Source organism: Streptomyces sp. NPDC056987, from assembly GCF_042673865.1.
Classification (GTDB): Bacteria; Actinomycetota; Actinomycetes; order Streptomycetales; family Streptomycetaceae; genus Streptomyces.
The window spans coordinates 1-56644 of the sequence record NZ_JBHURV010000028.1; the positions used below are offsets into that span (position 1 = coordinate 1).

Annotated in this window: 50 protein-coding genes, 2 tRNA genes and 2 pseudogenes (1 of these 54 cut by a window edge); 28 read left to right on the top strand and 26 right to left on the bottom strand. The window is 70.3% G+C overall.

The window, feature by feature from the left end; translation table 11 throughout:
* Positions 1 to 148: 148 nt before the first annotated feature.
* Positions 149 to 370, bottom strand: coding sequence for a hypothetical protein (locus ACFTZC_RS28110; protein WP_382894372.1), 222 nt, complete (start codon positions 368 to 370; stop codon positions 149 to 151).
* Positions 371 to 458: 88 nt separating this feature from the next.
* On the bottom strand, positions 459 to 1319 hold the full coding sequence (locus ACFTZC_RS28115) for a hypothetical protein (protein WP_382894373.1): 861 nt from the start codon (positions 1317 to 1319) through the stop codon (positions 459 to 461).
* Positions 1320 to 1845: 526 nt separating this feature from the next.
* Between ACFTZC_RS28115 and ACFTZC_RS28120 the strand changes: the two genes are divergently transcribed.
* From ACFTZC_RS28120 to ACFTZC_RS28130, 3 genes are read left to right on the top strand one after another with little or no spacing between them, the layout of a single operon-like run.
* Positions 1846 to 3363: a Mu transposase C-terminal domain-containing protein gene (locus tag ACFTZC_RS28120; RefSeq protein WP_382894551.1), complete on the top strand. Its 1518-nt coding sequence runs from the start codon at positions 1846 to 1848 to the stop codon at positions 3361 to 3363.
* Complete coding sequence (locus tag ACFTZC_RS28125) at positions 3353 to 4129, top strand: AAA family ATPase (protein ID WP_042162222.1); 777 nt, start codon at positions 3353 to 3355, stop codon at positions 4127 to 4129. Before ACFTZC_RS28120 ends, ACFTZC_RS28125 begins: the two co-directional genes overlap by 11 nt.
* Complete coding sequence (locus tag ACFTZC_RS28130; RefSeq protein WP_382894375.1) at positions 4129 to 4875, top strand: hypothetical protein; 747 nt, start codon at positions 4129 to 4131, stop codon at positions 4873 to 4875. The genes ACFTZC_RS28125 and ACFTZC_RS28130 overlap by 1 nt, the downstream gene beginning before the upstream one ends.
* A gap of 1052 nt (positions 4876 to 5927) precedes the next feature.
* On the opposite strand, the gene ACFTZC_RS28135 is transcribed toward ACFTZC_RS28130, so the two are convergent.
* A complete protein-coding gene (locus ACFTZC_RS28135) occupies positions 5928 to 6818 on the bottom strand; it encodes a helix-turn-helix transcriptional regulator (RefSeq protein ID WP_382894377.1) in 891 nt (296 codons plus the stop codon).
* Between the two features lie 169 nt (positions 6819 to 6987).
* Here ACFTZC_RS28135 and ACFTZC_RS28140 point away from each other — a divergent pair, with 169 nt between their 5' ends.
* The 3 genes from ACFTZC_RS28140 (at position 6988) to ACFTZC_RS28150 (ending at position 9933) form a co-directional block, all read left to right on the top strand.
* Positions 6988 to 8358 (top strand): aldehyde dehydrogenase family protein, encoded by a 1371-nt coding sequence (locus tag ACFTZC_RS28140; RefSeq protein ID WP_382894379.1) that lies wholly within the window; start codon positions 6988 to 6990, stop codon positions 8356 to 8358.
* 34 nt (positions 8359 to 8392) lie between these two features.
* Complete coding sequence (locus ACFTZC_RS28145) at positions 8393 to 9388, top strand: amidohydrolase family protein (RefSeq protein ID WP_382894381.1); 996 nt, start codon at positions 8393 to 8395, stop codon at positions 9386 to 9388.
* 134 nt (positions 9389 to 9522) lie between these two features.
* Entirely contained in the window at positions 9523 to 9933 is a 411-nt protein-coding gene (locus tag ACFTZC_RS28150; RefSeq protein ID WP_382894383.1) for a nitroreductase/quinone reductase family protein, read from the top strand.
* An 85-nt stretch (positions 9934 to 10018) separates the two neighbouring features.
* Here ACFTZC_RS28150 and ACFTZC_RS28155 read toward each other — a convergent pair whose 3' ends face one another.
* From ACFTZC_RS28155 to ACFTZC_RS28175, 5 genes are all read right to left on the bottom strand, one after another.
* Positions 10019 to 10192, bottom strand: coding sequence for a hypothetical protein (locus ACFTZC_RS28155; protein WP_382894385.1), 174 nt, complete (start codon positions 10190 to 10192; stop codon positions 10019 to 10021).
* A 109-nt stretch (positions 10193 to 10301) separates the two neighbouring features.
* A complete protein-coding gene (locus tag ACFTZC_RS28160) occupies positions 10302 to 11240 on the bottom strand; it encodes an NADP-dependent oxidoreductase (protein WP_382894386.1) in 939 nt (312 codons plus the stop codon).
* A gap of 237 nt (positions 11241 to 11477) precedes the next feature.
* Positions 11478 to 11879, bottom strand: coding sequence for a DUF6009 family protein (locus ACFTZC_RS28165; protein WP_382894388.1), 402 nt, complete (start codon positions 11877 to 11879; stop codon positions 11478 to 11480).
* Positions 11876 to 13405: a phage/plasmid primase, P4 family gene (locus tag ACFTZC_RS28170; RefSeq protein WP_382894390.1), complete on the bottom strand. Its 1530-nt coding sequence runs from the start codon at positions 13403 to 13405 to the stop codon at positions 11876 to 11878. The genes ACFTZC_RS28165 and ACFTZC_RS28170 overlap by 4 nt, the downstream gene beginning before the upstream one ends.
* The gene (locus ACFTZC_RS28175; protein WP_382894391.1) at positions 13405 to 14514 is read right to left on the bottom strand and encodes a bifunctional DNA primase/polymerase; all 1110 of its coding nucleotides are present in this window, start codon (positions 14512 to 14514) and stop codon (positions 13405 to 13407) included. The genes ACFTZC_RS28170 and ACFTZC_RS28175 overlap by 1 nt, the downstream gene beginning before the upstream one ends.
* A 980-nt stretch (positions 14515 to 15494) precedes the next feature.
* Here ACFTZC_RS28175 and ACFTZC_RS28180 point away from each other — a divergent pair.
* A complete protein-coding gene (locus ACFTZC_RS28180) occupies positions 15495 to 15863 on the top strand; it encodes a nuclear transport factor 2 family protein (RefSeq protein ID WP_382894392.1) in 369 nt (122 codons plus the stop codon).
* On the opposite strand, the gene ACFTZC_RS28185 is transcribed toward ACFTZC_RS28180, so the two are convergent.
* The 5 genes and pseudogenes from ACFTZC_RS28185 to ACFTZC_RS28205 all read right to left on the bottom strand — a co-directional run bounded on the left by ACFTZC_RS28185 (position 15820) and on the right by ACFTZC_RS28205 (position 19480).
* A complete protein-coding gene (locus tag ACFTZC_RS28185) occupies positions 15820 to 16464 on the bottom strand; it encodes a transcriptional regulator (protein ID WP_382894552.1) in 645 nt (214 codons plus the stop codon). The two genes, ACFTZC_RS28180 and ACFTZC_RS28185, sit on opposite strands and share 44 nt — an antisense overlap.
* A gap of 27 nt (positions 16465 to 16491) precedes the next feature.
* Positions 16492 to 16692, bottom strand: a pseudogene (locus ACFTZC_RS28190) (helix-turn-helix domain-containing protein); the annotation flags it as partial.
* A 61-nt stretch (positions 16693 to 16753) separates the two neighbouring features.
* The gene (locus ACFTZC_RS28195; protein WP_382894394.1) at positions 16754 to 18226 is read right to left on the bottom strand and encodes an MmgE/PrpD family protein; all 1473 of its coding nucleotides are present in this window, start codon (positions 18224 to 18226) and stop codon (positions 16754 to 16756) included.
* Entirely contained in the window at positions 18223 to 19242 is a 1020-nt protein-coding gene (locus ACFTZC_RS28200; protein ID WP_382894396.1) for a diacylglycerol/lipid kinase family protein, read from the bottom strand. The genes ACFTZC_RS28195 and ACFTZC_RS28200 overlap by 4 nt, the downstream gene beginning before the upstream one ends.
* 151 nt (positions 19243 to 19393) lie before the next feature.
* Positions 19394 to 19480 (bottom strand) — tRNA-OTHER (locus ACFTZC_RS28205).
* Between the two features lie 210 nt (positions 19481 to 19690).
* Here ACFTZC_RS28205 and ACFTZC_RS28210 point away from each other — a divergent pair.
* From ACFTZC_RS28210 to ACFTZC_RS28260, 11 genes are all read left to right on the top strand, one after another.
* Positions 19691 to 20809, top strand: coding sequence for a fatty acid desaturase family protein (locus tag ACFTZC_RS28210; RefSeq protein WP_382894397.1), 1119 nt, complete (start codon positions 19691 to 19693; stop codon positions 20807 to 20809).
* A 268-nt stretch (positions 20810 to 21077) separates the two neighbouring features.
* Positions 21078 to 22571 carry an MFS transporter gene (locus tag ACFTZC_RS28215; protein ID WP_382894399.1) on the top strand — a complete coding sequence of 498 codons (1494 nt, stop codon included), beginning with the start codon at positions 21078 to 21080 and terminating at the stop codon, positions 22569 to 22571.
* Positions 22572 to 22905: 334 nt separating this feature from the next.
* Positions 22906 to 24504: an aldehyde dehydrogenase family protein gene (locus ACFTZC_RS28220; protein ID WP_382894400.1), complete on the top strand. Its 1599-nt coding sequence runs from the start codon at positions 22906 to 22908 to the stop codon at positions 24502 to 24504.
* 28 nt (positions 24505 to 24532) lie between these two features.
* Complete coding sequence (locus ACFTZC_RS28225; RefSeq protein WP_382894402.1) at positions 24533 to 25669, top strand: acyl-CoA dehydrogenase family protein; 1137 nt, start codon at positions 24533 to 24535, stop codon at positions 25667 to 25669.
* 28 nt (positions 25670 to 25697) lie between these two features.
* Complete coding sequence (locus ACFTZC_RS28230; protein ID WP_382894404.1) at positions 25698 to 26984, top strand: aspartate aminotransferase family protein; 1287 nt, start codon at positions 25698 to 25700, stop codon at positions 26982 to 26984.
* Between the two features lie 6 nt (positions 26985 to 26990).
* Positions 26991 to 27485, top strand: a complete 495-nt coding sequence (locus tag ACFTZC_RS28235; protein ID WP_382894406.1) for a type II toxin-antitoxin system RatA family toxin — start codon at positions 26991 to 26993, stop codon at positions 27483 to 27485.
* Positions 27486 to 27599: 114 nt separating this feature from the next.
* Positions 27600 to 28124, top strand: a complete 525-nt coding sequence (locus ACFTZC_RS28240; RefSeq protein WP_382894407.1) for a hypothetical protein — start codon at positions 27600 to 27602, stop codon at positions 28122 to 28124.
* Between the two features lie 57 nt (positions 28125 to 28181).
* Positions 28182 to 29213 (top strand): VlmB-like protein, encoded by a 1032-nt coding sequence (locus ACFTZC_RS28245; RefSeq protein ID WP_382894409.1) that lies wholly within the window; start codon positions 28182 to 28184, stop codon positions 29211 to 29213.
* Positions 29210 to 30232: a beta-ketoacyl-ACP synthase III gene (locus tag ACFTZC_RS28250; RefSeq protein ID WP_382894411.1), complete on the top strand. Its 1023-nt coding sequence runs from the start codon at positions 29210 to 29212 to the stop codon at positions 30230 to 30232. The genes ACFTZC_RS28245 and ACFTZC_RS28250 overlap by 4 nt, the downstream gene beginning before the upstream one ends.
* A 103-nt stretch (positions 30233 to 30335) precedes the next feature.
* Positions 30336 to 30566: an acyl carrier protein gene (locus tag ACFTZC_RS28255; RefSeq protein WP_382894413.1), complete on the top strand. Its 231-nt coding sequence runs from the start codon at positions 30336 to 30338 to the stop codon at positions 30564 to 30566.
* Positions 30563 to 31786, top strand: coding sequence for a beta-ketoacyl-[acyl-carrier-protein] synthase family protein (locus ACFTZC_RS28260; protein WP_382894415.1), 1224 nt, complete (start codon positions 30563 to 30565; stop codon positions 31784 to 31786). The genes ACFTZC_RS28255 and ACFTZC_RS28260 overlap by 4 nt, the downstream gene beginning before the upstream one ends.
* 96 nt (positions 31787 to 31882) lie before the next feature.
* Here the strand turns inward: ACFTZC_RS28260 and ACFTZC_RS28265 are convergent.
* The 4 genes and pseudogenes from ACFTZC_RS28265 to ACFTZC_RS28280 all read right to left on the bottom strand — a co-directional run.
* Positions 31883 to 32938: pseudogene (locus ACFTZC_RS28265) on the bottom strand (transposase); the annotation flags it as partial.
* Positions 32939 to 33213: 275 nt separating this feature from the next.
* Entirely contained in the window at positions 33214 to 34041 is an 828-nt protein-coding gene (locus tag ACFTZC_RS28270; RefSeq protein ID WP_382894417.1) for a BTAD domain-containing putative transcriptional regulator, read from the bottom strand.
* A 733-nt stretch (positions 34042 to 34774) separates the two neighbouring features.
* The gene (locus ACFTZC_RS28275; protein ID WP_382894419.1) at positions 34775 to 35548 is read right to left on the bottom strand and encodes a thioesterase II family protein; all 774 of its coding nucleotides are present in this window, start codon (positions 35546 to 35548) and stop codon (positions 34775 to 34777) included.
* Positions 35545 to 36540, bottom strand: coding sequence for an LLM class flavin-dependent oxidoreductase (locus ACFTZC_RS28280; RefSeq protein ID WP_382894421.1), 996 nt, complete (start codon positions 36538 to 36540; stop codon positions 35545 to 35547). Before ACFTZC_RS28280 ends, ACFTZC_RS28275 begins: the two co-directional genes overlap by 4 nt.
* A 200-nt stretch (positions 36541 to 36740) precedes the next feature.
* On the opposite strand from ACFTZC_RS28280, the gene ACFTZC_RS28285 reads away from it, so the two are divergent.
* Positions 36741 to 37115, top strand: coding sequence for a PaaI family thioesterase (locus ACFTZC_RS28285; protein ID WP_382894554.1), 375 nt, complete (start codon positions 36741 to 36743; stop codon positions 37113 to 37115).
* 54 nt (positions 37116 to 37169) lie between these two features.
* On the opposite strand, the gene ACFTZC_RS28290 is transcribed toward ACFTZC_RS28285, so the two are convergent.
* The 3 genes from ACFTZC_RS28290 to ACFTZC_RS28300 form a co-directional block, all read right to left on the bottom strand.
* On the bottom strand, positions 37170 to 38036 hold the full coding sequence (locus ACFTZC_RS28290; protein WP_382894423.1) for a maleylpyruvate isomerase N-terminal domain-containing protein: 867 nt from the start codon (positions 38034 to 38036) through the stop codon (positions 37170 to 37172).
* 74 nt (positions 38037 to 38110) lie between these two features.
* Positions 38111 to 42628, bottom strand: a complete 4518-nt coding sequence (locus ACFTZC_RS28295) for a beta-ketoacyl synthase N-terminal-like domain-containing protein (protein ID WP_382894424.1) — start codon at positions 42626 to 42628, stop codon at positions 38111 to 38113.
* Positions 42629 to 42660: 32 nt separating this feature from the next.
* A complete protein-coding gene (locus ACFTZC_RS28300) occupies positions 42661 to 42978 on the bottom strand; it encodes an acyl carrier protein (RefSeq protein ID WP_382894426.1) in 318 nt (105 codons plus the stop codon).
* A gap of 151 nt (positions 42979 to 43129) precedes the next feature.
* Here ACFTZC_RS28300 and ACFTZC_RS28305 point away from each other — a divergent pair, with 151 nt between their 5' ends.
* The gene (locus ACFTZC_RS28305; protein ID WP_382894428.1) at positions 43130 to 43690 is read left to right on the top strand and encodes a carboxymuconolactone decarboxylase family protein; all 561 of its coding nucleotides are present in this window, start codon (positions 43130 to 43132) and stop codon (positions 43688 to 43690) included.
* A 195-nt stretch (positions 43691 to 43885) separates the two neighbouring features.
* Here ACFTZC_RS28305 and ACFTZC_RS28310 read toward each other — a convergent pair.
* A tRNA-OTHER gene (locus tag ACFTZC_RS28310) sits at positions 43886 to 43977 on the bottom strand.
* A gap of 176 nt (positions 43978 to 44153) precedes the next feature.
* Here ACFTZC_RS28310 and ACFTZC_RS28315 point away from each other — a divergent pair.
* Together ACFTZC_RS28315 and ACFTZC_RS28320 are read left to right on the top strand one after the other, a co-directional pair.
* Complete coding sequence (locus ACFTZC_RS28315; RefSeq protein ID WP_382894429.1) at positions 44154 to 45149, top strand: DUF2156 domain-containing protein; 996 nt, start codon at positions 44154 to 44156, stop codon at positions 45147 to 45149.
* Between the two features lie 64 nt (positions 45150 to 45213).
* A complete protein-coding gene (locus tag ACFTZC_RS28320; RefSeq protein ID WP_382894431.1) occupies positions 45214 to 45372 on the top strand; it encodes a hypothetical protein in 159 nt (52 codons plus the stop codon).
* An 89-nt stretch (positions 45373 to 45461) separates the two neighbouring features.
* Here the strand turns inward: ACFTZC_RS28320 and serS are convergent, their stop codons facing one another.
* Positions 45462 to 46739: a serine--tRNA ligase gene (gene serS, locus ACFTZC_RS28325; RefSeq protein WP_382894433.1), complete on the bottom strand. Its 1278-nt coding sequence runs from the start codon at positions 46737 to 46739 to the stop codon at positions 45462 to 45464.
* A gap of 113 nt (positions 46740 to 46852) precedes the next feature.
* Positions 46853 to 47407, bottom strand: coding sequence for a flavin reductase family protein (locus ACFTZC_RS28330; RefSeq protein ID WP_382894434.1), 555 nt, complete (start codon positions 47405 to 47407; stop codon positions 46853 to 46855).
* Positions 47408 to 48194: 787 nt separating this feature from the next.
* On the opposite strand from ACFTZC_RS28330, the gene ACFTZC_RS28335 reads away from it, so the two are divergent.
* From ACFTZC_RS28335 to ACFTZC_RS28360, 6 genes are all read left to right on the top strand, one after another.
* Positions 48195 to 49811, top strand: a complete 1617-nt coding sequence (locus ACFTZC_RS28335; RefSeq protein ID WP_382894556.1) for a fatty acid--CoA ligase — start codon at positions 48195 to 48197, stop codon at positions 49809 to 49811.
* 398 nt (positions 49812 to 50209) lie between these two features.
* The gene (locus ACFTZC_RS28340; protein WP_382894436.1) at positions 50210 to 50563 is read left to right on the top strand and encodes an IS3 family transposase; all 354 of its coding nucleotides are present in this window, start codon (positions 50210 to 50212) and stop codon (positions 50561 to 50563) included.
* The gene (locus ACFTZC_RS28345; protein ID WP_382894437.1) at positions 50560 to 51042 is read left to right on the top strand and encodes a transposase; all 483 of its coding nucleotides are present in this window, start codon (positions 50560 to 50562) and stop codon (positions 51040 to 51042) included. The genes ACFTZC_RS28340 and ACFTZC_RS28345 overlap by 4 nt, the downstream gene beginning before the upstream one ends.
* Before the next feature lie 481 nt (positions 51043 to 51523).
* Positions 51524 to 51706 (top strand): hypothetical protein, encoded by a 183-nt coding sequence (locus tag ACFTZC_RS28350; protein ID WP_382894439.1) that lies wholly within the window; start codon positions 51524 to 51526, stop codon positions 51704 to 51706.
* Positions 51707 to 51904: 198 nt separating this feature from the next.
* Positions 51905 to 52096 (top strand): transposase, encoded by a 192-nt coding sequence (locus ACFTZC_RS28355; protein ID WP_382894441.1) that lies wholly within the window; start codon positions 51905 to 51907, stop codon positions 52094 to 52096.
* 1482 nt (positions 52097 to 53578) lie between these two features.
* Complete coding sequence (locus ACFTZC_RS28360) at positions 53579 to 54793, top strand: cell wall protein (protein WP_382894443.1); 1215 nt, start codon at positions 53579 to 53581, stop codon at positions 54791 to 54793.
* Positions 54794 to 55336: 543 nt separating this feature from the next.
* Here the strand turns inward: ACFTZC_RS28360 and ACFTZC_RS28365 are convergent.
* The 3 genes from ACFTZC_RS28365 to ACFTZC_RS28375 all read right to left on the bottom strand — a co-directional run.
* Positions 55337 to 55564: a hypothetical protein gene (locus ACFTZC_RS28365; protein WP_382894444.1), complete on the bottom strand. Its 228-nt coding sequence runs from the start codon at positions 55562 to 55564 to the stop codon at positions 55337 to 55339.
* 18 nt (positions 55565 to 55582) lie between these two features.
* Positions 55583 to 56296 carry a hypothetical protein gene (locus ACFTZC_RS28370; RefSeq protein ID WP_382894446.1) on the bottom strand — a complete coding sequence of 238 codons (714 nt, stop codon included), beginning with the start codon at positions 56294 to 56296 and terminating at the stop codon, positions 55583 to 55585.
* Between the two features lie 68 nt (positions 56297 to 56364).
* Positions 56365 to 56644: the end of a hypothetical protein gene (locus ACFTZC_RS28375; RefSeq protein WP_382894448.1), read on the bottom strand. Its footprint extends 452 nt past the window's final position; 280 of the gene's 732 nt are visible here — the last part of the coding sequence; its start codon lies off the right edge, out of view; it ends in the stop codon at positions 56365 to 56367.

A 56644-nucleotide genomic window follows, 5' to 3' on the forward strand; every position in this document is an offset into this window, starting at 1 on the left:
CGTCGTCACCGCCGCCCTCGCGGCCGGCTACCTGCTCGGGCGGCTGCGCCCCTGGCAGCGTCCGGGCGGGGCGGCCGATCAAGCCCGCGTCAGCGGGCAGCACGACGGTGTGGCGCCGCCGGGATGGTGAGCATCCCGGCGGCCGTCGTCAGATGACGATGCTCAGGGTCCCGGGCGGTTCGTCCCGCCTCTGGCTGAACGTCTCCGGAACGAGCACGGCTGTGATGCCGAGCCAAGTTCCGACGGTCTCGACGAACTCGGGGTCGATGCCCCAGAGGACGAGGAGTCCGATGACGACCAGGATCACCCGGCCGCGCCTGTGGCGGGGCGAGAGGGGGTGTCCATGGGTACTGCTGGGTATGAAGCCCATAGGCTGTGTTCCTAATCTGCCGGTCTTGCCGGCGGTCGGACCGCGTTCGCCCCACAGGTTGGTAGCCAGGGAGGGGCGGCGCGGTTCTCTACTTCTCCGACCCCTTGTGGTCGGAGAAATCTTCAAGGCCCGTCGGTGGGAGTCCTCGCTGGTGGAAAGGTCGCACCAGCCGGTAGACGGGGCGGGAGCCTCTTCCCGAGCGGACCGCGAGGGTGTCGAAGTACTCGAAGCCCGCAGGCTCCAGGACTCCGTTCTCGACAAGGTCGTCGATGCCCGTGGCGACGGTCTTCTGGGCCAGGCCGTACCACTCGCTGATCCGGGCCTGGACGAGGGTGAACTTGTTCTTCCTCTGGGCGAGGGCGATCAGGAGCATCGCCTTACCCGGGAGGGAGAGCTTCGTGTGGAGGCCCTCCTCCCAGTACTCGAACGGAAGCTGGAGGTACTTCTCCCCGGCGTTCTCGGGCGGCGCGTACGGTCCGTTGCCGTCCTCCATCCGCTTGGTGACGGTCGTCCTGCGCTGTGATCCACGGGCCGTGGTGATGAGGCCGAGGTCCTTCAATGCCTTCCAACTGCGTGAGACCGCGGAGGCACCTGTCTTCTCGTCGGAGATGCCGATGGTCCTGGCCCAGGTCGTCGACCACTCCGTGACCGAATGGTCGTTGGCACCCGTGATGGCCGCGACCAGAAGGTAGAGGTCAAGGGCCCGTTCCTGGCGGCTCGCGACCAACGACCTGAGAGGTCCAGGTCGGGTGTCCGGCGCGTCGCCGAGCTGGACGAAGGCTCGACGGATCGGGACGGTCCGGTTCTTCCTCTTCGATCGGATCAGGATCATCTCGATGGTCCTGTCCTGGCTCATGGAGCTCTCGGTGTCGGGGGTGACAGCCGACTCGTCCTGGCCTATCTGGTACCCCGACTCCGGCTCGGTTGCAGTCTTCTGAATCGGCGTCATGGCGAGAATGATGGCATGACGATGCCGGAGGCGTCCAACCTGGCAACGCTCGGTCAGCTCCGCTGACTTGAGGGATGAGAGTGTGAGATAGATGAACCAGTTAGATAGCTATGTGAGAACACAGCGTAGGACGACTACTCAAGACTACTCGTACGCGGATTGATGGACCCCGGGTGCCCGGGGCTGCAGTTCGTGGACGGACCGCTAGCGGGAGAAAAATCTTGGGTGGACTGCCCCAGACGGCAGGGTGCGGGCAGTGCGCAGCGAGCGCGGCGTCCACGATCCGCTCGTCCAGGCCGGGGTCGTGGTGGCGGCCGCGGCTGTAGCTGATGGCGATGGTTTGTGTCAGCCGTATGCCGATTCCGGTCAGTTGGGTGCCGAAGGACTGGGATACCTGGGACCAGGACGGCAAGGCCGTGCTGTCCAGTACTCGGCGGAGGGGCCGCACATGCCGGGAAGCCGTGCCGAGGATCGGCAAGACAGTCCGATGGCCGTGTTCCCGCCGGCGTCGGGGCGGGCGGCGGCGATGCCCCGGCTGCTGGACCTCGACGGACGTGGAGAGCTGACGGCCGCGCATGTACGCCTGGTGGCTCAGGCGTTGGGGAAGTCGGAGCGGACGGTGTGGCGGTGGCTGGCCGCTGCCCGGGAGGATCACCGCCTCGCCCGGGTGGAGTCGTCCCGTTTCACGGTCACCACGGAGGTCCGGCGGCTGCTTGCGTTGTGGGGCGGGAACGCGTCCCGGGTCCACGCCGAGCTGGTGCAGCGGGCGGCCGAGGATCCAGACGCGCCCCCGGTACCGTCGCTTTCCACGTTGCACCGGGCGATCCGCCGGGACCTGACCCGTGGGGAACGGGCCGGTCTCAAGAGCGGGGAAGCGGCGCGGCGCGCGCATGACGTCTTCGGGCAGCGGCCGGCGACTCACCGCAACGCGGTGTGGGAGGGCGACCACAAGCACGTGCCCGTCGAGGTGGACGTGGAGGGTGAGCTGGCCACGCCGTGGGTGACCTGGTTCATCGACTGCGCCACCAAGGCGATCACCGGGGTGGCGGTCACCGCGCACGCGCCGAGCCGGGACGCGGTGCTGGCGTCTTTGCGGATCGCGATCACCCGCACCGAGCCGTTCGGGCCAGTGGGCGGGCTGCCCGGTCAGATCCGGGTCGACCGCGGCAAGGAGTTCCTGTGCCGGGCGGTCACCGTGGCGATGGGCGCGTTCGCCGTTCCCGTGACCGATCTGCCCGCCTACAGCCCGCACTTGAAGGGCACGATCGAGGCGCTGAACGACGCGGTGGAGGAGATGTTCCTCGTCTCGCTCCCCCGCTACACCGGCCGCCAGAGACTCACCAGCGGCCGGCTCGCCGACCCCGAGGCCCCGCCGCTCACCTACGAGGCGTTCGTGGGCCTGCTGCTGGACTGGGTGACCTGCTGGAACACCCGCCATCACCCGTCCGCGCTGAACGGGAAGACTCCTGTCGAGGCGTGGCAGGCTGATGCGACGCCGCTCACGGACGTGTCCGCGGGGCAGCTGGCGACGTTCGCCCTGGAGGACAACGGCCGCACGTACACGATCAGTGGGGTGCGCTGGCGCCGCCGCGATTACCTCGCCCCGTGGATGAACGGCCGCACCGGCACCAAGGTCTCGGTACGACACCTACCCCATCACGACGACACCATCGAAGTCTTCGACGCCGCAACCGGCCGCCACCTCGGCTCGGCGTTCCTGGCCGCTGCGGCGAGCCGGGAGCAGATCCGTTCCGTCCAGGCCGCGCGGACCGCCGCCGCCCGGCGGCTCAAGGCCGATCTGAGGGCCGCGGAGAAGCTGCGTCGGCGGCGTTTCGAGGCCTCCACCACCGCGGCCCCGCCTCGTCCACTCGTCGCCCCGACCTCCGCGCAGGCGGAAGAGGAGCTGGGAGCGGCGGCGCAGACGGACCGCCGTGCGCTGGCCCGTCCCGACTTGGTTCCGCACGGCCCCGCACCCGATACCTGGGCCCGCCCCAGGCCCCCGCGCACATCCACTCCTGATGAGGACCAAGCTGATGATCGCTGATCTGGACTACGGGCTGCTGCCCGACGAGAGCGAAGACCACTTCCTGGGCCTGGAGCAGGCCCAGTTGGTCGGTACCGACACGCTGCTGACCACCCGGGACAACATCGAGGCCGTCATCGAGGCGAAGGCCATGATGTGCGTCTACGGGCCGGCCGGATCCGGCAAGACGATGTCGGTGAACTCCGCGCTGCGCCACCTCGCCCCGGACATCACCCACCGCCTGGAACTACGGGCCGGACCGACCCCCAGGGACATCCGCCATGGTCTCTTCCAGGCGCTGGGGCTGCCCGGTGAGCCGCCGACCCGCCCGATCGAGTTCGACACCCTCCTCAAGGAAGCGCTCGCCGAGGAGTTCCGGGTGCTGGTCTGCGACGAGGCGCAGTGGATGAAGAAAACCGGGTTCGAGTTCTGGCGCCACCTGTGGGACGACAAACGCACCAACATCGCCGTGATCTTCGCCGGAGGCGACGGCTGCTACAAGGTCCTGCGCCGCGAACCCATGCTGGCTTCCAGGATCTTCATCTGGCAGGAGTTCACCCGCATGTCCAAAGACGAGGTACGGGCCACGATCCCCGCCTTCCACCCCGTCTGGGCAGACGTCGACACCGCGTTGATCGACGCGATCGACAAGCAGGCCGCCCACGGCAGCTTCCGCAACTGGGCCAACATCACCACCCACATCCTCTCCGGCATGAAGAAGCTCAACCTCAAACAGGTCGACGAAGACCTCGTGCGCTGGGTCTACAGCAAAATCGGCGGCATGTAGTGACGGCCGGCAGTCTCCCGGCCGTCACCGTCCTCATCGACAAAGACGACCACCCCGCATGGACGGCCGCCGCGCACGCCGCGCACGACCCGGCCATCGGACGCTTGACCGTCGACCCCAGCCCCGCCAACGGCGCACCCGCCGCCCTCGCCCACGACCTGCTCTACGCCCTGGGCAAACGACTCCCCACGGGCGGAGAACCCTATGGGACATGGGCCGGCTCCCAGCGCCCCGCCTGGGACGCCGTCGCCGCCTGGATCCTCACCCACCGCATCGGGCATCTCATCGTCTGCCGCACCGACCGCCTCACCACCGCCCGCCAGAAACAACTGCTCGCCCTGCGCAACGGCTGCGGCATCCACCTCACCCTCCTCTGGCACCGGCCCGCCGGCCCAGCCCTGGGAACACTCCTCGAGCAGACCCCGTACCACCTCGTCGACGCCCTCCCCCATGCCCATGCGGTCCTGGCCCGCACGAAACACTCACCGGACGGCACGCGAAGCGCCGGACAGCAAGGGCCCACCGGACCGGCCCCCAGCCTGGACGACGCGCAGTGGATCACCTCCCCGACGTGGCCGGACGGCGTGGTGACAGTCCGTCCGAAACGCGCCGGGTGCCCGGGCGCGCCCGAGCTCACCTCCACGAAGAGCGGCGCACCGCCCGCGCCAGGGCATGACCGCACGCCGGCAGACATCCTCGCCGCGCGGCTGAACACCGTGGCGCACCCCTGCACGCGACAGCCCTAACCATCCACTCGGTCACCGGGGCAGACATCAGCCACCTCGCGCTGATCCGCGGCATCGACATCAACGAAGCGGCGACCGCCGTGAAAGTCCACGACAGCGCAGCCCACCGCAGATGCCGGCTCTATCCCCTCCCAGCCTGGGCGCGCTGCCTCGTACGCGCCGCCGGCATCCACGGACAGCTCAAGGACCGTGCACCGGACAGCCCACTCTTCCCCCTCATCACCGCCCGAGACGGCCACCAACTCCGCCTCACCGCAACAGGAATCCGCTACACACTCAGCCACCACCAACAGAAAGCGACGACGCCCGCCCGGCCTCAGCCTTCGGCACCCAATCCCCTGCTACCACAGCCCTGAACAGCGACAACACACCCCGCGCCATAACGACCGGCAACCAAACGACCCGCACCATCACCAAAAACGACAGCACAAAATCGGCATCCCTGACAGCAGTCGAGTCACCCACCACAACCCACTAAACAGCAGAGAGCTCGACCCCCACCCACTGACACCACAACGCCGAACCACCACCGACAAAAACCCGCAGATCATCAAGGAGCGAGGGGGCGCAGCGCCATGACCAGTTCGATGGTGAACTGCCTCAGCGACCCGAAATGCGCCTCGATCGGGTTGGCCCAGGAGGCGTAAGCCGAGGGTGAAGCACAGCTTGGCCTTGACCCCGAGTCCTGGACACGGGTTGTGCGGCTGGTGCCAGCATGGTCCATGCCGTTCTGCAGGCGATCGGGCTGCGCTGTCCGGGACGGGAGTGACGGCGTCGGGTGTTGTAGCGGTGCAGCCGGCGGAATGCGTCGAGGCGGCTCCTCCACCCGGTGGGAGGCGGGCGTGCTCGGCGCGGCCCGCTGGCCAACCTCGCCCTCACCGGCAGGGAGCACCTCGAACGCACCCTCCGCCGAAGTTCGCGGCACAGACAGCACCGCCCCGCCCCGGCCTGACCGACGGCTTTTTCACCAGCACCGGACGCGAACTGACTCACCGCCATCCACTCCACCTTGAGCAGATCAGTGTGGGCGATGGGCTTGCCGAGCGCCGGGATCAGGACGTCGGAGGGGGATCGTCGGCGGCGTGGGACGCCGACTCCGCCGCTGGCGGGGCGTCCGCGGCCGAAGCGGCCCAGCTGGCCAGGAGCCTGAGGCGGTCCTCGGAGGCTGAGCCTGCCTCGGGTGTGTAGGTCATCAGGGCCTGCCTGTTGTCCTCGGGGAGGCGGAACGCCTCGTAGTCGAGTTCGAGGGTGCCGACCGCGTGGTGATGGATGAGCTTGCGGCCGTGGGTCTTGTCGCGGACGGTCTGCCGGCTCCACAGTGAGCGGAACTCGGGGCTCTTGATCGACAGCTCGCCGACCAGGGCACCGATGGTGGTGTCGTCGGGGTCGCGGCCGGCGTTGAACCGCAGGTAGCCGACGACCTCTGTCGCCACGGACTCCCACTCGGGGTACATGAGGCGGGCGGCCGGATCGAGGAAGATCTGCTTCGCGTAGCCGGTGCCCGTCCGGTCGGCGTCCGTGATGTCGAACAACGCGTCGGCGAGGCTGTTCCAGGCGAGCGGGTTGAAGCTGGGCCCGACCAGGACGGCCGGGATGTCGGGCATCAGGTCGAGCAGCCGGAGCAAGCCGGGGCGCACGGGCGCGGCGGGTCGCCGGGCGCGCCGCGGGCCCGCCGGTCTGACCAGGCGGCGCAGGTGGGCGCGTTCGGTCGGGTCGAGCCGTAGCACGTCCGCGACCGCGTCGAGGACCGAGTCCGAGACGCCCGAGCCGTGCCCCTGTTCGAGTTTCGTGTAGTAGTCCGTGCTCACTCCCGCGAGGAGGGCCACTTCCTCGCGGCGTAGACCGGGTACCCGTCGGCGGCCGTACGTGGGCAGCCCGACGTCGGCCGGCTGGATGCGGCCGCGCCGGGCGCGCAGGAACTCACTGAGCTCACTGGAAGACACCGGCTCAGCTTAAGAGGCCTGCTCCGGTCCAGAGTGGCTCTGCGAGAACCAGGCAAGGTCCAACCTGGTTCGCCTCGTCCGCCGCGGTGTTCTGTGGTTCCGGGCCGCCGGTCGCATGTCCTTCCGGCCGGGCGGTGCCTACCAGCGACCGACGCGACAGGAGAACGTCATGACGTACCGATCGATCAACCCCTTCACCGAGCAGGTGGTGGCCGAGCACCCCGAGCACAGCGACACGGAGACGGAGGCGATCCTGGCCCGCGCCGAGGAGACCTACCGGTCCTCCTGGAGCCGGATGTCCTACGCCGAGCGCGGCCGGGTGCTCGCCGCGGCCGCCGACCTGATGCACGAGCGCAGGGAGGACCTCGCCCGGCTGGCGACGACCGAGATGGGCAAGCGCTGCACCGAACTGCTGTGGGAGGTGGACCTGTGCGTCGAGATCCTGCGGTACTACGCCGCCCACGCCGAGCGCATCCTCGCCCCCCGCCCGCTGGAGGTCGCCGCCGGCTCGGCCCGCATCGAGGCGAACCCGCTCGGTGTCATCTTCTGCATCGAGCCGTGGAACTTCCCCTTCTTCCAGCTCGTACGCGTCGCCGCGCCGATCGTCATGGCGGGCAACACGATGATTCTCAAGCACGCGCCCTCGGTGCCCGGCTGCGCCTTGGCCGTCGAGCAGATCTTCACCGACGCGGGCGCGCCGGCCGGCGTCTACGCCAACGTCTTCCTCACCGACGACCAGTGCGCGGCGCTCATCGCCGACGACCGGATCAAGGGAGTCGCGCTCACCGGCAGCGAGCGGGCCGGTGCCGCGGTGGCCGCCACAGCCGGCCGCGCCCTGAAGAAGATCACCCTGGAGCTGGGCGGCAGCGACGCCTTCCTCGTCCTCGACGACGCCGACCTCGACCTCGCCGTCTCCATCGCGGTCGCCAGCCGCACCATGAACACGGGCCAGGGCTGCGCCTGCTCGAAGCGGTTCATCGTCCACTCCAGCCTGTACGACGCGTTCCTGGAGCGCTTCACCGAGGCGTTCGAGGCGCTCGTCGCCGGCGACCCGATGGACGACGCCACCGACGTCGGCCCGCTGGCCTCCGAGGCCGGGCTCGCGCGCGCCCTGGGGCAGATCGACCTCGCCCGGACGCACGGCGCGAAGGTGGTCACGGGCGGTCACCGGATGGAGCGGGAGGGGTTTTTCCTCGAACCGACCGTGCTGACCGGCGTCACCCCGGACAACCCCGTCTTCCGGCAGGAGATCTTCGCCCAGGTCGCGATGGTGTTCTCGGTCGACAGCGACGAGGAGGCCATCGAACTGGCCAACAACTCCCCGTACGGCCTGGGCGGCTCCGTGATGTCCGCCGACGTCGAGCGGGCCGAGAGCGTCGCGGCCCGGATGGACACCGGCATGGTCTTCATCAACCGGGTCGGCGACGCGGGCCCCACCCTGCCGTGGGGCGGCGTCAAGAACTCCGGCTTCGGGCGGGGGCTGTCGGACTTCGGCATCGGCGAATACGTGAACTGGAAGCTGATCCGCACCGGCGCCTGATCCACACCGCCTTTCACCACCTCAGGAGAACAGCATGCCCACCGGTTGGCTCGACATCCACGCCCACTTCAGTCCTCCCGGCACCCCGGAACAGGTCCGCAGCGTGTGGCAGGCCATGCGCGACGAGTGCTTCCTGATGCCCGATCCGTACGTCTGGTCCGCGGAGGAGGCACTGCGCCACATGGACGAGACCGGCGTCGCGATGCAGTTACTCAGCCAGGTCCCGAGGGTGCACGGCGTGCCGGACCCGGCGGCCGTCCACGCGGGCATCTCCGCCTCGAACCGCTACGGCGCCTCGCTGGTGGCGCAGCGGCCCGACCGTCTCGGTCTGCTCGCCGCGCTGCCCACCGACAGCGCCGATAGCGCCCTGGCCGAGCTGCGCCGCACCGACGAACTCGGTCCCGACGGCTACCTGCTCGTCGCGCCATACGCCGGTGTGCACCTCGGCGCCGGGTTCCTCGAACCGGTGTGGGGCGAAATCGAGCAACGGGGCAAGGCCGTCCTCGTGCACCCGGACGCCCACGCGCCCGCGGCGCAGGGCCGGCCGAGCCCCCTGGCCGAGGTCGCCTTCGACACCGCGCGCAGCGTGATCGACATGCTGTACGCCGGTGTCCTGCTGCGTCACCCCGGCCTGCTGGTGGTCCTCGCGCACGCCGGCGGAGCCTTCCCATCCCTGGCCGGACGGCTCGAACTGCTCGGCACGGAGCTGTGGGTGCCCAACCCTCATCACGTCACGCAGAGCGAGCTGCGCGAGCAGATGTCACGGCTGTACCTCGACACTGCGGCCTCCGGATCCGACGGCCTGCTGGGGCCGGCCGTGCACCTGGTGGGCCGGGACCATCTGGTCTACGGCTCGGACAGCGGCACTCCGTGCACGAGCGGATCGAACGTGAAGACGGTGATCGAGCAACTCCACCGCTCCGTCGCCCTCGGTCCGGGGTTTGCCGAGTCGGTCGGCCGACGCGGGTTCGATCTCTTCCCGCAGGCCACTCGCAGGGCGTCCGGCTCGACGGTGTCCCGGACGGCTTGAACCGCAGTTCCCTGCGCGCACCCCTGCACGGGCACGGGCCCGCCGGACCACCGCGACTGGGCCAGACGTTATGCCGGGGTGCGCCGAGAACCCTCAGCGACGACCACGAGAACACACGAAGGAGCTCACACCCCATGGCCACGCGGAACTCGCTGATGATCGACGAACTGCGCAGCACCGGGACGACGAGGGAATTCGGCGATGTCATCGCCGTGCTGCACATGGTCGGCGCCCGGTCAGGAAAGCCGCGTGTCACGCCGGTGGCAGCGTTCCCTGACGGCGATTCGCGCTACCTCGTGGGCAGCGCCGCGGGCTCGCCCGTCACGCCGGCCTGGGTGCACAACCTGCGTGCGCACCCCGAGATCGAACTGGAGGTCTCCAACGGACACGGCGGCGTACGTACGATCCGCGCGATTGCGTTGGAGCTGGAGGAACCGCAGCGCACCGCGCGCTGGCAGTGGGCCATGACCCAGTGGGCGGGCTTCCACGACATCGCCATGCGCACCGACCGGGTCTTCCCGATCTTCCGTGTCGACAGGCACTGATCTCCGTTCGGGAGGCTCGGCGCACGAGGCAGAGGTTCGCGAGTTCCTCAGCTTGACTCTGACACGAAAAATGGAGTGAGTGTGGTCAGGCGGCTGGGATGGGTTCGAAACGGACGGTGAGCCCGAGACGGTTGGCCTCCTTGGTCATGCGGTGCATGGCGTGTTCGGGGTCGCGTCGGCTCCTGCGATGCTGGCGGGTGCAGTTGCCCGGCAGCGGCCCGCTGACGGTGACCTGGTGCTCACGCTTCGCGCGATCCAAGGGGACCAGGGAGGGTGTAGCCACCGTCGACCAGGTGCTCGGCCAGCAGCAGCCAAGCAGCCCGCGACGCGCCAGGCGAGTGTGGATATCGCGCAGGCTAAATGTCCACTCAGAGAGTGACTACAATCTTTCCCCTGGCATGGCCGGTCTCGCTCAATCGGTGTGCCGCGGCGGCGTTCTCCAGGGTGAAGACGCCAGCGAGCGGCACAGTGAAGCGGCCCTCCTCGGCGAGGGCTGCGGCGGTGGTGAGCCCGTCGAGCGCCTGCGGGTCTGCGCCGGGGCCCGCAGAACGGGTCAGATGGACCCCGTGCTCAGCGGCGTTCATGTCGGCGAGGGTCACCACCCGCTCCGCGGTGCCGGCGAGGTCCACCAGGTCGGGCAGTGAACCGGACCCGACACAGTCCAGGGCGAGGTCCACTCCGTCGGGTGCCAGGACACCTACCCGCTCTGGCAGCCCGGGACCGTAGGTCGTCGGTTCCGCTCCGAGATCGGCGAGAAAGTCATGATTGTGCGGGCCAGCGGTGCCGATGACCGTCGCGCCGCGGGCCACCGCAAGCTGGACGGCGAGCGTGCCCACCCCGCCGGCCGCGCCCTCGATTAGCAGGGTGCTGCCCACCCCGACCTTCAACAGATCGAGAGCACGCGCGGCGGTCTCCACGTTCGCGGCGACGCCGCCGGCCTGCTCCCAGCTCAGAGCATTCGGCTTCAGGGCCCAGGCGGACAGCACGGCGTACTCGGCGTTGGCGCCGCCGAGCTGCCCGAGCTCGGTGAGGGAAACGATGCCGAAGACCGCGTCGCCTGGCCGGACATCATCGACCCCCGCGCCGACCTCGTCGACGACCCCCGCGGCGTCCACGCCGAGTACGTGCGGTAGACGCACCGGCATCATGTCGCGGAACTGCCCTGAGCGCAGGCCGCAGTCGGAGGGAGCAACGCCGGAAGCGCGTACGGCTACTCGGATCTGCCCTGGTCCCGCGTGCGGTTCCGCAACGTCAGCAACCTTGAGCACGCTCGCGGGACCGTACTCGGAAAACGTCAGTGCCTTCATGGGACCCGAGGGTACAAAGGCTCGCCGCCCGTTCGGCATCGCGCCCGGTGCTGCACCGCCCAGGACAATCGACAGCGCGTCCCCTGGCCTTCGGCGATGAGCCCTTCGTTTGTCGCCGGTACGGCCGACGGGCTCCTTGGCAGTTGCCCTTTATGGTGTCCCACCGCCGGCTCACGGACGCCTCATGCGAACGTGGGGCCCTGAACCCAGGAGATCGTGCGGCTGGTGTGGGGTGTGTCAGAGCGGAAGGGTTATGCCGAGTTCCTGCATGGCGGTGGAGGGCGGGCCGCCTTCGGAGCGTTCGGTCTTGTATCCCTTGGTGCCGGCCGCCAGTGTGCGGGGGTCGACGGCTTCGGCGGGGGCGCCGGTGGCGTAGAGGCCTTCGGGCTGGGTGTCGCGGTCGTGAGGCAGGAGCCAGAAGACGCGGCGGCGGAAGGTGCCGGAGGAACGGGAGGCTTTCGCCTGGGGGCCCAGGAGGGCGTAGCCGATCATGCGTCCGTCCCGGTGGTACGGGGGTTTGCCACGGCGGGTGGGCAGGCGGTCCAGGCTTTGGCGGACGTAGTCGAGGTCGGTGATCTCTTCGAGCCAGACGAGGTCGATCTCCTGGCTGATCTCGTCCTCGGTGATCAGGGAGCTCATGTGTTCGCCTGCCTCTCGTTCTCGGGGAGCAGTCCGATGCCGGGGTAGTACTTGCGCTGATTGGACAGGATCATTTCCTTGGGCGAGGCCAGACCGGCGAGTTCGCGGGCGCGGGCGGCAAAAGCGCGTGAGGTCATGGCGGGGGCGCCTTCTTCCTGGCACCAGGTGCGGTAGGCGGCGTAGAGGCCGGTTTGCTCGGCTCGCAGTTCGGGGCCGAGAGTGCAGCGTTCTTCGAAGAAGCGGCCGGTGTGGTCTTCGGTTTCCGCGTACGCGGTGGTGGCGATGCGGACGCGTTCGGGTCCGGTGAGGTCCTTGTCGCCGGCAAGGTAGCGGCGGGCGCCGTCGATGAGCCAGCCCAGGATGCCGGGGCCTTCTTCGGTGACGAGGATGTCGGCGAGATTGTCGATCTTGCGGTCGTCGGAGACGACGCGGGTGAAGGGGATCAGGCGCATGCGGCGCCAGAACGCGAATCCGCCAGTGCCCACTTCGGGCCGGTGGTTGCCCAGGAGCCAGAGTTTGTGGGTGGGCTGAAAGCTGAAGAAGTCCTGGCGCATCCGGCGGGCCTTGATGCGGTCCCCTCCGGTGAGGAGCTTGACCCGGGCCTCGTCGAACTTGTCCCCGTGCTTGACCTCGGAGCAGACGATGACGCGACGTCCGTGGAGTTCGGCGAGGTCGGTGGGGTGCCCGTCGTAGGGGCGTGCCATGAGGAAGCCGGGTGGGGCGGCGTCCGCGTAGTCGCCGAGGAGTTTCATAAGGACGTCCAGGAGGACGGACTTCCCGTTCTTTCCGGAGCCGAAAAGGAAGGGCAGGATCTGGCCTCCGACATCGCCGGTGACGGAGTAGCCGAGGAGGAGTTGGAGGAACTCGATCATCTCGGTGCCTTCGGGATCGTTGCCGAAGGTGTCGGTGAGGAAGCGGTTCCATCGTGGGGTCGGGCTGATCCGGGGTCCGACGGAGGTGGAGCGGGAGTGGAAGTCCTTGTTCGGGTCGGGTGTCTTCAGCAGGCCGGTGCGCAGGTCGACGATGCCGTCGGGGGTGCACAGGGCGTAGGCGTCGGCGTCGAGACGTGCGGCGTTCAGGACCATGCCCGGGGCTGATTTGGCCTGGGTGAGCATGGCGTTCATGCCGGTGGTGGACAGGGCCCGGCGGCGGTGCTGGTGAAGGGCCTGGGTGGTGAAGAGGCCGCGAGGGTCGCTGGAGGCGATGCTCTCCGCCAGGTCGCCCGCGGCCCAGACGACGGTATCGTCCTCGTCAACCTGCCAGCGGGTGGTGTCCCACCTATACCAGCCCATGCCGGGGACGTGCCGGTAGTCGTTGGCGTAGAGCTTGACGAAGAGCTTGGCGTTGCCGCGGTCGGTGAGGGTGTCCGGCAAGAGCCCGTTGCGTGTCGCTTCTCCGGAGGTGGTGGCCGGGGGCGGTGCGAGGGACTGCGCGGGCAACGGCAGGGTGCCCTGCTCACGGATCTGTGCGGCGACGAGTTCCGGGTCGAAGTGGAAGAGCATGTTGTCGTTGCCGGGTGATGTCATCACCGGCTCCCGGGGTACAGGGGGCGCTTGAGCCCGGCGGCCATGCCGCTGCGGATGATCTGTTCGGCTCGTCGTTCCTGGCCAGGGCGGGCGGCGGCGGCGCTCTGCAGGAGGAGTGCCTCGGCTTCTTCCTGGGGGAGGCGTCCTGCCGCGACGAGGCCGCCGAGGGTGTAGGCGGCTCGGTTGAGGGTGTCGGAGAACCCGGCTCCCTCCATGACTTGACCGCACGCCTCTACCGGGGCGAGGACGGAGGTGAGGATGCTCCGGGTGGTCTCGCGGCCTCCGCCTGCGGCGATGACTGCCTGTTGCGCTCGCGGCGGTACCGCGCGGGGAGCGGGGACGTCCAAGGTCGGCAGGTGACCGGTGCGTTCGAGTTCCTGGGACAGCCAGTCCGGGAGGACCGCTGGGTACCGTACAGCGCCCACGGGCGTGTAGGTCCCGGCTGCAGTGATGGTGCCGGGGGCGATGATGTAGCCGCCATGTGCCCGGACGTCTACCTGCCAGGCCAGAGCTCGGCCTCCGCTGGAACCACTGGAGCACTGCCAGCGGCTGTTGTCCCTTGCCCGGTACCAGACATGAAGTCCTCCGGAAGGAGTCCGCACTCGCAGGGTGGACGCGTCGTCTGCCGGGCTGGGAACCCCGCGCAGAGCCGCGAGTACGGCGATGGTGTGGAACCCGCTGGTGAGGCCGGAGAGGTTGACCCGTTCGCCGATGGGGATGCCCGGAAGGAGCCTGTCCCGGCTGGGAGGTTCAGTGGTATGAGCGTCGATGTCGATCACGATCAGCCCCGCGGGGCCGCAGGAGACCCCGACGCCGAACTGGGGATTGTCGCCCCACCAACGGTCAATGCGACGTTGGTCCAGCGTGGCTGCGTGGAAACTGTGGCACCAGCGGCCTGCGGAGGGACAGCCGCATCCTGTGTGAACGTGGCCCAGTTGCCGGCAGGCTTCGCAGTTTGCTGCAGGGGTCTTCCGGCCGGGAGCCAGAGGATGGACCGGCCAGCCCTGGCGCGCACACCATCGCGCCGTGGCAAGCGGCGCTTGAGCGACTGAAGGCGCAAGACCTTCGCCCCATGAGTCGCTGGGGCAAGTTCGCAGGTCAGCAGGCATACTCACCCCCTCATAGCGACCGAAGCGACTGAACAACAGACACACCTTAGCGAACTGCCAGCGCTGGCGGCGCTGCCTTGACAGCCAGGGCGCGTCTCATGTCGGACCGTCCGTTGAAACTGCCCGCCGGTTCAGCGACTGATCCTCGTGGGCAGCGACCGGAACGCTTCGGTCGCTGCCCACAGCACCTTAGAAACCAGCAGGTCAGAGACACAAGGCTCAGATATCAGCGACTGAAGCGACTGAAGGCCGCTATATATGACGCACACGCGCACGCAGGAGTCCTTGATATATGTGCAGGCTCAGTCGCTTCAGTCGCTGCTGAGAACATCCAACCCCATCTGACCTGTGCTTTTTGTCCTGTGCGACTGAGCGACTGAAGGTGAGTTGAGTCGCACACCTTCAGTCGCTTGAACCGGGCAGCGACTCAAGCGACTGAAGGTACGGCATCCACAGTTGAACTCTCGGTCGACAGCTACTGAGTGTTTGGGCGATGCGTCTCGGACGCGATGAGCTTGGTCAGCTGAGTGAGCGCGGGCTTCACCACCACGACGGCGCGCCGTGCTCAGGCGACACGAGGCTGCTCGTCCGCGAGGTGGGCGTCGCGGCCCCAGCCGGGACGCCCACACTCGATGTGTGCCCGGAGCCCGGCCCGGCCGGGAATTGACGCGGGAAAACGTGCACGGACGGCGGGGAATCGCTCATGGACGGTTCGAAACGTCGGTGAGCGGCTCGCGTCAGCCAGAGGTGTCGCGAGCCGCAGCCGTGGCGGACGTCCGCGGAAGGGGCGATCGATGTCGACCGCGTTTCCCATCGCTCGGTATTTCCGGTCCGACGGCGGTGGACCGCTTTCCGGGGCCTCACGGAATTCCTCATTACCTCAGGGGTAATCGACTGACCGGACGTCACGAGGAGAGAGTGGGGGCAGGCACCGTCGTACGACGACGGCCCGCTCAGACGTTTCCGAGAGGACGCACTTCATGACGCAGTACACCACCGCCGTCAGCCGGTATCTTGCCGCCTGGAACGCCCCCGACTCCGAAGCCGTCGCCAAGGCCGTCGCCGAGGCGTGGACCGAGGACGGCACGTACACCGACCCGCTGGTGGACGTGAAGGGGCACGAGGGCGTCCAGGCCGCCATCGAGGGTGCGCACCAGCAGTTCCCCGGCTTCGAGTTCAGGCTCAAGGGCGAGGTCGACGGCAACCACCACATCGCGCGCTTCTCGTGGGACCTGGTCTCGACGGCCGACGGGTCGTCTCCAGCGGGCGGTTCCGACGTCATCACGCTGGCGGAGGACGGCCGGATCAGCTCGGTGAGCGGATTCCTCGATCGGCTTCCGTCCGCGTGACCTCCGCGCGCATCGACTGAAGCGCTTCCGCCGTCTCCGCGTTGGCGGACAGAAAGGTCTCGACCACCAGCTCGGAGACGGTGACTTCGGTGGGCGAGCTCAGAGTCATCAGCGCCGACACGAACGACAGCACCTGCCCCTCGTGCTCCAGCAACAGCGGCACTGCGTAGGTGAAGAAGTCGCCGTCCATGAGGGATCCGGTGTCCTCGCCGTGCTGCCCCGGAGGGACCGGGTAGCCCCTCACCTCCTCGTACAGCGCTCTCAGCGGCGCCGATCTGCTCATGGTGAGCCGGTGGCGCAGGCGTCCCAGCAAGTGGGCCCGCCACAGGGGGAATCCGCGGATCCGGGGGGCGAGTCCCTCGGGGTGCAGGCTCAGCCGTATGACGTTGAGCGGCGGGGTCAGGAGATGGCCCGCCACGTCGGCGACCAGCGCGTGGAAGGTTCCGTTGGCCTCGACGACGTGGTACTGCGCGTCGTGGATCAGGACCGGGTTGGGTTCGTAGGCGACGAGCAGCCGGCGTAGCTCCGCTCGCAGGACGCTGAGGTCGCCGGACTCCCCGAAGGAGCTCTCGGGAAAGAGCGGGGCGAATCCAGCGGCCATGAGCAACACGTTGCGTTCACGAATGGGAATGTCCATCTGGTCCGCTAAACGTAACAGCAAGTTGCGGCTCGGACTGGTCCGCCCGGTCTCGATAAAGCTGATATGCCGGGCCGAACTGTCAGCCCTGGAAGCGAGTTCGAGCTGGCTCATCCGGCGTCTGGTCCGCCATTCGCGCAACAGGGTTCCGACGTCCCGTCCGCGCCCTACGCACCATTCGTTATAATGCATGCATTAACTCTAGCGTGTTCGCATTGTCAGTAAATATATGCTAAATTCGGTCCAGAGGTACTCATCCGGTAAGCGCTTCCGTCGTCCACCGGCGCAGTCCCGCGGCATCCATGGACGACAGATCGGCCGCGGCCCGCGCCGTCGGGGCCCCGCCTCCCAGGCTGGTGAACTTCTCCCGCACGAGCTCCGCGTGGTGGTCGCGGGTGTGCGGTCCCGCGGCGCCGAGCGGGATCAGCTGCTCCCGGGTCATCGTCCGGCCGTCCTTGAGGGTGACCGTTACCCTGGCCCCGGTCGTCTTGGTGGCCCGGGTGAAGTCGGAGGGCTCTCGGCCCTCGTTCACCTCCCGCGCGATCCCCTCGGTCTCGGGGCCGCCGAACGCCCTGATCCAGGGCCCCGCCCTGGTCCCGGCAGCCCGGACCGCCTCGCCGAACGGCGCCTCGGAGGCGAACAGGGCGCGGGTGAGGTCCGGGTCGTGTACGACCCGGACGCGGTCGGCGAGACGCCAGCGGTCCGGCTCGGCCAGCAGGGGGCCCTCGAAGTCGGCGACCGCGAGGCGGCCGGTGAGCAGCGCGGTCGCCACCGGATAGGGGGTGTGCAGGACCAGGGCGCCGAGGGGCGCGTCGGGTCCGGTGACGTAGCTCTCGGCCTTGTGCCCCGCGAACAGGGTGTACAGCGAGGCCTCCACGACCACCTCGGCCACCTCGTCCGCGGTCGGCCCGCCCAGTTCCCGGTGGAGTTCGAGGGCGCAGTCGACGGCCGCGTCGATCCCGGGGCCGCCGGGGCGCATCTTGAAGGAGAGCGTCTCGGTGTACCAGCGGCTGCCGAGTCCGTCGGTGAGCGCCTCGGGAAGTGGAGCATCCGCGAAGGCGGCGAGGAACCCGTCCGGGTGCTCCATCAGGTCCGGTGCGCCGCGCAGTCCCGCGGCGGCGGCGTCGCAGGCGTCCAGTCCGGCGCGCACCGGGGTGAAGGTGTTCAGGAGCCGGGCGTCGCTGGCGAGGAAGGCCCGCATCAGGGGCCGGTGCGGCATCGCGAAGGCCAACCCGAGGGCGTCGGCCCAGCGGGGCGCGGGGGCGCCCTCGCAGTGCGAGCGGCCACTGACCGCGCCGGCCAGGTGGGTGTGGACGGCGCTCTGTCCGCGCAGCGGGCCCAGGGTCGCCGCGGCGGTCATGCGGGCCGCGCACTCGTTGGCGGCCACCACCGCGGTGATCAGCCGGGCGCCGTCGAGGCCGAGGCCGTGCGCAAAGGCGAGGGGCACGGCGACGGTTGAGTTGGACAGGTGTCCGGCGTAGGCGGTGTCGTCGAGGTTGAGCCACGAACCCAGTGCGGCGAGGACTCCCGCGCTCTTCAGGGGGTCGGCCTGCAACGGCGGTCCGAACGCCGTGACCAGTCGCTGTCCCAGGGGGTGGGCCAGTCCGGCGCGGATGGCGGCGGCCTGCGACAGCACCTGGCTGGCCGCGAGTCGGCGCACCCGTTCCGGGATGTCGGCGTGCCGCAGTCCCGCGGCCCAGTCGCAGAGGTCAGTCAGGGCGGTCATGCGGTCTCCGTAGCGTCCGGTCCGGTTCCCGCGCGGGAACCGCTGGTCGAGAGGCGTGCGGTGGGCGGGCCCCACACGGTCAGTGCGGCGGGCAGCACCTCCAAGGTGACGCGCCGCAAAGTGGGCGGCTGGAGTTCGCCGTCGTGCTCGAAGCAGAGCGGGGCTCCGTCCAGCCGTTCGACGACGATGCGGCTGCCCCGCCCGTAGAAGATCCCCGGGCTGCCGAGGTGGTCGCCGTGCCGGGTCAACTCCGGTACGAGGGACGGCGCGACGGACCCGTCGACGACGCACACATCCAGCAGCCCGTCGTCCAGCTCGGAGCGGGGCAGCACCTGGTACTGGCCGCCCCGGAAGCGTCCGCCGCCGACGTTGGCGAGGACCGTCGGGCCCTCGTGCAGCACGGTGCCGTCGACAGTCACCCGGCCGGGGTACGGGGTGAAGGCGGCGGCCGACTCGGCGAAGGCGCGGGCGTAGCGGGCGCGGCCGCTGAGCGGGATCGAGCCGGCCACCCGCAGGGCGTCCGCGATGACGCCCGAGCAGGCGCCGAGGAAGACCTTCGCGCCGGTCTCGGCGACCCTGGCCAGGTCGAGCGGGCGCGGTACCGCGTCCTGCGCGGAGCCCGTCAGGATGGCGTGCAGGCTCTCCCGCCAGGGGCGTTCGCCCCAGAGCATCAGATAGCCGGAGTTGCCGGTGCCCGCCGGGACGACGGCGAGTGCCGGGGCTCCGCCGGGTCGGTGCGGGGGCGTGCCGGTCATCCCTTCGATCACCTCGTGGACGGTTCCGTCCCCGCCGACGGCGACGACCAGGTCCACGGCGAGGTCGCGGCGGCCTGCGCAGGCGGCCCGGGCGGCGGCCGTGGCGTCGCCGATCCGCGCCGTGCGGTGCAGGGTGACCTGGGTGGACGCGCGCGCGAACAGCGTGAGGAGGCTGTCGAGGAGGGCGTCGTCGATGGTGCCTGCGGTCGGGTTGGCGATGACGACGGCATGCCGGGGCGGCGGCGCGGTGGAGAGGGTCATGGAGGCGGCTCCCGTCGAGGGTCGAGCGGTGCGCGGGCGTTCGCACCGTGGGCATACGCCTCGGTCGCGCTCGCGGACGGGTCCGCGGCGGGGCATGGCGGTACGTCGCACCATCGCGGAGTCCGCGCGGTGCGACGGCACGACAGTCCGGCGGAGAGGGCAGGATTCGAACCTGCGCAGGCGGCAATTCACCCGACCAGAAAACCGGTCCCCGATAAACCACTCCGGGCACCTCTCCCTGTTCCCGGTTCCGGATATCCCCGGTGCCGGTTACGAGAATTACTCTGCCGCATCGCTCTGACGGTCCCCTGACGAAAGGCTGACGGGATCGGGCCCGTCGCGGCGGGAACCGGTCAGGGGCCGGTCAGTGTTCTATCAGTCCCCCGCCCGACGATGAAACCCCGTCCCGTCTTTCCTGACGGACCGTCTCTTGCGAGGAGAAAGAGGTATGCAATCACCTCACGACGATGCCTTGGTCAAGCGTCCGGGGGCGGGCGCGACCAAGCCTCTGGCTGCCGTGCCCGACGCGGTCCGTGCTTCCCAGGCCGGTTCGGTGGGCGCCTCCGCGTCCTTCGCCGAGCTACTGCGGCGGGTCAAGGCTGATGGGCTGCTGAACCCCGCCCCCGGCTACTACGTCGGCAAACTGGCGCTGAACACCGCGCTGTTGGCGATCGGGTTCGTGGCGTTCTTCGCGCTCGGTGACAGTTGGCTGCAACTGCTGGTCGCGGTGTGGATGGGGCTGTGCGGAGGACAGAGCGCCTTCATGTGGCACGACGCCGGACACAAGTCGATGTTCGGTACCCACTGGACGGCGTCCCTGATGGGGTACGTCCACGCGAACCTCGTCAACGGTGTGAGCTACGGGTGGTGGGTCAATCACCACAACCGGCACCACAGCCACCCCAACCACCTGGAGAAGGACCCGGACATCGGCCGGCGCACCGCGATCTTCGACATGAAGCAGTACTCCAGCCGCAGCCGCCGCGGCCGGTTCATCGTGCGGTACCAGTCCGTGCTGTTCTTCGTCCTGCTGGTGCTGGAGTCGTACAACATGCAGCGCACGGCCGTGATGACGCTGGCCAGTAACGAGGTGCGCCGGCGCTGGCTGGAGGTGGCGCTGATCACGGCGCGTGCCGTGATCTACCTGACCTGTGTGTTCACGGTGCTGCCCGTGGTGCTCGGCCTGCTGTTCATCCTCGTCCAGCAGGCCGTGCTGGGTGTCTACTTCGGGCTGATCTTCGCCCCGAACCACAAGGGCATGGCGGTGCGCGACGGCGAGGAGGAGGAGTTGGACTGGCTGGCCCGCCAGGTGCTCACCTCCCGCAACATCCGGCCGTCGCTGCTGATGGACTTTCTCTACGGGGGGCTCAACTACCAGGTGGAACACCACCTGTTCCCGGCGATGCCGCAGCGCAGCCTGCGCAGGGCGCGGGAGTTGACCCGGGAGTACTGCGCCGAACGCGGGATGCCGTACCACGAGGTGGGGTTCTGGGCGTCGTACCGCGAGGTCGCGACCTTCCTGCACAAGGTCAGCGCGCCGGCTCGCGAGGAGCGCGCCGCCGCCTGACGCCGAGGGCTCTCGGCGGCCCGGCGTACCGGAGTCTTCGGCGCCGGCCGGGGCGATCCCCACCGTATGTCCGAAGCCCCCCGCGGCCGCCCCTGACCGGCCCGCGAACGGCTCGTGGCCCGTTCGCGGGCTGTCGGGCGCCGCACCGCCGATCGGTCGCGGTCCGGCTGTGCCGTCCTTTCCCGACGGCGTCGCGCCGACCGCACCACGCCTCGCCCGCCGCGGCCTCCGCCCCGCGGTCCCCCGTAGGAAAGGTCAGCGCATCACCATGTCCGACGACACTCTCGGGGCGGTCAGACCGGCCCCGTCGGTCGCGGAGCGGCTCGACCGCCTCCCCGTCCTGCCCACCCACCGCCGGATCACCACCGTGATCGGCATCGGCCTGCTGTTCGACATGTACGAGAACAATCTGTCCGGCACGCTCTCGCAGGTGCTGCGGACGGATTTCGCCCTGACGGCGACCGATGTGAAGCTGGTCCTCGCGTCCGTTTTCCTCGGTCAGTTCTTCGGGGCCATCCTGATGGGGCGTCTCGCCGACCGTCTCGGCCGCCGCCGGGCGTTCCTGGTCAATCTGGCGATCTACTCGTTCTTCTCGTTGGCCGGGGCGTTCTCGCCGTCCGTCGGCTGGCTGATCGCGACCCGGTTCCTCGCCGGGATCGGGATCGGCGCCGAGCAGACCCTCAGTGACAGTTATCTCGCCGACGTCCTGCCCGCCCGGCACCGCGGCCGGTTGATGGCCTGGGCGTACACACTCGGGTTCTGCGGGGTCCCCGCGGTGGGCCTGACCGCCATGTGGCTGGTGCCGCTCTCGCCGTTCGGAGTGGCGGGCTGGCGCTGGCTGTTCGCGCTCGGCGCGGCCGGTTCGGCGGTGGTGTGGGCGTTGCGGCGGGGCCTGTTCGAGTCGCCTCGGTGGCTCGCGGCGGTCGGCCGGCGCGCGGAGGCCGAGGCCCTGACCGCCCGTCTGGAGGCGGAGGCCCGGAGCCTCGGCACTTCGCTGCCGGAGCCCGCGGGCCGGGACACGGCGTACCCGGCGCACGGCGCTCCGGAGCCGGGTGAGCGCACGCCGCGGGGCGACAGCGCACCGGAGCCGGGTGGCCGCACGCCGCTGGGCAAGGGAGCCGCCGCGTCCGCGCCGCCGTCCGATCCGTTCCTGCGGCAGTTGTTCTCGCCGCATCTGCGGCGCCGGACGGTGCAGTGCTGGCTGCTGTGCCTGCTCTCGACGGTCGGCTACTACGGCTTCGGCACGCTGGCCCCCCTGGTGCTGGCCGCGAAGGGCTATGACATCGTCCAGGGCCTGGGGTACACCGCGACCGTCTTCGTCGGCTATCCGGTGGGGGCGCTGCTCGCGGTGCCGTTGATGGACCGGGTCGAGCGCCGGTTCCTGGTGGCGATGTCGGCGCTCGGTATGGCGCTGGCGGGCCTGGGCTTCGCCTTCGCCGGGTCGGCGTCGACGGTCATCGCCTGCGGTTTCGCGTACACGCTGGTGAGCAATGTCTTCTCCAGCGCCTCGCACGTGTTCCTGGCCGAGCAGTATCCGACGCGGATCCGCGCCCAGGCGTCGGGGACGGCCTACTCGCTCTCCAAACTGACCGCCGCCGCCCTGCCGTTCGCGCTGCTCCCGGTCCTGGAGCGGGGCGGCCCAGGGATGCTGTTCGCGACGATCGCCGCGGCCATGGCGCTACTCGCGGCGACGGTGGTCCTGCTCGGACCGCGGACCGCGGACCGTCCGGTCGAGGCCGAGGGACCGGTCGGCTCGTCCTGATCGGGCACCCCGAAGGCCGCCGCGATGAACCGTACGAGGACATGGCGGAGTTCGGGGGCGCTGCTGCTGTACAGAGTGGTCTCCTGTGCGCACATGAGGGTTCTCCCAGGACGGGGCCGCCCCTGGTGATTCGTCGCGAATTCCGGGCGCGGCCGTGCCGAATCCAATCGGACGGTGCACGTGTGAAGTAAATTAGAGCAGACCGAAATAAGAACGAGAAGAGTTCCGGATAAGGGTCGGAACCAAGTCAGGACGGCGTCAGAATCACGTCAGGCCGCACTGTCAGAATTCATGTCGAGAACGTGCGAATGAATTGCATTTCCTGGAGGAGAGCGTGCCGGAAAGTACCTTAAGGAGCTACAAGCTTTACATAGCGGGAAAAGACGTGGACAGCGAGGAATGGGTCTACACGGTTGAGTCGCGCTCCCTTCTGGAGGATGTCTTCACCAGTGTCGGCCTGAAGCGCGAGCTGGAACGCAACCCGGACTCGGAGCTGAGCGGCCACCCCTACGTGGCGGGGCGTTGCGCCGTCGCGGGGGACACCGCCGTCGCGATGGCCAGTGAGGCCGCGGCCGCCGCCGCTCCCGGCTGGGCAGCGGTTCCGCTGGACCGGCGGATGCGGCTGGGGTCGATGTTCCGGGAGGAACTGATCCGTCAGCAGGACACCTTCACCGACATGCTGGTGGCGGAGGGGCATCCGATCAGTCTGGCCCGTTGGGAACTGAGCTGCCTGCTGCAGATCTACAGCGACGAGAGCCTCGGTTGGTACCGGGAGCAGATGCACACGGAGATCGCGCACGGGAACCGCCGGCTGATCGTCCGCCGTCAGCCCGACGGCGTCGTCGCCTTCCACCCGCCGCAGAACGCCCCGGCGCCCAGCGCCGCGCTGGCCGTGCTGGCGGTGATAGCCGGCAACGCGGTGATCGTCCGGGCGCCGCGCAGCATCGCCCTGAGCACCATGTGGCTGCTGCGCGACGTGGTGGGCCCGCTGCTGGAGGAGATCGGCGCTCCTCTCGGGGTCCTGAACGCGATCTGCGCCAACCCGGGCCGGACGCTGAACCAGTGGCTCAAGGACCCGCTGATCGACGACATCTTCTACATCGGCGGCAGCACCGAGGGGCTGCGCTTCCAGCAGGAGTGCGTGGCCCGCGGCAAGAAGCCGATCCTGGAGCTGGCCGGCAACGACGGCATCGTCGTCTGGCGCGACGCCGACATCCCCCGGGCCGCCGAGGCGATCTGCGAGGCGTTCTACGGCTCCGGTCAGATCTGCATGGTGCCCAACTACGTGCTGGCGCACCCGGAGATCGCGGAGCGCCTGATCGCCGAGGTGGCCGCGTGCGCCGCCGCCGTCCGCCCCGGCTACCCGGAGGACCCGGACGTCCTGCTGTCCCCGGTGCGCCGCAGCGAACGGTTCTTCGAACTGCTGCGCCAGTCCTACGAGCAGGGCTCCCGGCTGGTGACCGGCGGCAGCCGCACCGAGGTCGACGGCACCCCTTCCGACACCGGCGTCTTCCTCCAGCCGACCGTGCTGCGGATCGACGGCCTGGCGGACGCGCGCAAGCACGACGTGGTCCGGCAGGAGACCTTCTTCCCGCTGCTGCCCATCGTCGTGCTCGACCCGGCGGGGGACGAGGACCTCCTGGACAGCCTGATCGACTTCGTCAACGCCAACGAGTACGGGCTGCGCAACTCTCTGTGGGCGGAGTCGGACGAGGTCATCTCCTCGTTCGTCCAGCGGATCGGCAACGGCGGTCTGCTGAAGATCAACGACTCGCACATCGGCTTCCTGCCGTATCTGCCCAGCCACGGCGGCACCGGTCTGACCGGCGGCGCGTTCGGCGAGGCCAACTATCCGATGCTGAAGACCTCGCACCTCCAGGGCGTCAGTGTCGCCCGGGGTGTCCGGCCGCGGGACGCGGTCTTCGGCAGCTGACTCCCGCACTCACGACCGGAGGTCTTCCGTGCGTTCCCTCGACAACGCCCGAGAGTTGTGCCAGCAGTACCATCCGGGGCTGATCAAGGCACTGGAGAGCATTCCCTACGAAGAACGCGAGTCGACCGGCAGCCCGGTGATCGGCCTCTTCCGCGACCACGGGGGCGCGGGCCTGATGGTGCCGCGCGCGTACGGCGGTCTGGGAGCCGGCCTCCTGGACGCGATCCGGGTGCAGCGGGCGCTCGGCTCGGTGTCGCCGTCGCTCGCCGCCGCCACCGCCATGCACCACTTCACCGCGGCCATGCTGTACGAACTCGCCGATACGGCAGGGCGTCTGACGGACCGTCAGATCGCGGTGCTGGGCGGGATCGCGCCACGGCGGCTGCTGATGGCGTCCGGCTGGGCGGAGGGCAAGACCCAGCAGAACATCCTGATGCCGTCCGTGACCGCCGTGCCGTCGGGTGACAAGTACCTGCTGACCGGCAGCAAGAAGCCGTGCAGCCTGGCCGGTTCGATGGACCTGCTGACGGTGAGCATCGCCGTTCCCGGTCCGAACGGGCCCGAACTCGCCCTGGCCCTGGTGCCCGCCGACGCTCCGGGGATCTCCGTCAGCCCGTTCTGGGGCAACGATGTCCTGGCCGCCGCGGAGAGCGACGAGGTGCGGCTGGAGAACACCCCGGTCTCGGCCGACCTGGTCATCCGCACCTCCTCCGACGACCCGCACCGGCTCGACGACCTCCAGACCGCCGGCTTCGTCTGCTTCACCCTGCTGATCTCGGCCGGGTACGCGGGGGCCGCCGCCGGGCTGGTCGCCACCGTGCTGGAGCGCGGGCGCGGCAGCGAGGGCGACCGCGCGGACCTGGCCATCGGCAGCGAGGCCGCGTTCGCGCAGTTGGAGGGCGCGGCACGGGCGGTCAGGGACGGACTGGCCGGCGAGGCGGCGGTCGCCGAGGTGCTCGTCGCACGGTACGCCGCGCAGCGCGCCCTCGCCCGAGCCGCGGACCGGGCCCTGGACCTGCTCGGCGGCATCGACTTTATCCGCGGCTCGGACCACAGCCGACTGGCCATGGCCGTGCGCCCGCTGGCCTTCCACCCGCCGGGTCAGTCCTCCGCCGCCGAACCGCTGCTGTCGTGGTTCACCGGAGGCCCGCTGGAACTCTCCTGACCCCCACCCCCCTCCCTGGAGCAGCGTCATGACCACCCTGACCACCGCGACATCCGCCCCTGACACCGAGGAGCAGATCCTCGGTCTGTACCGGGCCCATCTGAGCAAGGGCCGGGCCACCGTGGCCGAACTCTTCGGCAGCCACATGGAGGTCGAGTCCTCCGGCGCCTGGCTCACCACCAGCGACGGCGAACGTTTCCTCAACGCCGGCGGCTACGGCGTCTTCCTGATGGGCGCCCGGCATCCGCTGGTCGTCGAGGCGGTCGCCCGCCAACTGCGCATCCATCCGACCGCGACCCGCATCCTGCTGGAGCCGACGGTGGCGCGGGCCGCCGAGGCGCTGCTGTCCGTGGTGCCGACCGGTCTCGAACGAGTACATTTCGCGCTGTCCGGCGCCGAGGCGGTGGAGGCCGGCCTCAAACTCGCGCGGGCCTCGGGCCGCCGCCGTACCGTCGCCATGCGGGGCGGGTACCACGGGAAGACGCTGGGCGCGCTGTCGGCCACCGCCAAGGAGGTCTACCAGAAGCCGTTCAGGCCTCTGCTGCCGGACTTCACCCATCTGCCGTTCGGTGACGCCGACGCCCTGCGGGAGGAACTCGCCGCGCACCCGGGCGAGGTGTGCGTGATCCTGGAGCCCGTCCAGGGCGAGGGCGGGGTCATCATCCCGCCCAAGGGCTATCTGCGCCAGGTCGAGGCGCTGGTGCGCGAGTACGACGGCTTCCTGATCCTCGACGAGGTCCAGTCGGGCTTCGGGCGGCTGGGCGAGTGGTGGGGCGCCGACATCGAGGGCGTACTGCCGGACGTGCTGCTGGCAGGGAAGGCGCTGGGCGGCGGGGTGGTGCCGGTCTCCGCCGTGATCGCCACCCGGCAGGCATTCCGTCCCTTCGACCTGGACCCGTACATCCACACCGGCACGTTCGCGGGCCAGCCGCTGCTGATGGCCGCGGTTCAGGGCGCGGTCCGGGCGGTCGGGGAGGAGCAGTTGGTCACCCGGGCGATGGAGCTGGGCGCCCGGCTGCTGCCCGCCATCACCGAGATCGCGCACCGCAACCTGGGCGACCTCCTCGTCGAGGTGCGCGGCAAGGGCCTGCTCATCGGGGTCGAGCTGACCGAGGCGGGACTCGCGGGCGAGCTGCTGATCGAACTCTTCAACCACGGGGTGGTGGCCAACCATTCGATGAACGGCAGCTCCGTGGTGCGCTTCACCCCGCCCGCCGTCCTCGACGACGCGGACGTCCGTCACCTGCTCGACGGTTTCGACCGGGCGACCCGCGACCTGATCCGCAATTCGACGACCATGCCCGAAGGGCGGTGATCCACCATGCGACACGTACTCCTGGAGGCCCTGGTCCCCGGCGCGAAGGCCGAGGACGTCCTGCACGCGGTGAGGCGCTGGGAGCGCTACCCCGAGCTGGCCCCGCACGTCCAGTCGACTACCGTGCACGCCACGTACCCCAAGCCCGACTGCGCGTCGAGCTGGGAACTGCACTTCCGCAGCGGCCTGCTGCGCTGGACCGAGCGGGACGAGTTCCTCGTCGACGCGCTGGAGATCCGGTTCGAGCAGACCGAGGGCGACTTCGACACCTTCCGCGGCACCTGGTCTCTCGCCCAGCGGGGTGACGACGTGACGGTGCGCTTCGAGGCGGACTTCGACTTCGGCATCCCCAGCCTCGAAGGCATCCTCGACCCGATCGCCGAGCGCGTCGTGATGGAGACCATCGCGTGGGCGGTGGCCGGGATGCACCCGGGCACCGAGATCCTCGGCGACGTCGCGGGGCCCGAGAGCGCACGGCCCGGCGCCGCCGCGCCCGCGTAGGCGGCCTCACGGGCGCGGGCAGGGTGAACGGCTCCGTCCCTGCTCCGCGCCCCACTGCACGTCCCGTCCCCCTCCCGTCCCCCTCCCCCGGACCGGCCCACAGAGGAGTCAGCCATGGACCAGGCCAATCCCTTCGAGACACCACGCACGTTCACCCTGCACCGCGCCGAGTACCTGGTGGGCCTCGCGGTGTCGACCGTCCTGATGGTCGTCCACTACGACGAGATCCGCTGGTTGCCGGCGGTGGCCCTCTTCCTGTACATCGACGTCATCGGCTATCTCCCGGGCGCGCTGGCGTTCCGGCGCAGCGGCGGCCGGCCGATCTCGAAGACGTACTACACGCTCTACAACGTCATGCACAGTCTGATCACCCAGGGCGCGGTCGTCGGTCTGTGGTGCTGGCTGATCGGCCCCGAGTGGGCGCTGCTGGTCATCCCGTTCCATCTCTGCGGCGACCGGGGCCTGTTCGGCAACTTCATGAAGTCCTACGCGCTGCCCTTCGAGCCCGTGCGGCAGCCGGGCTATCTGCGGCTGCTCGACGACCTGGGCCTCGCGCACCCCAAGCCGGTCGGACACGCGACCGATCCGATCCCGGTGGGTCATGTGCCGGCGCAGATCCCGACGCGGCCGGCCCGCTGACCGTACCCGGCACCGCGTACACCGCATCCACGACCGACCGAAGGAGAGGTCACTGCTGTGACCACCGGAACCGACCGTACACCGGACGCCGCAGGCGTCCCCGCCGCCGCGCCCCGGCCGGTCGTCCGTGAGGCCGACTGGGACGACGCCCCCGGTCTCCTCGACGGCGCCAAGAGCCTCACCCTGGGCCCCGCCGACTGCGACCTCGCCTACTGGATCACCTCCGTCGCGCAGGGCACCCTGCGCGACCGGGGCGAGACCGGCCACCACGCGGACGCGACGGTGCCCCGTTTCCTGACCGAGCCGGGTCCGCTGCGCGAGGCGCTGATCCTGGAGTTCGGCTTCCGGGGCCTGTCGGAGGAGATCGCCACCCGGCTGCTCGGCCACTACGTGGCGATCGCTCCCGGAGTGCCCGAGATGGAGTTCTACGCGACCCAGCTCATCGACGAGGCCCGGCACGCCCGGGTGTTCCGCAACCACCTGGTCGAACTGGGCATGCCGGCCGCCTCGTTGCTCCAGGACATCGAGGCGCTCTCGGCCGACTACCGCCGCGACGTCCTGCAGCCCGTCGAGGACTTCACGCTGGACGTGGTGCGCGACAAGCAGGACTTCATGGGCGGCGTCGCCGTCTTCGCCATCGTCATCGAGGGCGTGCTCGCCCCCGCCGCCGAGCTGAGCGAGCGCAAGTGGACGCCGCTGTCCCCGGCGACCGGCGAGATCTCCCGGGGCACGGCCATCGACGAGATCCGGCATCTGACCGTCGCCAGCACCATCCTCCGCGACCACCTGGCGCGCGACCCCGGGGCCCGGGACCACATCCTGGAGATCATCCAGGCCGGGGCGAAGCTCTGGGACGAAGTCCCGGACCGGGAGTACGTCATCCACCGCGAGGAACTGTTCCAGCAGGGCATGGCCGCCCACGCGGACCTGATCGGCGACTACGAGATCTGGCCCGGGGTGAAGATGCTGGACACCACACCGGAGCAGCGCTACAACATGGCTGACCGGTGGACGGAGGAGATGGCCGAGGTCCGGATGGACTACATGGGACTGCCGGTGGAAGCGCTGACGGGCGGCGGCACCGTATGAGCGGGCCCGCTCCGGCGCCCGCGGCCGTGATCGCGGGCATCGGCCGGTACCTCCCGCCGGACGTGGTCACCAACGACGACCTGTCGGCGCGGCTCGACACCTCCGACGCGTGGATCAGGTCGCGGACCGGGATCGCCTCCCGGCATGTGGTCGCGCCGGGCACGGCCACGTCGGACCTGGCGGTGGAGGCGGGCCGGCGGGCCCTGGCCTCGGCGGGCGGCGGCGCCGAGGCCGTGGTGCTCGCGACGACCACGCCGGACCAGCCCTGCCCCGCCACGGCTCCGCTGGTCGCCGACCGGCTCGGACTGCGCGGAGTCGCCGCGTTCGACGTCTCCTCGGTGTGCAGCGGCTTCCTGTACGGGCTCGCCACCTCGGCGGGGCTGATCGCCTCGGGCACGGTGGGCAGCGTCCTGCTGATCGCGGCGGACGCCTTCACCACGATCATCGACCCCGAGGACCGGGGCACCGCGGTGATCTTCGCTGACGGGGCGGGCGCCGTACTGCTGCGGGCCGGGCGGCCGGACGAACCGGGCGCTGTCGGGCGGGTCGTGCTGGGCAGCGACGGGTCGCTCGGCGGGCTGATCGAGGTGCCCGCGGGCGGATCACGGCAACGCTCCTCGCGGATCGCCCCCGAGCCGGGTGAGGAGTTCTTCCGGATGCGGGGCCGCGAGACATTCCGGCACGCGGTGGGCCGGATGACCCAGTCGTCACGGGCGGCTCTCGCGGCGGCCGGCTGGGACGGGCCGCTCGCCGCCGACCGGTTCGCCGCCCACCAGGCGAACGCCCGCATCCTCACCGCCGTCGCCGAGGAGTTGGGCATCCCGGCGGAGCGGCGATTGTCCAACATCGAGTGGACGGGCAACACGGGGGCGGCGTCGCTGGCGGTCCTGCTGGCGGAGGCGACCGCGCGCGGAACGCTGAAGGCCGGTCACCGGACGCTGCTCACCGCCTTCGGCGGAGGTCTCTCCTGGGGGGCGACCGCCCTGCTGTGGCCCGAACTCAAGACGTTCGACGACTGACGGACCCGGCGGCGCACCCGCGTCGCACCCCTCCCGCCGCACCGGGCGGCGGGCCCCGTGCCGGTCCGCGCGCCGGGCCGGCCCGACAACGAAGGATGACACCGTGTTCGAGACCCTCAAGGAAATGCTGATCAGCAAGCTCAAGGTCGCTCCCGACCAGGTCACCCCGGAGGCGACGCGGGAGGACGTCGAACTCGACTCGCTCGCCGTGGTGGAGCTGTCGCTGCTGCTGGAGAAGGAACTGGGCCTGCGGATCAGCGACGACGAGTTGCTGAAGGCGGCGACGATGCGCGACATGGCGAACCTGATGATGGAGCGGAGCGCCTCGGCATGACCTCCGGTGCCGACGTCGCGGTCACCGGCCTGGGCCTGGTGACACCGGCCGGGTGCGACACCGCCGAGACCTGGGCCGGTGTCCTCGACGGCCGGCCCACCGCGGCCCTGGATCCCGAACTGAAGGGCAACCCGGTCCAGTTGTCGTGCCGGGTGCCCGGTTTCGACGCCGACGCGCTGCTAGGCGCGCGCCGGGCGCTGCGCCTTGACCCCTTCGCACGGTTCGCTCTGGTGGCGGCCCGCGAGGCGGTCGCGGACTCCGGGCTCGACCCGGCCGGCTGGGACGGGGCGCGGGTCGGTGTGGTGCTCGGGTGCGCCGACGGCGGCCCCGGCACCGTCGAGACCCAGCACCGCACACTCCTCGACGAGGGGGCGCACCGGGTCTCCCCGTTGCTGCTGCCGATGCAGCTGCCCAACATGATGGCGGGTCAGACCGCCATCGAGTTCGGCGCCACCGGGCCCAACCTGGTGGTGGCGACGGCGTGCGCGTCGGGTGCGACGGCCATCGGGGTGGCGCGGGATCTGCTGCTGCTGAACCGGTGCGACGTGGTGCTCGCCGGGGGCGCCGAAGCGATGATCACGCCGCTGGTGATGGCGGGCTTCGCCCGCATGGGCGCGCTGTCGGGCCGCGAGGACGATCCGGGCACCGCCTCCCGCCCGTTCGACATGGGGCGGGACGGCTTCGTCGCGGCGGAGGGTGCCTCGGTGCTGGTGCTGGAGCGGACCTCGGACGCGCGGGCCAGGTCCGCCCGGATCCGCGCCCGGGTCGTCGGGTACGGGGCCAGCGCGGACGCCCATCACATGACGAGCCCGCACCCTGCGGGCAGGGGCTGCGAGGCGGCGGTACGGGCGGCGCTCGCCGACGCCGGAGCGGGCGCGGGGGACGTCGGGCACGTGAACGCGCACGGCACCTCCACCCCGCTCAACGACCTCGCCGAGGGGCGGATGCTCGGCCGACTCCTCCCGCACGGTCCGGTCGTGACCTCGACCAAGGGGGTCACGGGACACATGCTGGGTGCCGCCGGTGCCGCCGAGGCCGCGCTGACGGTGCTCGCCCTGGAGACGGGGGTGGTGCCGCCCACCGCGGGTCTGTCGACGCTCGATCCGGAGCTGGACATCGCGGTGGCGACCGCCCCGACGGCGTGCCCGGACGGGCTGGCCCTGAGCAATTCCTTCGGGTTCGGGGGGCAGAACGCCGTTCTGGCCCTGGCCAGGGCCTGACGGCCCGGCAGCCGCCGTCCCTCTCCGGTTCCGTTCCCTCCGCGCGGCCCGGCCCGGTGCCTCCCCACCCGGACCGGGCCGCGCGGGCTCCCGCACATAGCCGGTGTCGACCAGGTGCTCGCCGGGAAGCATCTGTCGGCGTGCGAGACGGTGTGGACGGCCGTGACCATATCGAAGTCGCTGACCGCGGCGTCGGTGGTGGCGACATGAGTGATCAGATTCGGGGTTCCGGAACCGCAGGTCCCGGTGAGGTGGACCTTGTATAGGTCCCAGTAGATGTCACGCTTCGCTCCGGTGCGAGCCTCGGTGTCGTAGGGGCTGACCAGGTGCTTCACTCCTGGCGGCCGGTCTTTTGGGGCGCGCCGCTGCACCTCGCCGTCAACGAGGTGGAAGTGCTGCACCCACACCTGTCGCAGGACCTCCACCTGCGGCATCGCCCGCAGCCCGGAAGGGGCGCCGGGCGAGAACACAGCTTCGAGCAGCCGCGTCCCGTCCGTTCCGATCCGCTGGCCGACCTAGGTCCGCTCGGTGCGGGCCTGGGGAAACCGGGAGTCTTCGGCGCGGGTGGTGCAGTGCCTGAACCAGTCCGGTTCGGCGACCTGGACCACCCAGTCGGGAGCGGCGACGGCGAGCGCGTTCAGCGCGGCGCGTAACGTCTCAGCGACCAACTCCAGCCAGCACAGCTCCCGCGCCGATGACAGCACGTGTGCGGAGTCGGTCCGGGCCTTGCCGCCGCCGGTGAGCAGGCCCTTGTTCCGGGGCCGCGGCCAGGATTACGTCCAGCACCCGCAGCCCGGCATCCGCCTGAACCAGCCGGTCCCGGAATTCCGGGAGCACCGAGAAATCGAACCCCGGATCAGTCAGCTCCAGCCCGAGGGCGTACTTGACGTCGGTCCGGGCCCGGACCGCCTCCGCAGCCTGCCGGCCGGTCAGCCCCTCCACGAACTGCAACACCAGTACCAGCGCAAGCCGGCCCGGCGGCCATGCCGGTTTGCCCCGCACCGGGAACAGGTCCACAAACGCCGCGTCGGTGAACAACGGCCGCAGCTCGTCCCGAATCCGGATCGCCAGGCTCGCCTTCGGAAAAGCGGCCCTGGCGACCCGCACCGTCTCTGCCGGAATCTCTCCGGATTCCATCGGCTGCATCGGCATCCGCACCCCACCCCGAACGACAACGTCGGCCTTCAGGACCACAACCAGGTCTTGAAGGCCGACGTCACGCAAGCCCCCGGATGAACCCACAGCGTCGGTTCCCCGGAGCCGGGGCCGCTCTCGTCGCCCCACCGGGCCGCAGGCGCGGCGGTTCCCCGCAGTCGCGGGGTGCCGTCACATCGGCGGCTCAGTGGCGCTCCGGGAGTCGTCGGTACGGCGGAGCGGGTCGGCCGCCCCCGCCGGCCGACCGGCGCGGGCGCGCGGTGGGCCGGGGGTCACAGCGCGGCCCCCGGCACGAGGGCGCGGGGGTCGAGGGCCGGGTCCTGGTTGAGGATGTCCTGCAGGAGCCTGCGCAGCTTGGCCGAGGGTTCCAGGCCGAGTTCGTTCACCAGCCGCAGCCGGGCCCCGTTGTACGCCTCCAACGCCTCCGCCTGCCTGCCCGCCCGGTACAGGGCCAGCATCAGCATTTCGGTGAGCCGCTCCCGCCAGGGGTGGATGGCGCTCATCCGTTTCAGCTCGCTGATGGTGTGGACCGGATCGGCGAGCTGCATGCCCAGCCAGAGAGTGTCCTCGACGACGGCCAGGTACTCCTCGGACAGCGCCAGGGCGACGCTCTGGCACATGGGCCCCTGGGCGACCCCCTGCAGCGGGTCGCCGCGCCACAGCGAGAGGGCCCCGCCGAACAGCCCGTAGGCGCGTTCGGGGTCTCTGCGCATGCATTCCCTGGCCCGGGAGGAGAGATCGCGGAAGGTCTCGACATCGACCGCGCCGGCCCGCATATCGAGCGCGTAGCCCGAGGAACGGGTCAGCAGTTCCGGCGCGGTGCGGGCGGGGCCCGCCAGTTCCTGCAGGGTCCGGCGTAACCGGTAGACGTGCGCCTGGAGCGAGTTCTCGAAAGTGGCGGGCGGGTTCTCGCCCCACAGCTCGCCGTAGAGCTGCTCGGCGGAGAGCGGTTGGCCGGGACTGATCAACAGGGCAGTCAGCAGGGTGCGCTGCAGGCTGCCGGTCATCGTGTGCGTCCGGTCCCCCGCGTGTATCTCCAGCGGGCCCAGGACCTGGAAGAACAGGCCGGCACCCCGCGCACCGGGCCGTTCCGCTTGCACCGCGGACACTCCCTCTGCGCTTTTATTTAACTTATCCGGACGGAAAAAATTGTACATTTCTTCTTTCCTCCGATCGCGCCACGCGGATATGTGATCCATTGACTCCGCAGACCTCGGTTTCCACAAGAGGAAGAAGACCGGCAGCAGCAGTAACCGGACAACACATTTCCGGACTCGATCCGATACCCGTAGTGATCAGCCCAAGAAGTATTCCTGTCGACATCGGGACAATACGCCGTTCGAACAGGCCGAGTTGACCGAGTACCCGGTGGCGGCGATTGGCCGATTCGCCCACCCATCCACCCGGCGGACAAGAAACACTCCGTCAATTACCTCTTAGGTAATTGACGGCCGGAGGTTTACAGGCTCACGGGTCCCCTATTCACCCGGAGGAGCGCTTTACGATGGGCCCGCCGCCGTGTCCTGTCCGCCCGCGCGGGCCCTTTCGTGAGAAGCAATCCGTATTCCGCCCTGCCCGAAAATGCGGTCCCGCTACGGCTACGCCCTCCTTTCGGTGCCCGTTTCGAGTAATCGCTGCCATTACCCGGGCCCCTCGTCACCGGACGGCACCCCCGGAACCGACCGCGGACCTCGTGCGGAAGGACGCGCCCGGACGACCCGTCGAACTCGAACCTTGTTCGACATCCCGACCAGATCGGTGCGCCTGCGGTCCTCGCTTCCGACGAGGGCCCGCTCCGATGCTGGAGCGGCCCCACACCGGGGGCGTACCCGCCTAGATCGCGACCAGGCGCCGCAGATGGCGGCCGAGGCTATGCTGGACGGCGGCCGCGTGGTCGAAGAGGTAGAAGTGCCCGCCGGGGTAGGTGGTGGCGCCCAGGAAGGGCGTGCCCCGCCGCTCCCAGGCGTCCATCCCGGAGGCCGGGAGCAGCGGATCGTCTGCTCCGCCGTAGGCGGCGACCGCGCAGGGCGCGGGCGCCCCGTCGTCCCGGAAGCCGCCCGCCGCGAGGAGGTCCCCGCGCAGAGCGGGCAGCAAGGTGGCCAGCGTGGCCGGGTCCAGGGAGACCCCGCGCGGCATCATTCCCAACTCCGCTACCCGGTCGAGCAGTTCCTCGTCCGACAGGGCCGCCACGCTCTCGCGCGGCGGGCCCGCCGCGGGCCCGGGTGCCCAGCCGGACACCCCGAGGAGGGCCGGGGCGGGCCCGCCGTCGGCCGCCACGGCGACCGCCAGCCGGTAGCCGAGCAGCGCGCCGAAGCTGTGGCCGAAGACCAGGTACGGGCGGTCGTCGAGTTCTCCCTCGAAGGGTTCCCGAAGCACCTCGACGAGGGCGTCCAGATCGTCAAGGGGCTCTTCGCGCAGCCGTTCCTGACGCCCCGGGAGCTGGACGAAGCGAGTGTCGAAGTCCGGTGGCAGGGTCGCCGACCAGGATCGGTACTGGGCCGCGGAGCCACCGGCGTGCGGGAAGACGAAGACGGTGTACGGGGCGTCGGGACCGGCCTCCGAGGCGGTGAACCACCGCGCCGGGGGCGTCCCCCGGCCGGCGCTCACGCGCTCTCCGGCACGGCCTGCCGGACAGCGGGCAGCAGCACCTCGGCTATCTCCCGAAGCTGGGCCTCCGGGCGCAGGGACCCGATCCTGATCACGATGTGCCGCGCGCCCTCGCGCACGTACTCGGCGAGCCACTCGGCACAGCTCTCGCTCGATCCCCAGGCGTAGGCCTGGATGGCGGACATCTGCTCCAGCGTGCGGCCGTAGTAGTGCTCGATGTAGTCCTCGAGACCGGCACGGGCCCGCCGCTCGTCGCGGTCCACGCTGATCGTCGCGTACAGGCCGGGGGTGACGGCACCGTCGGGACGGCCGGCCTCCCGACGCAGCTCCTCGATCCGCCGCCAGGCCGTGCCGTACGCCTCGGACGAGGGCAGGAAGGGCATCCAGCCGTCGTAGAGCCGGGCGACCCGGTCCAGCACCCGCGGAGTGTCGCTGCCCGCGAGCCACAGGGGCGGTCCGTCGGGGCGGGGCGGGCTGACCAGCCGGTCGAGTCCGGACGCCTGCCAGTAGCGGCCGTCGAACGCCTCGGGGGCGCCGGGGCGGTCGCTCGCCCAGCAGGTGCGCCACAGCGCGGTGATCTCGTCGAGCCGTCCTGCCCGGCCGGCGAACGAGGCGCCGACCGCGGCGAACTCGTCCTCGGTCTCCGGGACCGGGAAGCCCGAGCCGACACCGAGCACCAGCCGGGCGCCGGTGATGTGGTCGAGGCTGCTGACCATGTTGGCGCCGATCAGCGGGTGCCGCAGGGCAGGGGTCAGGGCGGCGGTGCCCAGGGTGATGGCGCGGGTGGCGGCGCCCACGGCGGAGAGCACCACCAGGGGGTCGAGCCGGGGGCGGGCGGTGAGCGAGTCTCCCGTCCACAGCGAGTCGAACCCGAGATCCTCGGCTCGTCGAGCGAAGTCCAGGAGCGGCGAGGCACTGTAGTCACCCAGGATCGCCTGCTCTCGGGTGGGCAGCAGGACCCCGGTACGGACCGGCCGGCGGACGACGCTCATCGAGCACCTCTTCCTTCTCTGATCAAGGGAACGGTCGTGCCGATCCAACCAACAGCGGCTGACAGGCTGCTGACGGTCCGTCCAAGACCGCCCAGGTGCACTAGAGTCAGCTCTCCTTCCGTCCGTGGAGCCATCCGTACGACCGCGAGGAGCCCGCAGTGACCCAGCCCGCCGCGCCTCTGGACGACCTGCTCGATCTGATGCCGTTCGCAAGGATCACCGGAGTCCGGCTTGCGGAGGCGGACACCTCGCTGGTCCGGGGCAGCCTGCCGTGGGCGCCCGATCTGTGCACGGCCATGGGGGTGCTGCACGGTGGCGCGCTGATGACCCTGGCGGACAGCGTGGGGGCGGTGTGCGCGTTCCTGAACCTGCCGACGGGCGCGACAACGTCCACGGTGGAGTCGAAGACCAACTTCTTCCGCGCGGTGCGCTCGGGCACCCTGCACGCGGTGGCGCGGCCGTTGCACGTGGGCAGGTCGATCATCGTCGTCCAGACCGAGCTGGCCGACGGCGACGGCCGTCAGGTCGGTCTGACCATCCAGTCGCAGGCCGTGCACGGCGGCGACCGGGGGTGAGCGGGGACGGGGCTCCCCGCCGCGCCGGCGGCGGGGAGCCCCGTGGGCCGTTCGTCAGCTGAAGACGTGGGTCAGGTAGTCGAGGAGCACGTCACCGTCGCCCGTCACCCGGATGCCGGGGGCAGTGGGCGCGACTCGTCGTTTGAGCAGGGGCAGCAGGATTTCGCCCGGGGCCTCGACGGTCACGTCGGGGCGCGCGGAGCCTGGTTCGAGCAGGACCGGGCCCGCAGGCCGCAGGTGCAGCAGCCACTCCCCAGGTCCGCCGCCGGAGTCGAGCGCGCGCACGAGGATGCGTTCGCCCGAGGTCCGCAGCCGGGTGATCTGCGGGTCGAAGAAGGCCACGGAGGCAGGCTCGGTGACGATGGCGAGGAAAAAGCCGACCAGTTGTTCGGACACGTCCCGGTCGAGCGTGGGGGTGACGCCGAGCATCGCCTCGGCGTCCAGGCGGTGGATGCTCGCCTCCATCGCGCCCCAGGCGCCCCAGAACCGGGAGCGCTGCTCGCCCAGGCACGTCCAGACCGGACGGTCCGGGCCGCCGGACTCCAGCGCGTCGAGCAGCACGGCCGCCGCCCGGTCGAGGGGTTCCATGTTCCGCTCGGCGATCCGGACGCCAACCGGGCTCTTGGTGTGGGCGCGGGTCAGGACGTCGACGTACGCGGGCCAGGGGGCGTCGAGGTCCATCTCGTCGTCGGGGATGTCCCGCAGGAAGACGTGCGGGGGTCGGAAGTCGACCGACCCGCTGTCGAGCAGACCCGCCGCCCAGGTGAAGCCCGCGTGCAGGTGCACGGCGAGGTCGGCGGCGGACCAGCCGGGGCAATCGAGGACCGGGGTCCCGGAGCGGACGCGGGCCAGCGCGGTGGTCAGGTACTCGCTCTGCCGACGGATCTCGTCGCACAGTCGGTGGTGATCGATCCAGTACACGGGCTGTCCTCGGGTGCAGGGGGCTGACGGGGTGTCATGCGGTGTGTCGGCCGGGCGGCGCCGCGGGGCCGTGCTCATCCGGCCCGCCGGGCGCCGCCGCGGTCGGGCGCGGCCACGGTGGGGAGCAGGGTCTCGATGTAGGCGCTGAGCAGATCGACCCGTGGCTGTTCGAAGACGGCGGACGCCGGCAGGGTGATCCGGAACGTTGCCTGCAGGACGTTGCGGATGTCGACCGCGTTGAGCGAGTCCATCCCCAGCGCGGCCAGGGGGGCATCCGGTTCGAGGTCGTCGGCGTCGCGGAAGCGCAGCACGTCGGCGAGCCGGTCCCGCACGATCGCGTTGACCGCGGCGGACCGGGCCGGGCCGGGTGCGTCGGGCAGGGCCGTCGGGTCGACGGCGCCGTTCCCGGGCCGGTCGGTGACCAGTTCATCGAACAGTGCGTTGGCGGGCCTGCGGGAGACGAAGCGGTCCCAGTCGCAGCGGCCCACGAGAACCTGGCCGCGACCGCCGTCGAGGAGGCCGGGGAGCAGTTCGGCGGCCTCCGTCCCGTCGAGGGGCACAACGCCCTGGGCCTGCCAGCTCCTGACCGGTGCCGAGCCCGGGTCGCGCGGGACCCAGGGTCCCCAGTCGACGACGAGGGCGGGCAGGCCCGCGCCTGCGCGGCGGGCCGCAAGGTGGGAGAGGAAGGCGTCGCCCGCGCCGGGTCCGGTCGCCAGCGCCGAGCCGACACAGGCTCCTGCCGTGGAGCAGAGCAGGAAGAAGTCCGCGGTGTCCAGGGCTGCTGTGGCCCGGTGCAGCAGCCAGGCTCCGTAGACCTTGGCGGTGAAGACGGTGTCCAGGTTCCGCCAGGTCTGCTCGGCAACCGGCAGGTAGGCGCCGGCCGCGACGGCGTGCACGACCCCTCCCACCTGCCTCCCGGCGTCGGCGAGTTCGGTGAAGACCCGCTCGACGTCGTCGGCGGACCCGAGGTCGCAGCGGCGGACCGTCACGGTGACGCCGTCGCCCAGGTCGGGTGCGTGCGTACCGGTGCGGCCGAGCAGCAGCAGATCGCGGGCGCCGAGGGCGACGAGCCTGCGGGCCAGGCGCAGCCCGACGGTGCCGAGTCCGCCCGCGACCACGTAGGTGCGGTCGGGGCGGATCTCGACCGTCCGGTCCGGGTGCGGCGCGGGGCCGGCCGGACGGAGCCGTCGTACCCAGCGCTGTCCGTCCCGGTGGGCGATCTCGAACTCGGTGTCCTGCGCGGCCGACCACTCGTCGAGCAGCGGGCCGGTGGCGTCGGCGCCGGGTTGCAGGTCGACCAGCGTCACCTCGTAGCCGGGGTGTTCGACGGCGAGGCCGCGGGCGAACCCCCAAAGGGTGGCCGCCGCGGAGATCTCGGGCGGGGTGCCCGTCCCGGGGGCCCCTGGCAGGGTGTGGGCGCCCCGGGTGACGAGCCACAGGCGCTGTCCGCCGCCGAACCCCGCCTGCGCCAGGGTGGCGAGCAGGGGCAGCAGCTCTTGGTAGTTGAGGGCGCACTCGGCCCGCAGCCGTTCCGCTCCCGTGGTGCCCTCGGGGGCGGGACGCCAGAACCAGACGACATCCCGGGGCGGGCCCTCGCGCAGGGCGGCGAGGACTTCCTCGGGGCCGTCCGCGCGGAACGCTTCGACGCCCGCGCGGGGCGCCTCGTCCAGCAGTCGAGCGCTCAGGTCGTCGGGAGCCCCGAGCAGCAGGACGGCGCGTTTGCCGCCGGGTTCGCCGGTCGGACGGGCGATCCAGTGCTGTTCGTGCAGGAGCGGCAGCGCGGCGTCGCTCCCGGCGCGGGAGCCTCGTTCGGCGGCCCAGGCGGCCTCGGCGGCCCGGCGCTGCGGAGTGGGCAGCCAGTAGGGCCTGCGGTCGAACGGGTAGGCAGGCAGCGGGACGCGGGTGCGGGGCGCGTCGCGATGGTAGCCGGTCCACGAGACGGCCACTCCCGCCTCGTAGACCCCGGCGAGGGAGCGCCGGACCATGTCGCCGGTGCCGTCGTCGCGGTAGGTGCTGGTGAGCCAGACGTGCTCGGGGTCGGTGACGGTGGTGCGGGCGAGGGAGGTCAGGGCGGTGGAGGGGCCGATCTCGACGAAGACGTGGCGCCCGCGCCGTTCCACGGCCTGGACACACGCCTCGAAAAGGACGGGCTCCAGGAGGTGGCGGATCCAGTAGTCGGGGGTGCCCATCTCGCCCGGCCTGGCGACGCGTCCGGTGACGTTGGAGACGACGGCGAGGGTGGGCGTGCGGAACTCCACCGTGGCGAGTTCGGCCCGGAACTCGTCGGCGATCTCGCGCATGAGGTCGCTGTGGTAAGGGGCGGCGCCGCGCAGCCGGGTCACTTTCACGCCCTGCTCCGCCAGGCGCGCGGCGGCAGCGTCCAGGGCGGCGGTGGCGCCGGTGATCAGGCACTGTGAGGGGCCGTTGACGGCTCCGACGGCGAGGCCGGGCCAGGGTTCCAGGAGCGGTGCGACGTCGGCCGCGGGGGCCGCCACCGCCGCCATGCCGCCCTTGCCCTGGACCCGGCCGCTCAGCCGGCCGCGGGCGGCCACCAGCCGTGCCGCGTCCTCCAGGGAGAAGATTCCCGCGGTGGCGGCGGCCGCGTACTCGCCCAGGCTGTGTCCGACGAGCACCGAGGGGCGCACGCCCCAGGACTGCCAGAGCCGGGCCAGGGCGTACTCCAGGGTGAACAGGGCGGGTTGCAGGTGGCGTGCCTCGTCGATCCGTCCCGGCACGTCGTCCTCGTCGCGAATCAGGATGCCGGGCGGGAGGCCCGTGAGGGGCGCGAAGACCCGGTCGCAGGCGTCGACTGCCTCCCGGAAGGCGGAGTACTGGCGGTAGAGGGCCGCGCCCATCCCGGGGTACTGGGTGCCGGTGCCGGAGAACAGGTAGGCGACCTTGGGGGTCGCGGAGCGTGCGTTCGGCGCGGGGCGTCCGAGGTCGGTGAAGCGTCGGCCGAGGATGCGCGCGAGGTCGTCGCGGTCGCTCACGGGGTCGGCGATCCGGTTGCGGAAGTGCGCCCGGCCGATGTTGGAGGTCCGGCACAGGTCGGTGACGGACAGCTCGGGGTGGCGTGCGAGGTGGTCGATGTGGCGTTCGACGAGCCGGCGCAGCGAGGCACGGCTCTTGGCGGAGAGGGTGAGGACGGCGCCGGGCGGTTCCTCGGTGCCGGCCGGCGGCGCGGTGGCGGTGGTGGGCTGCGGGGTGTCCGCGGGCGGTTCCTCCAGGACGACCGTGGCGATGGTGCCGGTCACGCCGAAGCTGTTCACCAGGGCCCGTCCGACCCCGTCGCCCGGCCAGGGCCTTACCTCGGTCGGCACCGCGAAGGGGGCTTCGTGCCAGGCGATGACGGGGGACGGGGTGACGAGGTTGAGGTGCGGGTAGACAGTGCGTTCGCGGAGCTGGAGGATCGTCTTGATGAGTCCGCCGACGCCCGCGGCGCCCTCCATGTGCCCGATGTTGGTCTTCAGGGAGCCGACGAGCACCGGGTCGGCGCTGCTGTGCGAGGCGCCGAAGACCCCGGTGATGGCGTCCGTCTCGGTGGGATCGCCCAGCGCGGTGCCGGTGCCGTGCGCCTCGACGTACTGGACGTCCCCCGGCTCCAGCAGGCTCCTGCTCAGCGCGGCCCGCATGACCTCTTCCTGCGCGGCTCCGTTGGGGGCGGTCAGGCCGGCGCTCTCACCGTCCTGGCGGACGGCGGAGCCGCGGATGAGGGCGTGCACCGTGTCGCCGTCGCGCCGAGCGTCGCCGAGCCGCTTGAGGACGAGGACGCCGCAGCCCTCGGCGCGGGCGTAGCCGTCCGCCGTCTCGTCGAACGTCTTGCACCGCCCGTCGGACGAGAGCATCCCGCCGAGCGCGAGAACGGCCTGGCTGCGCGCGTTGTGCATCACGTTCACCCCGCCGACCAGCGCGGTCCCGCACTCCCCCGCGCGCAGTGCCTGCACGGCAAGATGGACCGCGACCAGGGAGGACGAGCAGGTGGTGTCGATCGACATGCTGGGGCCGCGCAGTCCGAGCGCGTACGACAGGCGCCCCGAGACACCGCTGTGGGTGAGGCCGGGAGCGAGGTAGGGGGTGAGGTCGGCGCGGTCGAGTTCGGTCGCCTCGAAGATGTAGTCGAGCGAGGTGACGCCCATGAAGACCCCGGTGTCGCCGTGCCGCAAGGACACCGGGTCGATGCCCGCGTGCTCCAGCGCCTCCCAGGCCGTCTCCAGGGTCAGCCGCTGCTGAGGGGCGATGTAGGGGGCTTCCTTGGGCGACACGGAGAAGAAGGCCGCGTCGAACCGGTCCACGCCCTCGACGAAGCCGCCGCGCGGGTGCTCCTCCAGCAGTCCGGTGTCCGAGTCGGCGTCGTGGCCCATCTCCCGGCGTTCGGCGGCCGGGAGCGGCCCGATGCCCGAGCGGCCCTCCCGCAGGAAGTCGGCGAAGCCGTCGATGTCGTCGTTCCCGCCGGGACACCGCAGTCCCATCCCGACGACGGCGACGGGTTCGTGCTTCTCACGCAGCAGCCCGGCGAGCTGCTCGTCCTTGCGCCGCAGTTCCCGCAGCGCGGCGGCGAGCTCCTGCTGGGTCTCCCGCGAGCTCTGTGCCATGGTTCTCCTCCAGCCGGGACCGGGCGGTCGCCTCAGTCCGTCAGATAGGCGATCAACTGCTCTGGGGTCGGCCGCCGGAAGAGCACCGTCGTCTGAATCTCACAGTCGAGCGTTGTCTCCAGAATCGACTTCACCTCGCTCAATTTCAGCGAGGTGAGCCCCAGATCGAAGAATCCGACCTCCAGCGGCAACTCATCCTCTTCCGCCATAAAGAGCACGGACTTGAGTTCCCTCACCACCAGATCCTCGATTATCTCCCGGCGTTCATGCACGGGCATGAGCGCCACTTCACTCATCACAGGAACCAGGTACGACACACTTCCTCCGAACGTCGACACGACTTCATCCACAGGAAATCAATGGCTCCTGATATGCCGATGACACATCACTGACAGTCGAAGCACACACGCGCCGAAATCGAAGTCGGGTTTACCAAGACAGTCAGATCGTTGTACTTTCTTTGCTGTGTTGCCCGAATGGTTCGATCCTGAGGAGCGCTCCATGCCCCCCCGAATTCCGTGCCTCGGTCCCGAGGCTCTTCCCGAATCCCTCCGCGCTCTCGACGAGGGGCGCATCATCAACCTGTTCAAGGTCCTCGCCCACGCCCCGAACGCCGTCGAGCCGATCGCCCGGGTCGCGGCGGCGCTGCTGGCCTCGGGGGGCCTCGACCCGGTCGACCGGGAGCTAGTCATCCTCACCTGCGCGACGCGCTACGAGTCCGCGTACGAATGGGCCCAGCACATCCCTCTGTCCCGGGCCGCCGGAGTCACCGACACGCAGCGGGCCGCGGTGCGCGACGGGGACCACGACGCGTCCGTCTTCAGTCCCGCCCAGCGGGGCCTCCTCGCGTTCGCCGCCGCCGCGGCCGACCGTCCCGAGGTCAGCGACGCCGTCTACGCGGGCGCGAGCCGTCACTACGACGACGAGCAACTGGTGGAGACGCTGATCCTGGTCGGGTTCTACTTCCTGGTGGCGCGGGTGTCGACGGTGGTGGGTCTGGAGATCGACGCCCCCGAGGGGGAGGACGTGCTGCGCATGGCCAGGCTCATGAGCGCGGGCTGAGCGGGCGGGCCGGGGCCCGGCCCGCCCACCGGTGCCTCTTCGCGCCCCGCGAGGCGATTCCGGGGCGCGAAGAGGCGGGGCCGGGAATCGCGGGACGCGACGAGGCGCCGACCGGAACGCGCGGCGGCGGCGAGCGGGAATCAACGGGCGACATTCTTCGGGGACGGCCGCTCCACGCGTCCGTCCCCTGTTCTGCGGAGAGGGCAGGATTCGAACCTGCGCAGGCTGTGAAGCCCTGCCTGAAGACTAACTCCAGGCCCCCGATAAGCCACTCCGGGCACCTCTCCCTGTTTCCGTTTCCCGGTGTTCGTCCGCCGGTCACGAGAACAACTATGCCGGGGAGTCCTGACAGAGCACTGACGCATCCCTGACGTCCCGGAGCAGCTCTTTTCCGGTCTTCCGCAGAACGATCCTCCGGTGCTTTACTCACAGGATCAGAGAAATCTCCGGAAGGGGAACAGGAATGACTGCCGCCACGACGGACGAATCACTTCTCGGGGCCGTCCGCACCCATACCGGATGTGAGAATCCCAGCGCATTCCTCGCACTCAACAGCGGAAACAGTACCTACACCGTGCCCGGCCTCGACGGCGTGATCGTCTATCGCCGTACTGGCCGTCACGCGGTGCAGTTCGGCGGCCCGTTCGCCGCCCCCGACGCATACGGCCCGCTGCTCGAATCCTTCCGCCGGTATGTGAAAGGGGAGGGCCTCAGTCTCGTCGGCGTGCAGCTCCAGCGGGCGGACGCCGAGCGATACGCCGGGCACGGCTTCACCGTCAACCAGATAGGCGCGTCCTGGGCGGTGACCCTGGGGGACTTCAGTCTGCGCGGTACCCGTTTCATGCAACTGCGCAACAAGATCTCACGGGCCCACCGCAACGGCCTGGAGATCAAGGAGGTGGACGCCGGGGACTGGCTGAAGGAGATCGCGGCGATCGACGCGGCGTGGCTCGGCGGCAAGGACGGGGCCCACCAACTGGAGTTCCTGGTGGGAGAAGTGGGCGGCGAGGTCCAGCCACTGCGCCGGTTGTTCGCGGGCACCATCGACGGCACCCCGGTCGCCTACATCTCGTACTCGCCCGTCTACGGCGAGCGCGCGGGCTGGATGCACGACCTGAGCCGGCGGATCCCGGGCGGCTCACCCGGCCTGATGGAGGCCGTCAACGCGCACGCGATCGAGGTGTTCCGCTCCGAGGGGGTGCCGTGGCTGCACTTCGGGTTCACTCCCTTCACCGGCCTGGACGCGAGCCATGAACTCGACGGCCACAGCCCGGCGTTCCAGTGGCTCATGCACGCGCTGTGGGCGGAGGGGGCGGCCCTCTACCCGGCACAGACACAGCTCTCGTACAAGCAGAAGTGGGCGCCCGACGCGCTGATCCCGGAGTATGTCGCCTTCGACGGTCCGAGCGCCTCGCTCGCCTCGTTCGCCCACATTTTCCGTGCGTGCAAGGCATTCTGACGCACCCGACAGCCAGACGTGAACCGCCAACCCCGAGGTCCGGACGGACAAGGAGCCGAGAGCAGTGGCTGACAACGACGGCACCATCACGACGGAGGCCCTTCAGCACGCCATGGTCGAGAAGCTGATGGCCATCATCGGAGCACCCGACGACAAGGACGTGGCGCGCTCCGCCGACGAGGTCGTCCGGGCGCTCGACGCGCGCTTGGCCGACGCCTCCTGAGCACCCGGTACCGGGAGGCATCGGAAAGGGCGGGGCCCGGGTGGATCCGGGCCCCGCCCTCCGCCGTGCCGCTCCGGCACGGCCCGCGCCTACCGCGTCGCCCCGCCCGGCAGGATCCGGCGGAACCCGGTGTACGGGACGAGCGCCTCCGGGATTCGCACCGAGCCGTCCTCCGTGACCCCTTGCTCCAGCAGGGCCGCGAGGGTGCGGCCGATCGGCAGCGCCGACCCGTTGAGCGTGGCGACCGGAGCCTTGCGGCCGTCCTCCCCCTTGCAGCGGATGCCGGCGCGACGGGCCTGGAAGGTGCCGCAGTCGGAGACCGAGGAGATCTCCCTGAAGCCGCCGCTGCCGGGCAGCCACACCTCGATGTCGTACGTCGTCCGGGCCGAGAACCCGAGATCGCCCGCCGGCAACTGCACCACCCGGTAGGAGAGTTCGAGGCGGCGCAGGCATTCCTCCGCGTGCCCGACCATGAGGTCCAGCTGATCCGGCGCGTCCTCCAGGGCGCAGATCCTGACCAGTTCGACCTTCTCGAACTGGTGCAGGCGCAGGATCCCCCGGGTGTCCCGCCCGTAGGCGCCCGCCTCCGCGCGGAAGCAGGGCGTCCGCGCGGTGAACGCGTACGGCAGGTCGCGGGCGTCCAGGAGCCGGCCGGCCAGCAGATTGGTGAGCGGCACCTCGGCGGTGGGGATCAGGAACATCTCCCGGTCCCCGACCTGGGTGCGGAACAGGTCCTGCTCGAACTTGGGGAGTTGCCCCGTCCCGGTCATCGTCTCGCGCGTGACGAGGTGCGGCACCGAGTACTCGGTGTAGCCGTGCTCGGAGGTGTGCATGTCGAGGAAGAAGTCGGCCAGAGCCCGTTCCATCCGGGCGCCCGCGCCGACGCCGACGCTGAAGCGCGCGCCGGAGAGACCGGCCGCCGCCTGCGCGTCCAGGACGCCCAGGGACTCGCCGACGTCGGCGTGGTGACGTCCACCGTTTCCGCGCGGCGACGGGCCGCCCCGGCGTACCTCCACCGCCTCCTCGTCACTGGCGCCGTCGGGCACCGAGTCCAGCGGGATGTTGGGGATGCCCAACAGGAACATCCGGAGTTCGGCCGCCGACGTCCGGGCGGCCGACTCCGCCTCCCGGACGTCGGCCCGCAGGGCACGGGCGGCCTCCTTCTCCTCCTCCGAGGGCGGCCCCTTGCGTCCCCGGGCGCGCGAGGCGGCGTTCAGCTCGGTCCGCAGCCGCGTCACCTCGGCCTCCGTCTCGGCGCGGGCCCGGGCCGCTTTCTCCAGCAGGGCCGGGTCGAGGACGTACCGGCGACGGGCCAGCCGCTCCACGGCCGCGGCCCCGGGGGCGAGCAGCTCGTTCGGATCATGCACGGGATCTCCTGGGGTGAACGTGAGGTCGCCGGCACGCCGCCACGTGCGGACGGCGTACAGGCAAGGGACCGCGGTGGGGTGGAGTCGGGGAGATGGAGAGGGTGAGCGGCGACTCAGGTCGCCGACTTCTCCGGTGCCGCGCGCAGGTGGCCGGCGTACAGGCCGCCCGCGTAGCTGAGCAGGGGAGGGCCGTCGGCGGTACGGACCCGGACGACGTGTCCGAGGATCAACTCGCCGTCGCCCACAGACTGCTGGGAGTGGAAACGGCAGCTGTAATGGGCGAGGGCCCCCGCCAGCAGCGGTGCCTTCGCGTACGTGTCCGGCTGCCAGCTCAGCCCGTCGAACTGCTCGCTGCCCTGGGGGCGACCGCTGTCCGCGAACCACCGTGCCACGTCGGCCTGTTCACCGGCGAGCACGTTGATCGCGAAGCGGCCCTCGCGGGCGGCGAGCCCCACGAAGGACGATCCGGTCCGCAGCACCACGCCCACCAGCAGGGGCGTGCGCGACACCAGGGTCACCGTGCTCGCGGTGGTGCCGTGCGTCCTCTCCTCGGTGGCGACCGTCAGCACGGACACCGGGGACGCCAGGTGGTACATGCCGCGTCGGCGCTCGGCGGGGTCCTGGCGCACCGGCAGGCGGGCGTCGCGTACGACGGCTGCGGTCCCCATCACAGGCCCCTCCGTCCGTGAGCGGCGCGGTGCGGTGCGAGGCCGTGCGGCGTCCTGGTAGGGGTTTCGTGGTCCATGAGTCGATCAGCTCCCGCGGATTCGGTGGATGGAGGGCGAGACGGCGCCCCGTCGGGGCGCGCGTGACGTACGCGGCCGGACTGAACCGCACCGCCCCGTACCGCCGGGGCCCCGGCCCGACCGCGGCGCCGCGGCGCGCGCCTTCGGCGCCACGGCGCCGCCGTCGCGAGAGGGCGGACGCCAGGGTGCGGCTCCGGGCGGGGCGGCCGTCGGCGGGACTCCGTCCGACGGTCCGGGCCCGGCGGTCGCACCCGGGCGGAGTCCGCACAGCGGTTTCCCCGTGCGGCCGCACACGGAATCCGCGGCAGACCCGGTACCGGAATCCGTGGTGAATCCTTTGGGGTGTGACATGAATTCCGCGACGGGAAAGCGAGGGGCCTGGTCCCGGATTCGCGTGTACAGGGCGATATCAATCTCGAATCGAACCGATCGTGGCAGGCCGGGCTGACTCTCCCCTGACGCCCGCCTGACCGGTCACCGCCCTGACCACGTCAGCACGCCGTCAGCGGGCCCTGTTTTCATCGGCAGCGAATCCGATCGCCCGAGTGCCCAGCGTCGCCCGCTCATCGAACGAACTCGGCTGTCTCCCGCACCGGTTCAACGAGCACCACCGGAGCGTCCGGGGAAAAAGAGCCCGTGGCCCGAGAAATTGACACAGCACCCGCGCGACGACTCCCGGAGCGACCCTCACAGAGGAAGGACAGGACCCATTCCAGTCACCGATAAGGGGAGTTGGACGCTCCACCGCACCTCCCGCGACCACGCCGGTGTCCGCCCGCACCACCTGGCGATCGTCTGCGACGACCGCACCGTCGACTACCTGACGCTGCACCGGGAGAGCAACCGGGTGGCGTGGGCGCTGATCGCCGCCGGGGTGCGGCGCGGAGACCGGGTCGCCTACCTCGGCCACGAGTCCGAGTACTACTACCTGGTGATCCTCGCCTGTGTGAAGGTCGGGGCAGTCCTCGTCCCGGTCAACTGGCGGCTCACCCCGCCCGAGGTGGATCACATCCTGCGAGACTCCGGGGCGGTGCTGCTGTTCGTCGGCGCCGCGTTCCGAGAGAGGGGCGACGAGGCGGTCGGCCGTGTCCCGGGACTGCGCGGGGTCGTTTCAGTGGACGGCGGTGACGGCGCCGCTCCGGAGCCGGGCGCCGGACTCCTCTCCTGGAGCGCGGACCATCCCGACACCGATCCGGAGCCGGACACCGGGCCCGACGACCCCGCCGTGCAGATCTACACGAGCGGCACCACCAGCCTGCCCAAGGGCGCCGTGCTGGCCCACCGGAGCTTCTTCACCCTGCCGCACGCGATGCGCGAGCACCGGGTCGCATGGATCGACTGGCTGCCCGACGATGTCGCGCTCATCTCGTTGCCGGGCTTCGGCATCGCGGGCATCGGATGGTTCATGCACACCTTCAACGCCGGTGGCACCAGTGTGGTCATGCCTCAGTTCGACCCGCAGGAGGCGGTGCGGCTGATCCGGGCCCACGGGGTCACCACCACCTTCGCGGCACCGGCGATGCTGCAGGCCATGCTGGACGAACGGACGGCAGAACCAGCCGCGTTCACCTCTCTGCGCAAGATCGCATACGGAGCCGCGCCGATGTCGGAGACGCTGCTGAAGCGGTGTCTGGAGATGTTCGGCTGCGAGTTCGCTCAGATCTACGCCAGCACCGAGACCGGCAGTGTCGCCGTCTGCCTGCCACCGGAGGATCACCACCGGGGTGACGGCACGCTGCTGCGCACGGTCGGCAGGCCCTGCCCCGGCAACGAGGTGAAGGTGATCGGTCCGGACGGCGCCGAGGTGCCGCCCGGCACCATCGGCGAGGTCTGTGTCCGCGCGCCCTCGCGGATGCTCGGGTACTGGAACCTGCCCGAGGCCACCGATCGGACCCTGGTCGACGAGTGGGTGCACATGGGCGACGCCGGGTACGTCGATGACGACGGCTATCTCCATCTCTGCGACCGGATGAACGACACGATCATCGTCGCGGGGCAGAACATCTACCCCGCGGAGGTCGAGAAGGCTCTGGCCGCCCACCCGGCGGTGGAGGACTCCGCCGTCGTCGGGCTGCCGCATCCGCGCTGGGGAGAGGCGGTGCACGCCTGTGTCGTGCTGCGTCCCGGCGCCACGGCCACGCCGCGCGATCTGCTGCTGTCCCTGCGCGGCCGGCTCGCCGACTACAAGACTCCGGCCGCCTACCATTTCGTGCCGTCGCTGCCGCACAACCCCTCGGGCAAGATCCTGCGCCGATCGGTGCGCGAGGAACTCATGGCACGGCTCGACCGCGCGACCGGCGGGGCCGAGGCGGGGGAACGCCGGTGATCGCGGGGACGCCGTAGCGGATCGGCTCCCCGTGCCGCGGAGGCGGAAGTCCGCCGTCCGTCCTGTCACTGCCGGAACCGTTGACGCGCACGATGCTCGACTCCGCGGTCCCGTTCGAAGACAAGGCTGACGCTCGGGATGTCGAACCGATCGGCTTCCCTCACTCCCCCGCCCAGGAGGATCCGCCTCAGCCGCACCTCCGGCACTGCCCGCGGTGCCGGTGTGCTAACGGGTCACGCACGCGGAGGCGTCCCCGTCCTTGAGGAACCCGGTGTCTGAAGCTCCCCCTTGACCTGGACAGCCTGATACTGGGACGGAAGGTCCCTCCAATGCCTTCTCCGCATCGATGAAACGACACCGTGCCACGGTAATCCTGCAGGTCACAGCGTTGCGTTTCTGTGCCGTGTGCTGGGAGTGCCCCGTTCCACCTACTACGCGCACAGGGCGTCACGGTCGGCCCGGACGGTGCGGGAGAGGGCCGAGGAGGTGCTGGTGGGCGAGATCCGGGTGCTTCACGCCGGATCTCGCGGTGCCTACGGGGCCCGCGGATCCACGCCGTCCTGCGGCGGGCCGGGCGGGTGGTGAACTCCAAGAAGATCGAGCGGCTGATGCGCAAGCACCGGATCGTCGGGATCACCCGTCGCCGGCGGCGGGGCCTGACCCGGCAGGCGAAGCGGGCGGTGTTCGCGCCCGACCTGATCGGCCGGGACTTCACAGCGCCCGGCCCGGGATGCGGCTCGTCGGCCACATGACGGAACTCGGCACGCTGGAAAGGAAGTTGTATCTGGCGGCCTGTATCGATCTCGCGACGCGGGAGGTGGTCGGCTGGGCGATGGCCGACCACCACCGCGCCGTGCTGCCGGTCGCCGCCTTGCGGATGGCGGCCGGGCGTGGCGGCCTGGAGCGGGATTGCGTCATGCATACGGATCGCGGCAGCGAGTACACGAGTGACGAATTCCGCAGCGAAATACGCAAGTTGCACATGAGGCAGCCGATGGGGCGCGTCGGCTCTGGTTACGATAATGCCGCCGCGGAAAGCTGGTTCGCCATCCTGAAAGCGGAGATCGGGACGGCCATGTGGGAGACCCGCGAGGCCGCCCGGGCCGACGTTTTCCACTACGTCGAGGTCGAGTACAACCGCAGCCGGCTCCGTCGGCACCCCGACCACGGGTACGTCACCCCGCTCGAAACGAGATCCTTGCTCAGGCAGAACCTCGTCCCGGCAGCGTAAACACCCGCTGTCCAGTTCGCGGGGGGCTTCATTCACCTCAGCCTCGCCGAGATCGGACGCTTGATCCACCACCTCACCAACCGACGGCCCGCGCCTGTCGAGCACATCCTGCGCTGGTCGACCTGGCGCCGAAGACGACAACACCAAGCCCGCACCAGCCACTACACACGACGAGGCCACACACCGCCGGAAACAGACCGACCATCACACAGAAGACCGTTGCAGCACTAACCACAACGAGTCGTTTGACAGGTTAGCTCATTCCGTGCTTGCATAACGCTTGCATAACGAGGGGCTAACCAGATCAAACATTCTAGGGGGGAAGTGAGCTCATAGGGCTTTGGCCGCAGCCAAGCAGGAGAGTTGGGCGCGGCAGTCGACTGGGACCCCGAACCCCACCCTCTTGTGGACTGCTTGTACATTTCCCTGTATTGTGGCTGGTGGACTGCTCGCCCATATCCATCATGTGGAGGTTTGGGCCATGGTGAACAACACTGGCCGCGTGGCGGTCGTCCCGGCGGATCCGGTGGCATCGGCAGGGCGTGCGTGGAGCGCGCAGATGGACCTGGACACCTTCGACCGCATCCAGTGCGCCAACGTGCGTGGCACTTTCGTCGTCGACCAGCTCGCCGCACTGTGGATGGTGTCCCACCATGTGGTGTAGCAGCGATTTCTGCATAGCCCCTGGTCACGGGGCAGACATCACGCAACTCTCCGAGTGGCGAAGCTCGTTGAGAGAGGTGACGCGACGGCCCTGTCCCGGCATGACTTACTCCACCTCATGGAGTCACTGCGTACGGCCGACGGAATCGAGTTGATCAAGTCCTGGCCCAGCGGATCCTGCAGGAACTGATCGAGGCCGATGCCACCGCCCACATCGGCGCCGAGCCCCGGCGAGCACACCGAGACCCGCACGACGGTACGCAACGGGCAGCGGGAGAAGGTACTGACCACGCAGGCCGGGGACCTGGACCTGGCGATCCCCAAGAAGAGTGGCCCCATCGATCGCCCTTGGACAAGGCGAGAGGGGCCACGTGGCCGAAGGACCTTGTAGTGGAGGTCCGGTCGGCCCGCCGTACACCTTTTACCGAAAAGGAAGGTGACGACGTGATCAGGGTACCCGTACCCGGCACTCGACACACCGCACCCCGCCGTGGGGTCAGCAGCCTTGGCTGCTGGTCCTTCGACGGGGTGCACGTGCTGTCCGCACTCTTCCTGGTCCCCACCTCGGGCGAGGAGGCCGGAATGAGGTAGTCGTCAAGGCGGGGCGCCCTCAGGGTCTTCATGCCGCCCCGGGCACTCAGCAACTAGGTGACGCCAATCACCCAGGCTCAGTGCCCACGTCATCTCCGGTCTGGCCGCCACAGCCTCCCGGAGGGGTTGTTCGACCCGGTACCACCCGGCTTCGAACGGTCCAACTTTCAGGTTCCTCCAGAACCAAGCCCCCCAGCGGGAGGCTTCTGTCGCTTCCCGCTCAGCGCGAAGGACGACTTCATTTTGCACGAGACATCGGCGGGGCGCCAGCTTTGGCATCCCCGCATGCTGCCCGCGCCCTCGCACGACCGTCCGGTTGACAGCAAGTTCACATCCAGCCATCCGGTGGTCCGGACGTATCGCTCGCGTCCTGCCAGGTGCCTGTCGCGCGGTCTGAGAAGGAGTTGCGGGGCTAACCCCCCGGCAGCCGACAGTGCCGCCATGATCTTCACGACACTCGACTTCCCGGTGAGCACCGTGGCGGCACCAGCCGCTGCCCTGGACCACATCTGCGGGGAGTTCGTCGACAACTCCGCCGCAGCGCCAACCGGTGCGGTGCTCCGGCACTCCTTCCCGTGGGGCGGGACGCGATCCGAAGTTCCTGCCCGCCAGGCGGAAGCGAACAGGGTCCTCCCCACTTCTCGGGCTCTGTCCACAGGTGGCCTGCGCGAGGCTGCCGAGATGATCCCTTTCTCGTTCCTCCGAGCGGGCCGGTGAGCGTCGTGGCGGCGTCGGCCACCGTGATGGTGCCGGCACCGCGCCCGGCCGTCGACGACGCCGACACGGGCGTCGTGCCGCCCGGTCCGTACGTGCCGGAGGCGGGCCAGTGGTTGTCGACATCGACGGGCCGGATCGCGAGCGAGGGCTACTCGTGTATGCACGTGGTGCGCTGGGTGGCCGGGTCCGGGCTGTACCGGACCCGGAGGCACCGCACGCACGGTCCGCGCTCGTTCGGCCCGACAATGGTGCGCGTCGCCCAGGAACTCGCGGCGCTGTTCCCGTGCCGTCCGGGTATCGGGTGCCTGGTGTGGCACGCTGCCTCGCCGGTCACCGTGTGTATTCCCTGCGGGGCTTGCGGGGCCAACCCCTCGGCGGACAAGAGTGCCGCCATGATCGTCCTTCTCTCCTTCACCGCCAGTCCTGACAGGCCCAGTCCCCTTCCTCCGTTTCGGGTTGTCCGCAGGGGAGCCCAGGGAGCGCCGTGGCGGCGCCGGCCGCTGTGGTGATCCCGGCTCAGCGTTCCGTGCTGGATGGGGATGTGCGCGCTGGTGGATCGGGGGAGATGTTCGCCTTGGTGCGGGGGCGGGAGCAGGACGTGGTGCGTACGGAATCGCGGCGTACGGAGCCGCGGGCATGGCTGCGGTCGGTGGTGTGGCTGGTGGGTGCTGGTCTGCATCCGCGGTCGGGGGCGTCGACGGTGGTGGTCGCGCGGGATCTCGCGGGGCGGATGGATTACCGGCGGGGGACCGTGCTCTACGACCTGGACGGGACGGTGCGGCGTACGGGGTTGTCGCGGGCGACGGTGAAGCGGCATGTGAGGGTGCTGCGGGAGCTGGGTGCGCTGGTGTGGCTGGTGCACGGGTCGAAGCGGAATCTGGTGTTGCCCGGTGAGGACGGGTATGTCGCAACGGCGACGGTGTACGGGGCGGTGATTCCGCGCGCGTTCGACGCGGCATTGGGCCACCGGCTGTCCGGCAGCGGTTACGAGGCCCGGGTGTGCGGGGTCACGGAGGCCGGCCGGGAACGTGCGGTCGCCCAGGCAGTGAAGGCGGCGAAGGGCGCTGCGGGGCCTGTGGATAACCGGCCTGTGGATCAGCGCAGTTCACAGGTGCGTGAGCCCCATTCTCTTGGTCGTTCCACCCACTCGGAGAAAGTTGATGTTGATGGTGGCAGTAACTACACCTCGCGCAAGCGCGCGAGCCGCTCAACCCCATCTCGCTCCATCACCAGGTCCAGCCGGAGCGGCTCGCCGCGTCGTCCGATACGGCAGGTGGCGCGGGACATCGTGATCGCCCGTGAGGTCCGTCCGCTGGTGCCCTGGGTCCAGGGTGAGCAGTTACGGCGCCTCGCGTTCGCGCTGCGCCCGCTCATCGACGAGGGTCTGGACGTCCACGACATCACGGCCGAGCTGCACGCCTGGCATCTGGTGTGGCGTCCGGCGAACCCGGCGGGGTTCATCACGGCCGAGCTGGCGGGCCGTGCCAAACGGGAGGCGGCATACGCGGAGGCGGTGGCTCCGCAGGACAACGCGGCATGGTCGGCGTACTGCGAGGACCGGAGGCAGGCCGCCGCGTTCATGGAGCGGACCGAGGTGCCGTCGGTGCGCACGGACGAGGACCGGCTTCAGGCCCGGTACGCCGGGATCTACGACCCGCAGCTCGTCCTGGACGCCTGTGAGGAGGACTTCGACGACGCGCTGGACCTGTACGGCGTCGGGCTGGTCTCGAAGTTCTGGGGCGTCGCCGGCAACCGGAACATCGCGCTGAGGGTGTCATGACCGCCGGCCTGTCCGGGCGCGGTAGTTCATCCGCGTCAATCCGGTGGCGCCTTCTGCGTGACGCCCGCGAACAGTGCCTGAGGCACCGCGGGCCACCGGCGTCCGGCCGAGGTATCGCAACCGCCTCTTGCGACACTGCGCGATTGGGAGCCGAACAGTCGTTCACGCCCGACCATCGCGCCCCTGCGTCGCGGTTTGCCGATCGCCACACCGCGCGAGCGGCCGCCCTCGCCCCGCCAAGTCGCCCGGTGGATCACCACCTCACCGTCCCCTCGGGGCTTGCACGCCACCGAGGCACTCCGGCAGATACTCGAACACTGCCCGGAGCTGAATCACACACACGACCTGGTCCGACAATTCGCGGCCATGCTGGACACCCGCGACGCCGCCCCACTGCCCGACTGGCTCGAACGCCTCGCAGCCTCCCACCTCCCGGCCTTGGCCGGCCTGGCCAAGGCCATGCGTGAAGACCAACGCGCAGTCGTTGAGGGGATCACTACCCCCGTTCAACTCCGGTGTCAACGAAAATCGGATCACGGAGGCTTACTGCTCGATGAGCGCGATCCAGACCTTGCCGCCCTCCGGCTCGCCGGAGCTGTCGCCGGGGCCGTTGAAGTTGGGGGTCCAGTGGCGGTGGGTGGCCAGGCCGCACGCGGGGCACGGCGCAGTGGGCCGGTGGCCCCACGCGGGAATCTCCTCCCCGGTACGGGCACCCGGTGGTGGTGGAAGGTCCGACGGGCTGCCGGGCTCGAACTCGGGCTGGACGTTCATTCCTCTCGCCTCCGGTCTTCAGCCGCTGCTGGGCGGGGAGGGCGGGCGTGGCAGGCGGCGGCGTTCGTATCGGGGTACGGGCCGGCTGGGGCGGATGGCCACGGTGGGCGGCCCGGTCTGCTGGCGCCGTGCCTGGCCCTGGCAGAAGAGGCACTGGGGCCCGCCGGGTGCTGCGGGGTCGGTGGGGGCTCCGGGGTGCTGGATGCATCCTGAGGTGTTGCGGGGGCGGGAGAGTTCCCGGGCGATGACGAAGGCAGCGTGGGTGAGGTCGGCCAGGTGTACGAAGGTCTCGTCGTCGGACCGGTAGTTGATCTCCGATGCCAGGTCGTTGATCTGCTGCATGGTCTGTGCGAGGACGGTGTGGTCGTACGGCGGGGGCGGGATGGCCCAGTTGTGGCGGGGTGCCTGGGGTGCTGCTTTCACGTTGGGCCGGCCGGTGCGGCGGTGGCTGTTGCACAGCAGGCAGCGTCCCCAGCCGGCGGGGGCTTCGGTGTCGACGGCGCCCTTCGGATGCAGGTGGCAGCCGGTCGAGTTGCGGTCCGGGGCCAGGTTCCGGGCGACATTGAACAGTGTGTAGAGGCTGTCGGCGATCTCCTCGTACTCGGTGGGGTCGGCGGGGACCGGCAGTTGGCCGATGAGTTCCCCGACGCCCGCGAGCTTGGAGTAGAGCTCCTTCAGTAAGAAGGGTCTGCCGGTGGGGACGCGGTAGGCGGAGTGGTCAGCGAAATCCACGGAACCCACTATGTCGTGAAGTAGCCTGCTGGCGCCCGCTTTTCACCCGACCGGGCGCGCAGTACCGGTCACGGCTGGACGGGCAGCGGGGCCCAGGAGAGCAGGGTGCGGGATCCGGTGCGGTACTCGTGCGGATCTACTTCCAGCCGGGCTTCGACCGTCAGGTGATCCCGGCGCGCGAGGACGAGGGTGGGCTTGCAGACGTCGGTCATCACCACGGCGGGGTGATCGACGTCGAGCCACTGGGGCAGTCGGCGGGAGAGATCGGGGGCCGGGGTGACGACCGTGGTGAAGAGCATGGGGATGTCGGTCCTGATGTCCCGGACCGACCACATCAGCTGATCGCCC

Bases quoted from the DNA above. Each gene is read 5' to 3' on its own strand.
- ACFTZC_RS28110 (WP_382894372.1), bottom strand. From the start codon at position 370: ATGGGCTTCATACCCAGCAGTACCCATGGACACCCCCTCTCGCCCCGC.
- ACFTZC_RS28115 (WP_382894373.1), bottom strand. From the start codon at position 1,319: ATGACGCCGATTCAGAAGACTGCAACCGAGCCGGAGTCGGGGTACCAG.
- ACFTZC_RS28120 (WP_382894551.1), top strand. From the start codon at position 1,846: ATGCCCCGGCTGCTGGACCTCGACGGACGTGGAGAGCTGACGGCCGCG.
- ACFTZC_RS28125 (WP_042162222.1), top strand. From the start codon at position 3,353: ATGATCGCTGATCTGGACTACGGGCTGCTGCCCGACGAGAGCGAAGAC.
- ACFTZC_RS28140 (WP_382894379.1), top strand. From the start codon at position 6,988: ATGACGTACCGATCGATCAACCCCTTCACCGAGCAGGTGGTGGCCGAG.
- ACFTZC_RS28145 (WP_382894381.1), top strand. From the start codon at position 8,393: ATGCCCACCGGTTGGCTCGACATCCACGCCCACTTCAGTCCTCCCGGC.
- ACFTZC_RS28150 (WP_382894383.1), top strand. From the start codon at position 9,523: ATGGCCACGCGGAACTCGCTGATGATCGACGAACTGCGCAGCACCGGG.
- ACFTZC_RS28160 (WP_382894386.1), bottom strand. From the start codon at position 11,240: ATGAAGGCACTGACGTTTTCCGAGTACGGTCCCGCGAGCGTGCTCAAG.
- ACFTZC_RS28165 (WP_382894388.1), bottom strand. From the start codon at position 11,879: ATGAGCTCCCTGATCACCGAGGACGAGATCAGCCAGGAGATCGACCTC.
- ACFTZC_RS28170 (WP_382894390.1), bottom strand. From the start codon at position 13,405: ATGACATCACCCGGCAACGACAACATGCTCTTCCACTTCGACCCGGAA.
- ACFTZC_RS28175 (WP_382894391.1), bottom strand. From the start codon at position 14,514: ATGCCTGCTGACCTGCGAACTTGCCCCAGCGACTCATGGGGCGAAGGT.
- ACFTZC_RS28180 (WP_382894392.1), top strand. From the start codon at position 15,495: ATGACGCAGTACACCACCGCCGTCAGCCGGTATCTTGCCGCCTGGAAC.
- ACFTZC_RS28185 (WP_382894552.1), bottom strand. From the start codon at position 16,464: ATGGCCGCTGGATTCGCCCCGCTCTTTCCCGAGAGCTCCTTCGGGGAG.
- ACFTZC_RS28195 (WP_382894394.1), bottom strand. From the start codon at position 18,226: ATGACCGCCCTGACTGACCTCTGCGACTGGGCCGCGGGACTGCGGCAC.
- ACFTZC_RS28200 (WP_382894396.1), bottom strand. From the start codon at position 19,242: ATGACCCTCTCCACCGCGCCGCCGCCCCGGCATGCCGTCGTCATCGCC.
- ACFTZC_RS28210 (WP_382894397.1), top strand. From the start codon at position 19,691: ATGCAATCACCTCACGACGATGCCTTGGTCAAGCGTCCGGGGGCGGGC.
- ACFTZC_RS28215 (WP_382894399.1), top strand. From the start codon at position 21,078: ATGTCCGACGACACTCTCGGGGCGGTCAGACCGGCCCCGTCGGTCGCG.
- ACFTZC_RS28230 (WP_382894404.1), top strand. From the start codon at position 25,698: ATGACCACCCTGACCACCGCGACATCCGCCCCTGACACCGAGGAGCAG.
- ACFTZC_RS28235 (WP_382894406.1), top strand. From the start codon at position 26,991: ATGCGACACGTACTCCTGGAGGCCCTGGTCCCCGGCGCGAAGGCCGAG.
- ACFTZC_RS28240 (WP_382894407.1), top strand. From the start codon at position 27,600: ATGGACCAGGCCAATCCCTTCGAGACACCACGCACGTTCACCCTGCAC.
- ACFTZC_RS28250 (WP_382894411.1), top strand. From the start codon at position 29,210: ATGAGCGGGCCCGCTCCGGCGCCCGCGGCCGTGATCGCGGGCATCGGC.
- ACFTZC_RS28260 (WP_382894415.1), top strand. From the start codon at position 30,563: ATGACCTCCGGTGCCGACGTCGCGGTCACCGGCCTGGGCCTGGTGACA.
- ACFTZC_RS28280 (WP_382894421.1), bottom strand. From the start codon at position 36,540: ATGAGCGTCGTCCGCCGGCCGGTCCGTACCGGGGTCCTGCTGCCCACC.
- ACFTZC_RS28285 (WP_382894554.1), top strand. From the start codon at position 36,741: ATGCCGTTCGCAAGGATCACCGGAGTCCGGCTTGCGGAGGCGGACACC.
- ACFTZC_RS28295 (WP_382894424.1), bottom strand. From the start codon at position 42,628: ATGGCACAGAGCTCGCGGGAGACCCAGCAGGAGCTCGCCGCCGCGCTG.
- ACFTZC_RS28305 (WP_382894428.1), top strand. From the start codon at position 43,130: ATGCCCCCCCGAATTCCGTGCCTCGGTCCCGAGGCTCTTCCCGAATCC.
- ACFTZC_RS28315 (WP_382894429.1), top strand. From the start codon at position 44,154: ATGACTGCCGCCACGACGGACGAATCACTTCTCGGGGCCGTCCGCACC.
- ACFTZC_RS28330 (WP_382894434.1), bottom strand. From the start codon at position 47,407: ATGGGGACCGCAGCCGTCGTACGCGACGCCCGCCTGCCGGTGCGCCAG.
- ACFTZC_RS28345 (WP_382894437.1), top strand. From the start codon at position 50,560: ATGACGGAACTCGGCACGCTGGAAAGGAAGTTGTATCTGGCGGCCTGT.
- ACFTZC_RS28350 (WP_382894439.1), top strand. From the start codon at position 51,524: ATGGTGAACAACACTGGCCGCGTGGCGGTCGTCCCGGCGGATCCGGTG.
- ACFTZC_RS28355 (WP_382894441.1), top strand. From the start codon at position 51,905: ATGCCACCGCCCACATCGGCGCCGAGCCCCGGCGAGCACACCGAGACC.
- ACFTZC_RS28360 (WP_382894443.1), top strand. From the start codon at position 53,579: ATGTTCGCCTTGGTGCGGGGGCGGGAGCAGGACGTGGTGCGTACGGAA.
- ACFTZC_RS28365 (WP_382894444.1), bottom strand. From the start codon at position 55,564: ATGAACGTCCAGCCCGAGTTCGAGCCCGGCAGCCCGTCGGACCTTCCA.